This is a genomic window from Cohnella sp. GCM10027633, from assembly GCF_042675445.1.
Classification (GTDB): Bacteria; Bacillota; Bacilli; order Paenibacillales; family Paenibacillaceae; genus Cohnella.
The window spans coordinates 1-53506 of sequence record NZ_JBHTGV010000021.1 but is presented as its reverse complement, the minus strand read 5'-3'; the positions used below and the strand labels follow the sequence as shown (position 1 = coordinate 53506).

Here is a 53506-nt window from a genome sequence, read left to right as displayed (position 1 = left end):
GCAGCACTTCCGTCGTGTCGTGCGTCGGATCGATGGACACGGACAGGAACTCCACCTTATCCCCGAACAGCCCTTCCTTCTTCATTTCGTCCTGAACCTGGGACAATACCGCCGTCGTCGGCGGACATACGTCCGGACAGTTCGCGAAGAAGAAGTACAGCAGGCGGACCTTGCCGTTCGTGTTCTCCAACGTGACGTTGTTGCCTGCCGTATCCGTGAACGAGAATGGAGTGCCCTTCTCCAATACCGGCAGCTCCTCGGCTTTGTTCTGGCTGATCAGCAAGTAACCGCCGAGCACCAGGCACAAGGCGACCAGCACGAGCGGAAAGCCGTAGCGCTGCAGGAACGTGCGGTTCCCCATCACCGGCGCGACGCCTACCTGCTCTTCGATCGATTGATTGTCGTTGCGTTCCTGATCCATTACGCTACACTCCGTTCGTATCGAGTATCATGACGAAGAACATGATCATCAAGTAATTGATCGAGATAATGAAATCTGTTTTCGCCCACTTGTCGTCGTCCTTCGCGCGGAAGCCGGCAACCGCATGGACGAACCAGACGACGACGATGACGAGGGACAAGATGAGGAAATACTCGCCGACGTAGTCGTACGCGTACATCAGGATCGTCGCAGGAATGAGCAACAAGATGTACGGAAGCATCTGCCACTTCGTGCGGGTTACGCCTTTCACTACCGGCAGCAGGGGGTATCCGGCTGCCCTGTATTCTTCCATGCGGCGGATCGCGAGCGACCAGAAGTGCGCGGGCTGCCAGAGGAACAGCAGCGCGAACAGAATCCATGCGCCCGCATCCACCGTATCCGATACGGCGCAATAGCCGATAACGGGAGGCATCGCGCCGGATATGCCGCCGATCGACGTGCTCCACGTCGAACTGCGCTTCAGCCACATCGTGTAGATGACGACGTACACGAACATGCCGAGTAACCCCAGCCATCCGGTTAGCGGACTAACGAGCAGGAACAGCACCAGAAGCCCGGCGATGCCGAGCGCGATCGCGTACGCCAGCACCCCGCCGGGGCTCATCCGCCCTTGCGGCAGCGCGCGGTTGGCGGTACGGGCCATTTTCGTATCGAAGTCCCTGTCCAGATAGTTGTTGAACACGCACGAGGACGCCATCGTGAGCGCCGAGCCTAAGAGCATCCATACGAGCAGCCAACCATCGATATTCCATTTTGAAGCAACCCAGAATCCGCCGAAACCCGCGATCAGATTCAATCGAATGATGCGCGGCTTGGTGAGGGCTACAAGATCTTTAAGCACGGTGCTCCTCCTTTATGTCGAACAGAGCGGCATGCGAGCAATGCGAGCGAATGCAAGTCTGCGATTATGTCTGTTCAATGATACCGCATCTGTCGAAGCATTGACAATGTTCGCCTCTGTGAGTTCATCAAATCGCCACCTGCTGTGAACAAGGTGCGAACGCGAAGGATTCCCCTTGCCGCGAGTCACACATTTGCCCATCGCTCAATACACTGTATTGCGACAAGTGCCTATCACGTTTGCGACGGGCGTAGGCCGCTTGAACGAGGAAGGGTGGCATGCGATTCGATGGCCCGCATCAAGACGAACAGCGAACAGGTGAGAATGTTGGGCCGGCTCATGCGCGCGGAAGCCGAAGGCGAGGGCGAGCTCGGAATGCTCATGGTCGGCAACGTCGGCGTGAACCGGGTGGCGGGTAACTGCATGGACTTCAAGAACATCCGCTCGATTCCGGACATGGTGTATCAATCGCCCGGAGGCTTCGAGGCGGTGCAGAAGCCCTACTTTTACCAGAGTTCCCGCGATCGGGACGTGCGACTCGCGCAGCGCGTCATTAACGGCGAACGCCAGCATCCCGCATCGAACGCGCTCTGGTTCTTCCGTCCGGCGGGCGGATGCCCTGCCACCTGGTACGACCAAGCGAACACGGGAAGGTTCAAGAAGCATTGCTTCTTCGCGCCGACCGCAGCGGATTGTCCGTCCGTATATTAACGGGTTCGACGAGATCAAGGAGGAATAACAATGTATAACAACAAAATGCCTTGGCCGGGAATGCAGCAACAACCCGGCATGATGCCGATGCCTACGCAAATGCCGATGGCGATGCCCGGGACGATGCCCATGATGCCGCCTCAGGTACCGAGCGGCGTGCCGATTACGCCGGGCGGAACGACGCTGCCGGCCGGATTCGTTCCGGAGGAGTCCTACGTCGAGAATATTTTGCGCATGAACCTGGGCAAGGTCGCCACGCTGTACATGACATACGAGAACAACAGCGAGTGGAACGCCAAAATATTCAAAGGCGTGCTCGAGGCGGCGGGCCGCGACCACATTATTATTAGCGATCCCGCGACCGGCAAAAGATACTTGCTGCTCACGATCAATCTCGACTACATTACGTTCGACGAACCGTTGAACTATACGTTGCCGTTCGGCCAAAGCGCAACGGGCCGTTAATCCGCCCCGATAGAGCGGAACGTCCAGATGCGAAGCCCGGCTTCGCCGCCCTTGATCCATCCGTTCATCTCTTGCCAGGAACGCCCTTCGCGGCGTTCCTTTTCTATTGCCGCGGCGCGCGCGGCATCTCCCGCTTGCCAGATCTCGACGAACACGCCCGGTTGGCCCGTATTCTCCAGCGCCTGCATCGCTTCGCCCGCGCCGAGTCGACTTCTCATCCATTCCAAGTACGCTTCCCTGTGTTCGTGCATGACGACGTATTCGCAGAACAGGATCATGCGGCTTCCCGCCTTCTTCTTTTTTTATAATTTCGCTTCCGGACGACCATACTGAAGCAATAGCGAAAGATAAGGAGGCTCAACGTCATGGACACCGGCACGCACTTCGTGTTCGGGCTCGGGCTCGGCGGACTCGCGATGATCGATCCGGTAATCTCCTCGCACGCTTACGGTCCCGTCGCCATCTTGCTCGGTACGGTGGCTGGCTCCAACGCGCCGGACCTGGACAGCCTGCTCCGATTCAAAAGCAATGCCGATTATATCAAAAACCATCGTGGCTTGTCCCATTCTTTTCCGGCGATTTTCGGCTGGGCCGCCGTCATTACGTCGCTCGTCTGGCTCATGTTCCGGCATATTCCTTGGTGGCATATCGGCTTCTGGGTGTTGTTGTCCGTCGTCGTGCACGTGTTCGTCGATCTGTTCAATTCCTACGGCACGCAAGCTTACCGTCCCGTCAGCCGGCAGTGGGTCGCATGGAATATTATCCATATCTTCGACCCGTTCATCTTCTCCACGCACCTGCTCGCGATCCTGATCTGGATATCGGGCTTCGCCGAACCGACGGTCGTCTTCCCGGTCCTCTACGGCTTATTGGCCGTCTATTACGTCTGGCGCACGCTCGTCCACCGAAGGCTGGCCCGAACGGTTCCCCGAATGGATCAAGACAGGCAACCGGGCGACCGCTATACGATCATGCCGACCGTCTCGCTCTATCGCTGGAACTTGGTCAGGGAGTCGGCCGATTGCACGTACGGCATCGGGGAGTGGGATCACGGCAAACTTCGTTGGCTCGATTCCATGAAGTGCGACAGCCATCCCGCGCTCGAAGCTTCGAAGGAGCATCAGGACGTGAAGGCGTTCCTTAGCGTCACTCCTTTCCCTTGCGGTCAGGTCAAACGGCAAACGTGGGGCTACGAGGTCAGGTGGGTCGACGTCCGGTACCGTTACCGCAAGCAATATCCGTTCGTGGCCGTCGTCATGATGGACAACTCCTTCGCGCCGCTGCAGTCTTACGTCGGCTGGCTGAGCGACGAACGGCTCGAGAAGCGGCTGCGAATGAACAGTTATTGAAGGAGGCCCGATTGCAGGAATTCGAAGGAAGGCGGAGGAAACTCCGCTTTTTTTTGCGTTCGCATTTATTGGCGATTCGTTATAGCTTGACTGTCCGACGAGGATAGGCGCACAATAGGAAAAGCCCGAGGGCTAGCCTCGGGCTTTCGGCGAGTAACGCTTGCGCGTTAGCGGCCGCCGGACAGTTGTTGCTCAGCGATTTGGACGAGCTTCTTGGTAATGTAGCCACCCAGAGAACCTGCATCGCGGGATGTTACATTGCCGTAGTAGCCATCAGCCGGGATCGTCACCCCAAGCGATTGCGCTGCCTCTGTTTTCATGCTGTTCAAGGCTGCTTTCGCTTGCGGAACAATGATTTGGTTGCTTCCTGCCATGAGTGAATTCTCCTTTCGCCTTGATGATTGGTTGCAAGCTTGCCTTGTTAGTATGCTAGATGTCCAGAAAAATATGCTTAAGGAGTCGACACTTTTATGAGTAAATCGTTGTCCTTGTTTTTTGCCTGCGCATCCGTAGCTTTAATGCTCGCCACCGCCTTCTCCATAAGCGAAAACGGCTGGCTAGCGGCCCTATTCGGCTTGCTTACTTTGGCCGTCATCGGCTGGGGGTTCACCCTGAAGGCTCGCCGGTCGCGTCAAGCCCCGCGCGGGTAGCTTACCGGCGCGGCGGCAAGAAGCCCATCGCTTCCTTCGCTCTCGCCAGCGTCTTCTCCGCGACCGCGTTCGCGCGCTCCGCGCCGTCCTTCAAGATATCATGAATGGCGCCGGACGAGCGAATGTCGTTGTACTTCGCTTGCAACGGCTCGAGCGCCGTCACGACGACTTCGGCCAAGTCCTTCTTGAAGGCGCCGTAGCCTTGCCCGTCGTACGCCGCTTGAATTTGCTCGAGCGTCTGGCCGGAGCATTGCGCGTAGATGCTCATGAGATTGCTGATTTCCGGTTTGTTCTGCGTGTCAAACACGATTTCCCGCCCGAGATCCGTCTTGGCGCGGGAAATTTTTTTGCGGATATCGTCCGGCGTGTCGAGCAAGGCGATGTAGCTGCCCGCGTTCGGGTTGCTCTTGCTCATCTTCTTCGTGCCGTCGTCCAGAGACATGATGCGCGCGCCTACCTTCGGAATGAACGGCTCCGGAACGACGAACGTCTCGCCGTACTTGAAGTTGAATCGGCCGGCCAAGTCGCGCGTCAACTCGAGATGCTGCTTCTGGTCGTCTCCCACCGGCACGAGCTTCGTATCGTAGAGAAGAATGTCCGCGGCCATGAGCGCCGGATAGACGAACAAGCCCGCCCCGATCGCTTCCTTGCCCTCGGATTTATCCTTGAATTGCGTCATGCGCTCCAGCTCGCCCATATAGGATAACGTCGTCATCAACCACCCTAGCTCCGCATGCGCGGGCACGTGGGATTGCATGAAGATCGCGGCCTGCGCCGGATCGAGACCCGCAGCCACGAACAGCGCGGCGACGGCTTCGCTCTGCTCGCGAAGCGCCGCCGGCTCTTGCGGCACGGTGATCGCGTGCAAGTCGACGATCATGAAGAAGCAATTGTGCTCGTGCTGCAGGGCGACGAAGTTTTTCATCGCTCCGATGTAGTTTCCTAGCGTCAGCTTGCCGCTCGGTTGAATGCCGGACAATACGCGTGATTTGGACATGTGATCGTACCCCTCTTGTTTATATTGGACAACAAAAAAAGGCCCTCCTCCGCAAGGGACGAGAAAGCCGTGGTGCCACCCTAATTCGCTCCGCGGACGCTCATGCGCCGCGAAACCTTCGGTTCCGTTATCGGGGAACGTCCGGAGAGCATGGGAGCGGCCGCCTCGGAGACGTACGCCTCCTCCGATTGCCGTCGTTTCGCTCTCGGCTCCGGGATCCATTCCGCATAAGGGGCGCACCGGTTTCCAGCAACCACCGGCTCTCTGTGAGCGCACCGCAGACGCGTACTTGTTCCTTTCATCGCCGCAATATGTCAAGGTTTGTATTCATTATACGCCTCGCGATTCCGTTGTCAACCTGCCGTTCATATTCCCCGTAGGCCAAGCATACGCTCTTGTAATCGCGCAAGCCGACTATGATTGCGGGAAGTGACTCCGTGCACGTGGATATCGAGAAGCTCCAGACGTTCAAGATCATATTGATCAGCATTATATTAGAAGCCTTGCCGTTCCTGCTCATCGGCGTTATCGTGTCGGCCTTGCTCCAAGCGTTCGTGTCGGACGCGCTGATCAAGAAGCTGACGCCCAAGAACCCGCTCGCCGGCGCGCTGTTCGGAAGCTTGCTCGGCATCGTGCTTCCGATCTGCGAATGCGGCATGATCCCGATCGTCCGCAGACTGATGCGCAAGGGGCTGCCCGCCTACATCGGCCTTACCTATATCGCCGCGGGCCCGATCATTAACCCCGTCGTGTTCGGCGCGACGCTTGCGGCCTTTCGCACGAACGAAGGTCTCGCTTATTCGCGCTTTTACTTGGCTTTGCTCGTCTCCATGAGCTTGGGATTGCTGCTGTATGCCTTCATGAAACGCGATCCGATGAACCCGCCGAAAGCGTTGCATAGCTATAGCAGTCACCACGAACATGATCACCATCATCACAATCACCATCACCATCACCATCACGAGCATGCCGCTTCCCCGCGCGCCTCTTTCTGGCGCAAGCTAGGCGATACGCCGGCCCATGCGTCCCATGAATTTTTCGATATGGGCAAGTACTTGATCTTCGGCGCCTTCGTGACGGCCGTCCTGCAGACGCTCGTCTCCCGCCAATCGTTCGCCGCCGTGGCCGACCACGAGCTGGGCGCTCCGCTGTTCATGATGGGCTTCGCGTTCGTGCTATCGCTATGCTCGACGTCCGACGCGTTCGTCGCCGCTTCGTGGAGCAGCTTGTTCCCGCCGCACGCCTTGCTGGCGTTCCTCGTATTCGGGCCAATGGCCGATCTGAAGAGCACGATGATGATGCTCGCGGTATTCAGGAAGAAATTCGTGCTGGCCTTCCTAGCGCTGTTATTCGCGCTAGTCTTCTTCGGTTCCCTGTTGTTCGGTTGGATAGGATGGGTATAAGGAGGCAATCGCGCGATGGCTAACCGCTCCGTTAACGAAGCCGTTCATTATATCGTCCGGGCGAGCGTTCTCGCGGCATTCGCTTACTTCGTCGTCTACCTCGTGCGCACGGACAATCTCGAGCTGTATATCGCCCCTCGCATGCAGTTCATCGTGAAGCTCGCCGCGCTCGGCATGTACGCCATCGCGGCGCAGCAGCTGTATGCCGCCATCCGAATCGGTCTGGACGGCCGAGCTGCGCATGCGGAAGGCTGCTGCGACGAACACGGCCACGAGCACGCGATGCCCGCGAGCTGGCGTTCTTCCTTATTGCTATACGGCTGGTTCGCGCTGCCGTTGGCATTGGCGTTCGCCGTCCCGGACGGCCTGCTCGGAAGCGCGATGGCTTCCGCCAAGGGCGTCCAATTCTCTTCGCAGCGGATCGTCATGCCCGAATCGCCGTCCGATCCGTTCCTTCGGAGCTTCGCCGCATACGGCCGCCAGCTTTCCGCCCAAGACCCCGTACGGGTTACCGACGAGCGATTCATCGAGACGCTCACGACGCTCGATTCGTACCGCTCTGCGTTCGTAGGGAAGACGGTTCAGGTCGAAGGCTTCGTATTCCGCGAGCGCGGCATGGACAACCGCCAGTTCGGCGCTACCCGGTTCGCCGTCAGCTGCTGCTCCGCCGACGCTTACCCGTACGGCGTTCTCGTCCGCTCCGATCATGCCGCGGCGCTCGAGACGAACGAATGGGTATCGATTACGGGCACGTTATCGACGACCGTCTACGACGGCGAAGATGTCATTCAGATCGACGCCCTGCGGATCCTTCGAATCCCCGTTCCCGACGAACCTTACGTATCGCCCGACTTGAACTTCGGACCCGAATAATGGCATCGGCAAGGAAAGATGGAAATTAATCGCTTACAATGCATAGCGCTCCCAATTCAGTCCATACTACCCTTCAAAGGAGGTGAGCGCGATGGCTAGCAACAACTCACGCAACAGCAACAACCTCGTCGTTCCTCAAGCCAGACAGGCTTTGGACCAGTTCAAGTATGAAGTCGCTCAACAGCTCGGCATCCAATTGTCGCAAGACGGATACAACGGCAACTTGTTAACCCGCGACGCCGGCTCGATCGGCGGTCAAATTACGCGCCGTCTTGTCGAGATAGCCGAACAACAGCTTGCAGGCTCCGCTTCGGGAAGCTTCATGCGCCGTTAATCGCCCCCAGCCTAGAACAGGGACTGCCCGACTCGCGATAGCGAATGGGCAGTCCCTGATTGTCGTGTTCGTTATGTATGGAATGAGGAATCGCTATTCGTTCGAGACGTCCCTGCGCTCGCTTCGCCTTGCCGGCGGTTTGAACAAGACGTTCGCCATATTGTAGTTGGATTCGAATTGCACGCTCACGTCGACTTGGCCTTGCCTCAGCGCGAAGTCGTACGCGATCTCCCCGTGCGTCCACGTCCGCTTATAGCGCAAAGCTTCCACGGCCATGACCCGAAGCTGCTTCGCTTGCGCGGCCGTTAATCCCCCTGCCGCCACATTCGTCGTCTGGCTTCCGCAATCGAGAGGCAAGTGACGGATGCCGAAGCGCCCTACCTTGTCGTCGCGAATTTGCAGAACGATCGTCCCTGCAGTTAGTCCCTTAAGCTCTGCCTCAAGTTGTTCTAATGCCACATTGACTTGTCTTGCCAGTGAATGCTGTTCCATCATTCTCCTCCTTCTCGCTTTTGCTTGCAAAATTACTAACAATTTCCTTTTGTGTCTCGAGGCCTATTGTAAATGAATTGTTGGATAATTGCAATGATTTTGTCAAATCATGTATATTCGTGGAATTGACGAAGTGCAGATGCCTTAATCATCACCCGGAATTGTCGCCGACAACACGTCCAATTCGCCGCGCCTTAGGGTTGCCGCGATTGCAGCCTCTCCACCGCGCCATATGGTTGCTTCGACCGCGAAGTATATTCGAAATATAGTGCTTAATCCGGATCATACCAGACAAATTATGTTTTATATGCGATAAACCGCGTACAATTCTTACGATATCCCGGCAAACTAAAAATAAGCACGATTAGTCGCACACAACCGCCAAGCTCCCATCTATCCGCCGAAAGAGACTCGAAAAACCGAATACATTTGGGGCTGCCGTTCGGTGGAGCGGCGCGCGAGCTGGCAGGTTAGCGGCGTAGCGCACAGGTTAGTGGTATCCAGCGGGTTTGCGGCGTAGCCAGCGGGTCCAGGGTCACGAAAAGCTCCCCGGGACGAACGTCCCGGGGGGCCTAGATTATCATTACCGCCCTTCGCAAAGCGCTTCGAACTGTTCGACGTCAGCGACGACCTTGGAGACCGCCTCGCGCCAGAATGCCGGTTCGTCGAGACGTACGCTCAAGTGGCTGGATGCGAGCTGCTCCACCGTCATGACGCCGGTGTCCTTCAACAGCCGGTCGTATTTCGCTCGGAAGCTTTCCCCTTCCCGCTCGGCGACGGCGACGAGTCCCGTGCTGAACAGGTAACCGAACGTGTACGGGAAGTTATAGAACGGAACGTCGGTTAAGTAGAAATGCAGCTTGGCCGCCCAAAAATGCGGATGCCACGAGCTAAGCGCGTTGCCGAAAGCCTCTTGTTGCGCTTCGACCATCAGCTTGTTCAGCTCCTCAGCTTCGACGATGCCGGAAGCCCGTCGCGCGTAGAAGCGCGTCTCGAACAGGAATCGCGCGCGGATGTTCATGAGGAAGGCGACGGCGCGCTGCAGGCGGTCGTCCAGCAAGGCGAGCTTCTCTTGGTCGCCTTCGGCTCTGCTCACGAGCACGTCGCTGACGAGCGCTTCCGCGAACGTCGACGCCGTCTCGGCCACGTTCATCGCGTACTCCTGGGCCAGCGGCGGCAATCCGTCCACGAGCGCGCCGTGGTACGCGTGTCCGAGCTCGTGAGCGAGCGTGGATACGTTGCCCGGCGTACCGGAATACGTCATGAAGATCCGGCTCTGCTCGCTGATCGGGAAGCTGGTGCAGAAGCCGCCGGGCCGCTTGCCCGGACGGTCTTCCGATTCGATCCAGTCCTCGTCGAACGCTCTGCGGGCAAGCTTCGCCATATCCGGCGAGAACTGCTCGAACGCTTCCGCGATAATGCCGGCCGCTTCTTCGTATCCGATCTTCGCCTGACTCGTCGCGATCGGCGCGTCCACGTCATGCCAAGCCAATCGCTCTTTGCCCATCATGCGGGCTTTGACGGCCAAATACCGCTTCAACGGCTCTATCCCTTCGGATACCGCCGTCCACATCGCGTCCAGCGTAGCGTCGCTCATCCGGTTCATCTTGAGAGGTTCCCCGAGCGGATCGTTCCATCCCCGCATGCCGTACAGCTTCAGCCGAAACCCGGCCAGCCGGTTCAACGCGTCGGCGCACAGATCGGCTTGGCCGGCCCAAGCCTCTTCCCACTTCGCGGCCATCAGGTCGCGCACTTCCGGCTTCGGATCGTCCAGCTTGTTCGCCGCCTGCCCGACGGACAGCGAAGAGACCGCGTCTCCTTCGTTCCATGGGATGGAGATGCGGCTTACGATCGTATTGTAATGCTCTCCCCAGCCGTGGTAGCCGTCTACGGCCAACTCGCTCGCCACGCTCTCGAGCGCGGGCGGGAGCTTTTCCTTCGCCGCATCGCGCCGTTCGTTCAGCGGGAACTTCACGGCAGCGAGCGAAGCGTCGCCGCTCCACTTCTCCCAGCGATCCTCGGGAACATCGGCCAGCTTCGCTTCGTACAAATCTTGCGCTTGCTTATACTTGGCGGACAGCGACTGGATGCGCTCGGCCCACGAGACGGCCTTCTTGTCGCTCATCTGCTGCGAGGTCAAGCACGAGACGAAGGCGTCCGCTTCCCGCAGCCGCGCCAATCCGTCCTGCAGCCTCTTCGTCCACTCCGTCAGTTGCACGTCGGCAGGGGCCGCCCCGGCTTCCTGCAGATCCTTCAGCAGCCCCGAGACGAGGCTCTCCGTCTCTTGGACGAACGCCGCGTACCGAGACGAAGAAGAGCCGCCTTCGAAGAGCGACTCCAAGTTCCAGCTTCTATTCATATCCGATCGCTTCCTTTCCGTTTGCACGCTTGTTCGGGCTGTTGTATCGTAGAACGAGAAAGGAGGACGATCTCATGATTCCGTTCCGCAACAGCTGGCCTTATGATATCACAGGCAACGACGTATTCGTACACGAATGTCCGTTCTGCCGGGCCTCGAACGTGCTGCTCCCGCTCAAGCCCGCCGACGTCGCGAGCTTGTATGACGGCGCGCGCAAAATATTGCTCGTCTTCCCTTGCTGCCATAGCCGCGTTCGCATCGTCGATGCCGACTCGGACTATCTGCTCGCCAACAAGCCGCTGCGCGCGGACGACTTGATCTCGGACTGAGCATCGGTCCGTCCGTCTTCCCCGCGCGCCTCGGCTATGCTCCGCTCTGCTGCATTTCCTCCGGAAGCTCCAAGCCTTGCCCCGTCATCGCCTCGCGGATATTGGTCCACTGCTCCCTCGAAGCCCGAATCATCGCGGAATCCGTAATGCTGCGATCGTGGATGATGCGACCGAACCACTTGACGGCTTCCCGGTATTCGCCGAGTCGCCGGTTCAATTCCCCGATCAGGAACATGAGTCTGGCATTACTGAGCGACTCGCGTTCTTTCTCGAATACGCTTACGTACGCGCCGAGCGCGAATCGGAGAAACCGGTTCTCCTGCGCGACGTTGCCTTGATACCGGTACAGCCACGCGATGTGATGGAGCAATCCCGCGATGATGCGGTCCTTCTCTCCGACCGTCTGGGCGGTCAGCAGCGACAGCTTGTAGCATTCCATGGCATCCGCTTCCGTCCGTTCGCCGCCGTAATCCCGGTGCTGCCATTGGTTGCCCATTTTCTCGTAGTAGGCCTTCTTCTGCTTGTCGAGCAGATGCTCCCGGAAATTTTCCGTCGACGCGAAGCCGCAATACGGACATACCCGAACGACGTAATAGTCGGGATTGATTTCTTTGAAGTAGGAGCAGAAATCCGAGTCGGTCTTGACCGCCTTCTTCAGGCTCGGACGTACGCGGGACGTCTGAAAGCTCGACTCGCAGCAGCTGCATTGGACTTTGATCTGGAATAACGGATCCACGATGCTTCCTCCTCGATTAGGATGGATCGGTATTGACGAAATGATGGGCCGGTCCGGATAACCGCTCGAGCATTAAGCGTTGCAGCGATTCGGGAACCGAAGTTTCCGCGAGCGCGGACGCCATGCACGATAGCCAAGCTTGCGCGCGCTCCGGCGTAATCTCGAACGGCAAATGCCGAGCCCGCATCATCGGGTGTCCGTACTGATCCGAATACAACGAGGGCCCTCCGAAAAACTGAGTCAAAAATTGATATTGCTTCTCCATGACGGGACGGATGTCCTCCGGAAACAACGGAGCGAGCAAAGGATGTAATTGAACCTTCGGATAAAATCGTTCCACGATATCCCGCAAAGCGTCGGCGCCGCCGATCGCTTCGTAAATCGTTGCGTAACTGGACAATTCGTCCCTCCTGACGTGCGATCGTATCGATGTCTGACTGAACAGGAAGTCGCACCGCGTTGTGGGATACAAGACCTATTAGCTTCTCTTGGATCAAGCCTATTATACCACAAAGTCACAATTTGCCTCCGATAAAAAACAAAGATCGTCCCGAAGGACGATCTGGATCGGCGTCGTTGCCGTTGCGTGTCGATTTGTTTACATTTCCTCTTCCGGACGTACCAACGATTCCCGAATGACGTATACGAAAGCGCATACAATCAATCCTGCGACGATTCCCGCCATCATGTTCATCACTCCACTTATCGAAGTAAATGCCAGCGTGCAATAAGCCGTTGCGTCTACTCCGATTGTACCATAACCCGGGCGGAACGGCACCGTTTTTTTGCAAGCGATTACAATTATTCGCAAGATCCGTATTCGGGCAAGATTGTCCGACCTTGTTCATATATTGGACAAGAGCGTCGATACCCTGGGAGGGGAACCTTGTGCGAACGGAACCGTCCTCAACGAATGACCAACCCCGTCTGATCACGGCGCTTAGCATCGTCGGAATGGGCGGCGTTATACTCTTGCTCGGAGGTCTCGCCCTGGCCATGCCGGGCAAGGCGCTCGAAGCTTCGCTCCGCGGCGTCGCCGTATGGTGGGAAGTGCTGTTCCCCGCGCTGTTCCCGTTCTTCGTGCTCTCCGACGTTATGCTCGGGTTCGGGATCGTGCATTTCGCGGGCAAGCTCCTCGATCCGTTCATGCGGCCGGTGTTCAAGCTGCCCGGGATCGGAGGCTTCGTTCTCGCCATGGGCTACGTATCGGGGTACCCCGTGGGCGCCCGCTTAACGTCAAGGCTAATGGAACAGCGCATGATCGACCGGGATCAAGGCGAACGGTTGGTCGCCATGACGACGACGTCGGACCCGATCTTCCTGATCGGCGCCGTCTGCATCGGATTCTTCGGGAGCCTGGAGCCCGCTCTCGCGCTTGCGATCGCCCATTACGGCAGCGCGCTCTTGATCGGCATCCTCTATCGGTTCCGCCCGGGTGCGGGAGCCGATTCGCCCGAAGAGGATCGCGTTCCGCGCAAGCCTTCGCCTACGCCGCAACGGCGCGATGGCAGGCTGCGCGCGGCGCTGGCAGCCATGCACCGCGCCCGATTGGCCGACGGACGTCCGTTCGCGGTGCTGCTGCGCCAGTCTCTGCAATCTTCCCTTGCGCTCATGATGATCGTCGGCGGGCTCGTCGTGTTCTTCTCGGCGACGATGACGCTGCTCATCGACAGCGGCGCACTCGCGTTGTTCCATCATGCGATATCCGGCCTGCTGCAGCTGTGCGGCATGTCGCCTCACATTGCCTCTTCGCTCATTCACGGAACGTTCGAGGTCACGATCGGCGCGAAAGCCGCGGCGGGCAGCGGCGCGGCCGGATCCGCGCTACCGCTCGTCGACCGCGTGGCCGCCGCCGCCTTCGTCTTGTCTTGGGCCGGCCTGTCCGTCCATGCGCAAGTCGCCGGGTTGATGAGCCGCACGAAATGGCGTTACTTGCCCTTCGCCCGCGCGAGGCTGCTGCACGGCATCCTCGCGATGATCGCGGTTTACGCGGTCTGGCCGCTCCTCCATTCGTAAGGCAAGCATTGTATTCCCTCCGGTTATTGTTTATGATCGAATCAGATTACGGCATGAACGACCGGAAGGAGCGCTTCCTCTTGAAATACGCAGTATTGGACCGCGGGGACCCGCTCTCCCGGCAATTATCGGAGCAATTGCAGTCGCTGGCCGAGGAGAAGGGCATGATCCACGACGAGGAGAAGCCCGAGATCGTCGTCTCGATCGGCGGGGACGGCACGTTGCTGCAAGCATTCCATCGGTACAAGGATCAGTTGCAGCAAGTGTCCTTCGTCGGAATCCATACGGGACATCTCGGTTTCTATACGGATTGGAAAAAAGAAGAGCTGCCGGAGCTCGTCGGCATGATGGCGACGTCGGAGCCCCATAACGTCGTCTATCCGCTTCTCCATATCGAAGTGAACGCCCATGCCGGCCGCACGTCGTACTTGGCGCTGAACGAATTCACGCTCAAGGGAGTGGACGGCACGCTCGTCGCGGCGTTGCACGTGAACGACGAGCCGTTCGAGATGTTCCGCGGCGACGGCATCGTCATCTCCACCCCCACGGGCAGCACGGGATATAACAAAAGCCTCGGTGGTGCGGTCATTCATCCGTCTCTGGAGGCATTGCAAATCGCGGAGATCGCTTCGATCAACAACCGCGTCTACCGCACGCTCGGCTCGTCGGTCATCTTGCCGAAGCACCATCATTGCGACATCGTTCCGGACCCGAACAAGGCGCTGCATTACGCGGTAGACCATCTGTCGGTTCAGATGTCCGGCATTACGTCGATTACGTGCCGCGTGTCCGACCAGAAAATCCAGTTCGCCCGTTACCGGCCGTACCCGTTCTGGAATCGGGTGCGGGAGTCGTTCATCGGCTTGGAAGTGTAGAGCGGCCATGACAACGAACAAGCCTTTTCCCTCGGCGTCCGCCGCTGGAAAAGGCTTGTTGCGTTATTCCCTTTATTCGCTCGCCCGAGGATTGCCGCTCGATTCGGAACGAGGTCCGCCTTCCGGTCTCGGACCTTGGCCCGGCTTGCCGCCGAAGCTCTTCCGGCGGCGATTCTTGCCCGGCCAACGGCTTCCGTTACGCGCCGCTTCCGCGTTCGGATGCGCGTTCCCCTCCGCTTGCGGACGACCTTCGGCCGGCTTATGGTTGCCTTCCGCGTTCTGCTGCGGACGCGGGCCGCGCGGGCCGTTGTGATGTTGGCCTCTGCCTTGTCCATGATTGCCCTGGCCAGGACCCTGTTGGCCGCCGCGCTCGTGATTGCCGGAGCCTTGTCCTTGCCGGCGATCTCCTCCGCCCGAGCCGTGCGAAGACTTGCCGTGCCGCGAACCGCCGTCATGTCCCCGATCGTTCCGGGAATGGGAACCGCCGCGTTGATGGGAAGAGCCTCCCGAATGATCGCCCTTATTGGCGTTGCGCCGTTCGGCGTCGGCCGCCGCTCTCGCGACCGCGGATACGGTTACATTCGGCACTCTGACCGGGCCGCCCGGACGCTCCTTAAGCGGCCAACGCATCAGCATGCCGTTGACGCTGGCCGTCGCGGCAGCCGCAGCGGTCTCCGCCGCCTGCTCTCCGGCTTCGCCGAGCGCCGTAGCCGCGGCAGCCGCGGCGTTCTGCTGGCTAAGCTCGAGCTCCTCGGGAGACAAGGTCTTGCTGTCGATCTTGACGAGCACGAAATACGCGCATCCGAAATTGCAATATTCGTTAATGTAATCGACGAAGCTCGAGATCGAGCTTTCCTTGGTGGCTCGGGGATGGCCGTCCTTATAGAAGCCCCGCAGCCGCAATTGGCTGTAACCCCAATCGCCCACGATGTAATCGAACCGCTCGAGCACCTCGCTGAACCTCTCGCGGAAAGCTTCCGGATTCCATCCGTTCTTGTTCTCATGCATTACGGAGTAAGCATTGCCACCGGCCATGTAAATCACGTTAAGCTCTCCTCCCGAACGATCGTCGTTCTTGCTTCGGCGGATTTCACTTGCTCGTGCGCGTGATAGGAGCTTCGGACGAGCGGCGCGGACTCGACGTGCGAGAAACCGCGAGCCAACCCGTCTTCCTTCAACTGCTTGAATTCATCCGGATGCACGTACCTCACGATGTCGATATGGCTCGCGGAAGGCTGCAGGTACTGGCCTAGCGTCAAGATATTGCAATCGATCCCGCGAAGGTCGTCCATTGCCTGCAGAACCTCTTCCCGGGTCTCTCCGAGGCCGAGCATGATGCTGGACTTCGTCGGAATATCCGGGTACATCGCTTTGGCCCGGTGGAGCAATTCGAGCGACCGGCGGTACTTCGCCTTGGCGCGAACGCGGTTCGACAATCGTTCGACCGTCTCGATGTTGTGATTCAGAATGTCCGGCTTCGCGTCCATGACGATCCTTAGCGACTCCTCGTTGCCGAGGAAATCCGGAATAAGAACTTCGACGCTGCACAGCGGGAGCTTCCGTCTGATCGCCTTGATCGTCTCCGCGAAGATCGTCGCCCCGCCGTCCTTCAAGTCGTCCCGCGCGACCGAGGTGACCACGCAATGGCGCAATCCCATCTGTTCGGCAGCTTCCGCGACGCGCTCCGGCTCTTGCAGGTCAAGCTCGGTCGGAAGTCCGGTCTTCACCGCGCAGAAGCGGCATGCTCGCGTGCAGATGTCGCCGAGAATCATGAAAGTCGCCGTACGGTTCGCCCAGCATTCGTATATGTTCGGACAACGCGCTTCTTCGCACACGGTGTGCAGCGTCTTCGTCCGCATCATCTGTTTGATCTCTTTGTAAGGCTCGCCGGTCGTCAGCTTGATCTTCAGCCATTCCGGCTTGGGAGGCCTCGTGCTCGTCGTCATTGCTTTCCCCTCTTTCTGTCCCCCTTATTATAGCATGATTCGGATAAAAACCAATGATATGTAAACCCTACTCCTTACATGACGAAGAGAGGGGGGCTGGCTTTGATTCGACTTCGGCGGACCGTGTACGACTATCTATACCCCCGGGCGCGAAGAGCGATCGCGGGGACGCTCGCCTTGACGCTCGCGTTCGCATCCGGCTTGCCGGCCATCGCGGACGCGGCAGCGCCGGAGCCGGACCTCGTCAAGCGACGCGAGCAGCTCTACGACCGCATCGGCGCGCTTACGGGGCTCGATTGGCCGCTGATCGCCGCGATCGACCAGTACGAGCGGACGCTGTCCCGCGCGCATCCGAAGACGCGGCCGATCCGGGACGACGCCGCCACCGGCGTGTACATCCCGCCGGCCGAATGGAGCGGCGAGCTGAATCCCGACGCGGAGGATACGGAGCCCGCGTCGATCCGCTTCTTCCGCGGCATCGGCCGCGACGGTTCGGGAGACAAGCTCGCGAACCGGAATCAAGACGAGGATCTTCTGTACACCGTCGCGGCGGAAGTGCTCCGCTACGGAAGCGCGAAGGAAGACTTCGCGATCGGTCTCTGGGAGTACTATCAGAACACGCGCGCGGTCCAGCGCATTCAGCAATTCGCCAAACTGTACAAGACGTTCGGCAAGATCGATCTGAAGGGCGGCGCGTTCCCGCTCCCCCTCGGCAGCGTCTATTCGTTCCGCAGCACGTGGGGCAACAGCCGCAGCTGGGGCGGGTACCGGATTCACGAGGGTACCGATATTTTCGCCGGCCAAGGCGTTCCCGTCCGAAGCACCTGCTACGGCGTCGTCGAGATCAAGGGCTGGAACAAATACGGGGGCTGGCGGATCGGCATTCGCGACTTGAACAACCTGTATCATTATTACGCGCATCTATCCGGCTTCGACAAATCGCTCAAGGCCGGCGACGTCGTCCGTCCCGGCCAAACGATCGGCTGGGTCGGCAGCTCCGGCTACGGCCGCCCGGGCACGCAAGGAAAGTTCCCGCCGCATCTGCACTACGGCGTATACCGGGACCGCGGGCTCGTCGAATGGGCGTTCGACCCGTATCCGCTCCTGAAAAAATGGGAACGCGAAGAGCGCAAGGCCCTTCGCGTTCGCAAATAATCAAGTTCATATCTTTACCGGTTCATCCAGCCGCCGTCGACGCACAGAACGTGTCCGTTCATATAATCGGACGCGCCGGACGCCAGGAAGACCGCGGGGCCGACGAGATCCTCGTCCGCGCCCCAGCGTCCCGCCGGAATGCGCTCCAGGATCTGCTTGCTCCGCACCGGGTCGCTCCTGAGCGCTTCCGTGTTGTCGGTAGACATGTAGCCGGGCGCGATCGCGTTGACCTGCACGCCCTTGGACGCCCATTCGTTGGCTAGCGCCTTCGTCAAGCCGGCGACGGCATGCTTGCTCGCCGTATAGCCCGGCACGTTGATGCCGCCTTGGAACGACAGCATCGACGCGACGTTGATGATCTTGCCCGAGCCTTGCCCGATCATGATTCGACCGGCCAACTGGCTGAGCACGAATACGGAATTCAAGTTCACGTCCAGCACTTCCTGCCAATCGGCGTAGGCATGATCGACCGCGGGCGTGCGCCGGATAATGCCGGCGTTATTGACCAGCACGTCGATCGTTCCGAACGCGCTCGTCGCGGCGTCGATAATGCCGGGCAACTGATCCCGGTCCCCAACGTCCGCGGTGACGATGACCGCTTGTCCGCCCAGCGACTCGATAGCCGCTTTCGCTTCGTCGGCCGGCGTACGGTTCGTGACGAGCACGACGTTCGCTCCCGCCTCCGCCATTCCGATCGCGATCGCGCGACCTAAGCCTCTGCCTGCTCCCGTCACGATCGCGGTCTTGCCCGTTAATTCGAATCTGCTAGCCAACCGTGCTTGCGCGTTCAATTCGCACCGAACCTCCCTCGTATCGGCGGACGATGTCCTCGTCCAATCCGTCGTCCGTTATGAGTACGTCCAGCTCGTCCAACGCGGCGAACGTGAATAGCGCCGCCCGGTCGAACTTGCTATGGTCGGCGACGCCGTACACTTCCTTGGCGCCGGATAGATAAGCTTTCTTCAAGTCGAGCAGTTCGCTCGTGAACACCGAGAGGCCGAACTTATCGTGCACTCCCGTCGCGGACAGGAACAGTTTCTGCACGTTCAGGCGGGTCACCCACGTTAGCGCGTCGTTGCCGACGAGCACGTTCCGGTGCTTGTAGCCTCCGGGCACGACCAGCCGAATGTCCTCGCGCGGCATCAGCTCCCGGACGATGAGCAGATCGTTCGTAAGCACCGTGAGCGGCATGTCCGGCAAGCAACGGGCGATCTCGAGCGTCGTGCTGCCGGCGTCGAGCGCGATGACGTCGTTCGGTTTAATGTACGTAAGCGCATGCCGCGCGATCGCTTCCTTCTCCGAGGCATGCTTCAGGTTCGGAATTTGCAGCGGCAGCATCGGCTCCGCCTCTTCGCGGGCGGCGACCGCACCGCCGTGGATTCGCCGAAGCAGCCCCTTCTCCTCGAGCTTCTCCAAGTCCTCCCGAATCGTCTTGGCGGTGACGCCGAACCGCTCGCTCAGCTCGGACACTTGCACCGAGCCATCCGATTGGACCAGCTCCAATATCGATTGATGACGCGTGACGGCTAACATGCGCGAAGCTCCTCCCGATCGATACGTATCGTTGAATGCGTTCCTCTTACTTTAACGCATCCATCGGGACGACATCCATATCTTTGAACGTGTAATTTTCCCCCGCCATCGCCCATACGAACGCATAGCTGCTCGTACCCGCTCCGGAATGGATCGACCAAGCCGGAGAGATAACGGCTTGCTCGTTCGAGATGACGATATGCCGCGTCTCGCTCGGCTCGCCCATGAAGTGGAAGACGCGCGCGTTGTCGTTCATGTCGAAGTACAAGTACGCCTCCATCCGGCGGTCGTGAAGATGCGCCGGCATCGTGTTCCATACGCTGCCCGGCTTGAACAACGTCACCCCGAGCATGAGCTGGCAGCTAGGGATGCCGTTCTCGTGAACGACCTGGTGAATCGTGCGCTCGTTGGACGATTCCAGCGCGCCGAGGTTGAGCGTATTCGCTTCTTGCACGGTCGCCTTGCGCGTCGGGTGTTTCGCGTGAGCGGTGGCGGAAGCGATATAGATCTTCGCGGGATTGGACGCGTCCGCGCTAGAGAGCTTCAAGTCGCGAACGCCTTTTCCGACGTACAGCGTATCGAGCTTGCCGAGCGTGAAGCGCTCGCCTTCGACTTCGATGACCGCTTCCCCGCCGCCGATGTTCATGAATCCGGCTTCCCGGCGCTCGAGGAAGTAATCGGTCTTGAGAATATCCGGCGCTTCGAGCGTCAGCGCTTCGGAGGTCGGCATCGCGCCGCCGAGTATGAAGCGGTCGTCGTGCGCGTACGTCAGCTTCACTTCGCCGGGAACGAACACGCTCTCGATCAAGTAGCGCTGTCTCAGTGTCGCGGTATCGTACGTTTTGGCGTCGGCCGGATTCGTGGAATGTCTAATATCCAATGATAACGTCTCCCTTATGTTCGTAATCGTTTGATTACACTATATCACACAATAACGAACATAATCGAACATTATTTTCAATGCGTCGTCGTTTGCGGGGTCGATTGCGTGGCCGTCTCCGGCTTCGGCAGCGTAATGACGGGAGCTTGCGGAGCCGAGTTGCCCACGGCATTGCCGTGATTGTCGTAATAGTACGTCGGCACGTCGCCGACGACCATGACGTAGGAGAGCGGAATTTCCGTCTCGAGCTGCTGCGGCTCCTGATCGAACGGAATCACGACCGCGATGTCGGTGCGAATCCGCACGAACACCTCCACGAGCAAGTTGTTGATGCCCGTTTCCGTCGACCGCGTGTCGACGTCCACCTTGACCGCCGTCGCCGGATGGAACTTCACCGACACGCTCGGACCGATCGAGGAGATGAAGGGGCTGTTCAGGGCATGGCCGATCGGAATATGCTCGGGAATGTCCTCCCGCTCCTTCAGCACCCGGTTCACGACCTCGATCGTTCTCGCGGTAATGCTCATCTGCTCCTTGTAATCGATCAGGAGACCGGTCACCTTGCCGGCCTCGTTCGTCCGCCATTGGATCAGCCGATCCGAGTCTACCTCTCTCGCCACCTCGTCGGTAATCGCCGTATTGATCGCGTCCGTCGCCATCTGCGTAATCCGGATCTTCGCCAGGAACATGAGAGGTCCGCGCAGCTCCCGGTCGAGGAACAAGATGCCCTGCAGGATCAAGAACGCGAAGAACAACAGCCCGATGATCCACGCGTGCTTCCGCTTCATCCGCTTCCGCGGCCTCGTCTGCTTCCACTTCGCCGCGGGCGAGCTCGCGACCGGGCGGGTCGCCGAGAACCAACCGCGCGTCCCCCACCTGCGCGGCGCGGGCTTCGGCCGGAAGCCGCCGCTGCCGAGCAAGCCGCGTCCTCTGCCCCACTTGCGCGGCGCGAGCTTCGGCAAGGTGATGTTCCATCGTCTCGCCAATGCGATCCCTCCTCGTCCGTATCGTTCAAAGCTTATGCGCCGCGAACGCGAAAAAGCACCGGGGCCCGGCCGATACGGCGGACACGCGGTGCTTCTTATCATTGATCATCGTAGAAAGCTTACTTACTTCGCCCTCAGCTGCTTCGGAGAGCAGCCGCGGATTTGCTTGAACAGCTTGGAGAACGCGTTAATGCTGCCGCAGCCGACCCGGTCCGCGATCTCCGTGACGCTGAGGGAACTGTCCAGCAGCATCCGTTCCGCTTCCTGGATCCGGTATCGGTTCACGTATTGCACGAACGTCATGCCGGTCATCCGCTTGAACGTTTTGCAGAAGTGATACGTGCTCAAGTGAACGATGCCCGCCGCTTGGTCAAGCGTGATCGGCTCTGCGTAATGCCGCTCGACGTGCAGCAACAACGACCGGAACCGCTTCTCACGCACGCTGTATTCGCTCAGCCGGTTCGCCGGATCGCGCTCCTCGGCATACCAACGGTACAGCCACGTGAACAGCAGGCGGGCCGTCGCTTGCACCGCCTCCTGATAGCCCGGAAGCTTGCCTTTGAACTCCGCGATGAGCGTCCGCAACGCGCCCTTGATCTTCTCGTCGTGCTCGCACGCCGGATCGGGAACGTTCGCGAACGCCCGGTTGCCTTCCGCCTCCGCCGTCGGCAAGCCCATCTTCTCGACGTCGTTGGGCTTCAATCCGATAAGCGACGGATGGAAGACGATCGCATAGAATACGAACGGCGTCGACGGGGCGGAGATGCCGTGCAGCTCCCTTCCGTTCACGATATACAGATCGCCGGCGCGTGCCTCGTACCGGCGGGATCCGATCTGCAGCGTCGCCGCGCCTTGCTCGATCAGAATAATCTCGTAATGCTCGTGCCAATGCAGCGGCAAGTGGTGATGCTCCTCGAACGTCGTATGGAACACGTTGATCGGGAAGTCTTTCCCCGTGAGCATCGTGTTCTCGCGCAGCGCGCTTCTCACGTCCGCCACCCCCCATTCGCAGTATCCGAATAATCCATGCCATTATTCATTAAAACTTCGAGCGCTTAGCGCAATATGCTAGTAGCGTAACACAGCCCTAGCGACAGTTCTATAGGTCAATCCGATACAAAATGAGGAGAATCCGATAGGCACGTCAAAATGATAACCCCGCCTTCGGTTTCCCGAGGCGGGGTTTGTTCTTTATAGTTCGACCATCGCCTTGATCACTTTCGATTCGGGCTTCAGCCAATGTTCGAACGTACCGATCATGCCTTCGATATCGGTTCGGTGCGTAATATATCGGCCGACGTCGATCGCGCCGGTCGCAAGTACTTCAAGCACCCGCTCGAAGTCTTCCCGTGTCGCGTTGCGGCTTGCCAGGAGCGTCAGCTCGCGCTTGTGGAACTCGGGATCGTGGAACGAGATGTCGGCCCTGACGAGTCCGACGTACACCAATCTCCCGCCGTGAGCCGCGTAACCGAACGCGTCGGTCATCGACTTCGCGTTGCCCGTCGCGTCGAAGACGACGCTCGGGAGGTCCCCGCCGTTCGCGGCCAATAGGCTGCCGAGCGGATCGCGAAGCGCATTGACCGTCGCGTCCGCGCCTGCCCAATCGCGGCAGAACGCCAACCGGTCCTCGTTGACGTCCATGGCGACGACCTTGGCCCGGCGCGCCTTCGCGAACGCCATGACGCCGAGTCCGATCGGCCCGCCGCCGATGACGAGCGCGGTCTCTCCGGCTTGCAGCCCGGATCGGCGCACGGCGTGCGCGCCGATCGCGAGCGGCTCTAGCGCGGCCGCCTCGTCGAGCGTCAGATCGTTCGCCTGGATCAGATGCGTGACCGGCACCGAGATGCGCTCCCGCATGCCGCCGTCGATATGGACGCCGAGCACTTGCATGTCCGTGCAGCAGTTCGTCCGGCCGCCCCTGCAAGCGACGCAACTTCCGCAATGCATGTACGGAATGACGCTGACCTGATCTCCGACGCGTAGTCCCGCTCCATTATCCCCGACTCGTTCGATGACGCCCGCCAGCTCGTGTCCCAAGATGCGCGGATAAGCGAAGAAGGGCTGATTACCCTTATAGGCGTGCAGATCGGTGCCGCAGATGCCGATTCTCCGAATCGCCACGATGGCCGACCCTTGGGCAAGGACGGGCTCCGGCAAGTCGTCCGCATACCGGAAGCGATCGATCTCTTCGCATACGATGCCCCGCATTATGCCTCGCCCCCTTCAAGCTTCCCGTTATATTCGGCTCTGCCGCTCGTCCAGGTTCGATTGTGCACGGGCTTCAGGATGTCCAGCACGTCGGCCAGCAGCCGCTCGTCGATCGGTTCGTCCGTCCATTCCGCGTTCTTGCGGATGTTCGCCGGATTGGCCGTGCTCACCAACGTCGTCGGAATGCGCTCGTCGGACGTCGAGAACTGGACGGCCAGCTTCGCGATATCCTCTCCCCGATCTGCGCAATATTGCGCAGCCTGGAGACAAGCCGCCTTGATGTCCGGCGCGGCGGGATGCCAATCCGGCGTTCCCCGGGTACTTAACAGACCCATGGAGAGCGGCGAGGCGTTGACCAACCCGACGCCATGCGTCTCGAGCAACGGCAGCAAGCCGAGCAGACTCGTGTCGTTCAACGAATAATGGCAGTACGAGATCATGCAGTCGACGTCGACGCGGGGAACGAACGTCTCGAACAGCGCGATCGGCAAGCCGCAGATGCCCGTGAATCGGATCTTGCCGCTCTCCTTCAGCCGCTGCAGAGCGGGTATCGCTTCGTGAAGGATGATGTCCGCCGGCACGAATTCGATATCGTGCAAATAGAGGATGTCGATCTCGTTCGCGTTCAGCCGCTTCAGGCTCTCTTCCACGCTGGCGACGATCCGGTCCCCGGAGAAGTCGAACGTATCGGCGCCGTAACGGCCCGCCTTCGTCGACAGCACGTACTTGTCGCGCGGAATGCCCCGCAGCGCTTGGCCGAGCACGGTTTCCGCTTTGGTCAAGCCGTAATACGGGGATACGTCAATGTAGTTGATGCCGGCGTCGATCGCCTCGCATACCGTGCGGATGCTTTCCGCTTCGTCGGTATCCCGGAAGACGGAGCCTAACGAGGAAGCGCCGAAGCTAAGAACGGAGACGTCCAGTCCGGTTTGTCCTAATGCGCGATATTTCATCGGTCGTTCTCCCCTTGTTCGATTCGGTAAAAGGCGATGGCGTTCGCTCCGTACAGCTTCTCCTTCTCCGCTTCGCCCCACGAAGCGGGCAGCGCGCGCTCGAGGACGTCGACGACCTCGTCGTAGCTCGCCGCCAGCAAGCATACCGGCCAATCGCTTCCGAACATGACCCGGTCCGGACCGAAGCATGCCAGCGCATGCCGGACGTATGGGACGAATTGCTCGGCCGTCCAGCCGGAGCGGTCCGCTTCGGTCACCATGCCGGACAGCTTGCAATAGAGGTTCGGGTGCGAGGAGAGCGCCTTCATGTGCTCCGCCCACGGCTCCGTCAGCCCTTCGGCGATGCGCGGCTTGGCGATATGATCGACGACGCCGCGCAGGCCGGGCACGCGATCGGCCAATGCGACGACTTGCTCCAATTGATCGGACTTCAGCAGCAGATCGACGGGCACGCCCAGCTTCGCGTAGCCGCGCAACGCTTCGACGTACGATTCGGACAGAATCGCCCGGGCGTCCGGCATCTCTTGAATCATGATCCGGAAGCCGACGAATTTCGGGTGCTTCGCGAATCGCTCGTAATGCTCCGGGTGGCGGTCATCCTGAAGGTCCAGGAATCCGACGACGCCTTTGATCGATTCGTTCCGTTCGGCAAGCGACAGCAGATAATCCGTCTCCTCGATCGTCGGGGCCGCTTGCACGACGATGCTTCCGTCCAGCCCGCGCGCTTCCAGGCTCGGCAGAAGGTCCGGCGGCAAGAAATCCCGGTATAAGACGGGCATCTCCGGCGTGATCCAGCCGTAATCTCCCCGGTCGATTCTCCAATAATGCTGGTGGGCATCGATTCTCATCTGGCATCTTCCTTTGCGGTTCATGGATGTAACCGTCTTCTTCTCTCAGTCTAACATGCCGTAATTCATTTAAAATAACGACTTCTTGCGTATTTGTATCCTTTTTTGATATTTTGAATACAGAATCGTACGACACGGGGGTTGCGCGCATGAAGCCGATTCGGAAGCCGTTTAACGTATCGCCCGCCTTTCCGTTCTCGTTCGTCTACAGAGACACGAAGACGAAGCAACGGGAGCTGCCCGATCACTTGCACGACTGGTACGAGATCGTATACGTTCATAGCGGCCAAGGCGCCTTCTTCATCGATCGAACGTTCTACGACATGCGCGCGGGCGATCTATTCCTCATCCCGGGCAATACGATCCATCGGGCTTTTCCGGACGCCGCCGATCCGGTCACGTCGACCGCCGCGTTCTTCAGTCCGCTCCTCGTGCCGCAGCCGGCATTCGGCGAGCCGTTCTCGTTGTTGCGGTGCTTCGACCGGAGCCGCCAGACGCGATCGTTCCAGGTCAAATGCAGCCCCGCGCTGCAAGAGACGATGGAAGACGGACTGCGCGAGCTCGATCGGGAGCTCCGGGACTCGGAGCCCGGCGTCCGGCATGCCGTGTCGCTGCACTTGCAGCGGCTCTTGTTGGCCGTCGGCCGCGAGACGGGCGCGGGGGTTGGTCCGACGTCGCAAGCGCCCGCGATCGGGCCGGTCTGGATGCGGGATACGCTGCTGTATATCGACGCGAACTATACGGAAGATATCGGACTCCGCGAGCTCTGCAAGCGCGCCGCCGTCAGTCCCGCGCACTTCAGCCGGGTGTTCAAGGAGCTGACCGGCATGAACGTCACCGCATTCATCGCCGCCAAGCGTATCATTCGAGCCAAGGAACTGCTCCTCGAAACCGACCGCAACGTCGCGGCTATCGCCTCGGATTGCGGCTTCGAGAACGTGCCCCACTTCCACCGGCTGTTCAAGCGAATCGCCGGCAAGACGCCGGCGGCTTATCGGCGGGGGTTGGACGAATGAGGCAAGCGGTGGGGCGAACGGACACGATGGCCCGAGCACAAAAAAGAAGCAGCTTCCGAAGAAGTTGCTCCTCGCCTCATAAACCCTCCGCTACCCCTTCATCCGCTGCCGCTGTGCCTCGAACAGCAGCACCGTCGCCGCCATGGCGACGTTCAGCGACTCCGCGCGGCCGGACATCGGAATAATCAAGTTGTCGTCGACGAGCTCCGACACGCGCGCGGACATGCCGCTGCCCTCGTTGCCCAGCACGAGCCAGACGCCGCGCCCGCGGAAGTCGTACTCGTAGCACGATCGCGACGACCGCAGGCTCGTGCCCGCGATCGTCGCGCCGTGTTCGCGCGCTTCCGGCAGCAGCTCCGTCAGGTCCGCTTCCAATACCGGCACGTGGAACAGCGCGCCCATCGTAGCGCGGATCGTCTTCGGATTGTACAGGTCGGCCGTCCCTCGGCCGAGCACGACGGCGGTCGCCCCGCAAGCGGCCGCGCCGCGCACGATCGTGCCGACGTTGCCCGGATCCTGCACGCCGTCGAGCACCGCCACGAGCGCGCCCGGGTCCGCGAACAGCGCGTCGCGCTCCGGAGGACGCTTCAGCGCGACCGCGAAGATCGGCTGAGGCGTCTCGGTGCCGCTGCATTTGGCGATGACGTCCGGCGATACCGGCACCCAGACCGGGCCGTCCGGAGAATCCCCCGCGCGCTCCAAGTACGCTTCGAATAGCTCCGCGACGTCCGAGCCTTCGTCGAACGCGACGGCTTCGAGCGGCCAGCCCGCGTCGAGCGCTTCCTTCACGAGGTGCACGCCCTCGAGGAGGAACTTCCCTTCCCTCTCCCGGTATTTCCGGTCCAGCAGCTTCGCCCACTCTTTCACGCGCGGATTCGCCGCCGAGCTAATGTATCCTTCAAGCTTCCGCATACGCCTGCTCCAACTTGTTTAATTGTTCGTTCTTGCCGACGATGACGAGAATATCGTCTTCCGTCAGCGGCTGGTCCGCGCTCGGCGTAATGTTCATCTCGCCTTCCTGCTTCAGCGCCAGCACGTTGCAATTGTATTTCGACCGGATGTCGAGCTCCTTCAGGCTCCTGCCGAGCATGGCCGAGGGCGTCTTCATCTCTACGATGCTATAATCCTTGGATAGCTCGATATGCTCCAAGATGTTCGGCGAGATGAGGTGGTGCGCGACGCGAAGCCCCATGTCCCGTTCGGGGAATACGACTTTGTCGGCGCCGATTTTGTTCAATACTTTGCCATGCAGATCGCTCTGCGCCTTCACGATGATATAAGGCACGCCTAAGTCCTTCAGGATGAGCGTCGTCAGAATGCTCGCTTGAATGTCTTGCCCGATCGCCACGACGACGACGTCGAAGTTGCGGATGCCGAGCGCCCGCATCGCTTCCTCGTCGGTCGAATCGGCGCTGACCGCGTGCGTGACGACGTTGGCCAAGTCTTGCACCCGTTCCGCGTTGTCGTCTACCGCCAGCACCTCGTAACCCATTTCCGATAAGTATTTCGCCACGCTCGATCCGAAGCGACCGAGCCCGATGACGGCATATTGCTTCTTCCCCATGGCAATCCCCCCGCATTGGCAACGTACGCTTTTCGATAACCATCATTATATCATAAGGCTTGTCCGGCATATCCGCATCCCCCTAGGGGGACGCTACACGAATGTCTCCGAAGGAGGTGCACGAATGGAACTCAACCTGCGCGAAGCCATCGTTCAGCGCGTCATCGACCGCAGCCCCGAAGAGCTTCAAGCCATCATCGACGACTCGATGCATCAAGCCGAGATGACGCTGCCCGGTCTCGGCGTCCTGTTCGAGATCATCTGGTCGAACAGCGCGCCGGAGGAGCAAGCCCGCATGGTCGGAACCTTGCATTCGCGGCTGAGTCCATAACGGTCAGCCGAACCGCCGCGCCGAATGAACGACGTTGCCGCCGACGAGCGTATCGCTGACGAGCGGCACGCCCCTCGTCTTGCGGACGACGATTAGGTCCGCCTGCTTGCCCGCTTCAATCGAGCCGACGACGTCTGCCCGACCGAGCATGCGCGCCGGTTCGAGCGTCGCCATCGCGACCGCCCGGGACAGCGCGACGCCCTCGTCCTCGAGCGCGAAGATCGCGTGCAAGAGCGACGCCGGATGGTAGTCGGAGCAGATCATGTCGGCCGCCCCGCGCCTCACCGCGTCGGCGGCCTTCATATTGCCGTCGTGCGAGCCTCCGCGCACGATGTTCGGCGCGCCGACGCAGACGTCCATGCCGCGCGACTTCGCGTATGCCGCCGTATCCAGGCTAAGCGGGAACTCGGACACCGTCGCTCCGAACGACAGCGAGTGCCCGACGGCGGCTTCGCTGTCGTCGTCGTGCGAGGCGACGGCGATGCCGCGGGCGCGCGCCTCCGCGGTCAATGCCCGCAGCCGCCCCCAATCTACCTCGGCGCGTCGCCCTTGCAGCTCGTCGACGATCGCCTTCACTTCGTCGAGTCCGACGCCCTGATTCTTCATGACGTACTTCTCGAACGCCCCCGGCCGATGATATTGACCGATGCCCGGCGCATGGTCCATGAGCGACAAGTAGTCGATCAGTCCTTCGGCGATGCATCTGCTCGCCAACCCGAATCCCGTCAGGTGCGACACCTCGTACCTCAGATGAACGCCGTGGCGGATCATCGTCGGCTCCCCGCGGAACGACGCGATCAGCTCGATCATCTTTGAGACGAGATGTTCGCCCCGCAAGCTTAAGCCGACGCCGAGCGACAGCGAGTGCAGCATCGTCGTGATGCCGTGTCCCGCGAGCTTCTTCTCGAAGTTCAGGAACGCCATCTCCATCGGGAACAGCGTGTTCGGCCGAGGCTCCACTTCCTTCTCGATCGCGTCGCAGTGCACGTCGACCAGTCCCGGCAGCACGTAAGCCCCCTCCGCGTCGATCGCGGAATCGTTCCCGCCGACTCCCGTTACCGCCGGACCGACCGATACGATCGTACCGTCCTCGATCGTCACGTCCCCTCGGATTACGCCGTCCGGCAATACGATGCTTCCGCCTTGAATCGTCAATCGGCCCTTCATGTCCGCGCCGCCCCCGTCCCCGTCTCTCGTTTCGTACCTATCATTTTACAACAATGCCGTCATCGAATCCAAACAAGCGCCAAGAAACCCGAATCATGAAAAAACGCACCCCCGAAGGGATGCGGTTCATTCGGCGTTGCTTATTACGGCGCCATCTCGAGGAACTTGACGTCTGGAAGACGCTCCATCGCCGTGCGCATCGCGTACTCGTTCTCGAACAGCGCGACGTCGTTGTCGTTCTTGTCCTTCACGAGCGTCGAGTTGATGCGGAACTTCGAAGCGTCGACCTTGCCCACGAGCCATCTCGCGAACTGGAACGTCGTGCGGTTCAATATGATGTCGACGCCGTACTCGTTCTTCATCCGGTACTCGAACACCTCGAATTGCAGTTGCCCGACGACGCCGAGATACGTATCCTCGAACGCGCCGACCGAACGGAATACTTGCACCATGCCTTCTTCCGTCAGCTGGTCGAGGCCTTTGATGTACTGCTTCTGCTTCAGGGCGTTCTTCACGGACACCTTCGCGAAGATTTCCGGAGAGAACGTCGGCAGCTCGTCGAAGATCACGTCGCGTCCTTCCGCCAAGCTGTCTCCGATGCGGAAAATCCCCGGATCGAACAAGCCGATAATATCGCCCGGATACGCCGTCTCGACGATATCCCGGTCCTGAGCGAGGAATTGCTGCGGCTGCGCGAGCTTGATCTCCTTGCCGGCGCGCACGTGACGGACCGCCATGCCGCGGTTGAACTTGCCCGAGCAGATGCGCAGGAACGCGATCCGGTCGCGATGTGCCGGGTTCATGTTCGCTTGGATCTTGAACACGTAGCCCGAGAATTTCTCGTCCGTCGGCTCGATTTCTCCGTCCGTGCTCTTGCGAGGCGTAGGCGAAGGCGCAAGCTGCAGGAAGTTCTCGAGGAACGTCTGCACGCCGAAGTTGTTGACCGCGCTTCCGAAGAAGACCGGCGTCAGCTCGCCGCGGCTCACCTTCTCGTAATCGAACTGGTCGCCCGCGACGTCAAGTAGCTCGAGATCCTGCGCCAGCTGGTCGGCGAGGTAGTCCCCCGCCATCTCACGGATAATCGGATCGTTGTAGTCCGACGCCTTGCGCACCTCGATCGTGGAGTGGTCCTTGCCGTTGAACAGCTCGACTTGGTTCTTCATCCGGTCGTATACGCCCGCCAGTTCGCGGCCCATGCCGATCGGCCAGTTCATCGGTACCGAGCGGATGCCGAGCACGCGCTCGATCTCCTCGAGCAGCTCGAACGGGTTCTGCCCTTCGCGGTCGAGCTTGTTGATGAACGTGAAGATCGGAATGCCGCGCTTGCTGCACACTTGGAACAGCTTGATCGTCTGCGCCTCGACGCCCTTCGCGACGTCGATGAGCATGACCGCGCTGTCGGCGGCCGTCAACGTCCGGTACGTATCCTCGGAGAAGTCTTGGTGACCGGGCGTATCCAAGATGTTCACTTGCTTGCCCGCGTATTGGAACTGCATGACGGAGGACGTAACCGAGATGCCCCGTTGCTTCTCGATCTCCATCCAGTCGGACGTCGCGTGGCGCGCCGCCTTGCGCGCCTTGACGGAGCCCGCCGTATGGATCGCTCCCCCGAACAGAAGCAGCTTCTCCGTCAGGGTCGTTTTGCCCGCATCCGGGTGGGAAATAATCGCGAACGTACGGCGCTTCTCGACCTCATGCCGCAGTTCGTCGGTAGGTTTTGAACTCATTCGTGGAAAAGTCCTTCCTCTGTAAAATGACAGCTTCCATTATAGCATATTCAAGCAATAACGGCTCACGCCGAGGAGCAACCGACATGGGTTATCTTATGAATCGTTAATATATGGTAAACTTGACTATACAACAGAATAGGCTTGCAAGGGCGGTCGGCTAGTCTCCCGGAAGGGAGGTGATGCCATGGAGGTAAAGGACGCGTTAGGGCTAATGATTTCATTCGCTACTCTCGTCGTACTTATGCTTTCTTTCCATAAAAAGAAATAGACCGCCCTATGCCCAAGGTTAACGGTCTATTACAATAGCCTTATCCGAAGCCTACCGCCCTTAAAAGCGGCTGTTGTCGAAGGAGTCGTGTTAGCCGCACGGCTCCTTTGCTTTGTTCCAAGTATATCATACCGCTCCTCGCCATCAAACCGAAACGAACAAAAAAATCAAGCGGCCAGCCCCATCAATGGCGCAGCTCCGTCCCGCTTCGCCGGCGCTGCGACGGCACGCAGCCTTCTGCTCTGCAGCGCGGCCATCGCCGGTACGGGATCCGTCTCCCCTTGCCGCAAGATCGCGAGCATCGTCCCGATATCTCCGCCCTCGTAAGCAATCGCGAGCGTCCGGAGCACGTCCTTCAAGCCTTCGTCCAGCGGGGCCGGCAACGTCCCCTGCGCGATTGCCTCCTTCGCCGCGGGCAGCGCCGCGCGCGCCCGGTGCAACGCGGCTTTGACCGCTCCGACGGTAATGCCAAGACCGAGCGCCGACTCCGCGGCGGAGTACCCGCAGGCGTCCCGAAGCAGCCATACCGCGCATTGCAACGGCGTCAGATGCGCCATGATCGCATTCAAGGCCGATTCGATGCCGAGTACCCCTTCGTCGGGCAGCGCATAGGGCGCAGCCTCGGAACGAACCGCCTGAAGAGCTCGCGAGCGCGCGCCGTTCTGTCTCGTCCGATCGATCCAAGCGTTGCGGGCGATCCGCAGCAAGAACGCTTCCGGGTTCGCGTGCGCGAGTCCCGCTTCGGACTCGAGCGCCTTCAGCCACGTCTCCTGCGACAAGTCTTCCGCATCCCAGCGGGATGCCGTCAGCGAGAGGCAGAAGCGGCCGAGCGCGCCCTGCAATCGCCGGATATCTTGGGATTCCCGTATCGTTTCCGTCATGACGTGCACCTCCGTCGCTTTCATTATACGCGTCCTTGCTACCGTAAACGAACGAGATGACCCCGAAGATACGGCTCCGCCGAAAATATTTTATCGCGTATCCTCCGCGCCTCCCGCTCCGTTTACGAATCGCAAGACGCAAACAACGAACGAATGAAAAGAGGGATGAACGAATGAGTCATTACATTCCGTACGTCGTCGAACAGTCGAACCGCGGAGAGCGATCTTACGATATCTACTCCCGCCTGCTGAAGGACCGCATCGTCTTCCTTGGCTCCGCGATCGACGACCAGGTCGCGAACAGCATCGTCGCCCAACTGCTGTTCCTCGCGGCGGAGGACCCCGACAAGGAGATCAGCCTCTACGTCAATTCGCCGGGCGGATCGACGACCGCGGGCTTCGCCATCTACGACACGATGCAATTCATCAAGCCGCCGGTGCATACGATCTGCGTCGGCATGGCCGCCTCGTTCGCCGCGATTCTACTGCTCTCCGGCGAGAAGGGCAAGAGGTTCGCGCTCCCGAGCAGCGAGATCATGATTCACCAGCCCCACGGCGGAGCGCAAGGCCAGGCGAGCGATATCGCGATCAGCGCGAAGCGCATCCTCGATACCCGCGCCCGGCTCAACAAGATCGCCAGCGAGCGAACCGGCCAGCCTCTCGAACGGATTGAGCGCGATATGGACCGCGACTACTTCCTCTCGGCGCAAGAGGCGCTCGATTACGGCATCGTCGACGAAGTAGTTACTCGGCTAGGCTAGGCGACGCGTAACGCCGCCAGACTGCCGATCGTACCGCCGAATCGGTCATTCGGCGGTCTTCGTCGGGTTCGCGGCCGACTTCTCGGCTTCCGCCAGCTTCTCGTCGACTTCGAGCGCAAGCTTATGCAGCCGTTCGGAAATTTCGTCGTCATCGGCCGTCAAGATCGTATTGAACCGTTCTTCCAGCTCCCGCGTCCAGGCTTCGTAGAACTTCGCATCGTTGCCGATAATCGCCGCATGCTTCGCCTCGTCCAAGTAGAACGCAAGCTCGGGAGACGCGCCTAGTCTCACTCCGTCCGCGATGGCGGCGCTGGCCGGCACGCGGTCCTGATTGATCTTGAGCGAATCCTCGTTCGCATCGATCGCCAAGTACTTGATGAACGCCCATGCCGCCTCCGGGTGCCGGCTCTTGCCCGATATCGCGTAGCCGCCGTAGGAGACATCGACCGTTCGCACGGTCCCCTCCGCGTAAGGCATCGATACGATTCCCACCCTTGCGCCGTCCTTCGCGTCTCCGGAAGTCGCCACGTTGATTCCGCCGATGCCGAACGCGACGTTGCCGGGGGCGAAGAAGCCGCTTGCGGACCGCTGGACGTCGACGGCCGCATTAACGATATCCTTCAGCGAGCCGACCGCATCGATCGCCGCCTCGCCGTCAAGATAGCCAACGGTCGTCTTGCCGTCGGAAGAGAGTAACGATCGTCCGGTCTCGCCCAACATCTTGGTGAAAAAGTAGAACGGATATTCGCCTAGCGCCCTCGCGCCCGTTCCGGCCCCGTTGATCTTCCTGGCGACGTCCGCGAATTGCGCCCAAGTCATCTCTCCTTCTGGATAGGGGACTTGCGCTCTGTCGAACACGTCTTTGTTATATGCCAGCGCCGTCGGGTACAGATGGTTCGGCAGCATGAGCAGCTTCCCGTCCTTCTTCGCCCATTCGATGTATTCGCTCGGAATCGTCGCCCCCGTCGCATCGTGCATCGAGGCAAGATCATATAACAATTCAGGCGATTCCGCCGCGATTCTATCGTAATCGTAATTGAAATGGATCCTGACGATATCCGTCGGGGAATCTCCCTCCAGGAGCGGCAACGGCGAGCTGAACGGCGTCTGCTCGTCGTTCCAATCGAGCGTGTCGATGACGACTTTAATATCGGGATTCAGCTTGTTGAAGTTGTAGGCCGCTTCCACGTACATCCGTTCTTGATAATTGATCATCGCCATGGCGTCGTTCTTGTCGGGGACGCCGCTGCCGCCCTCTGCAGTCAACGCGCCGCCGAACAGCGAATATACGGGAAAACGGACTTCGGCTACTTTCACCGGCTTCTGCGTCTCTCCTCCCGCACAGGAAGCCAATACCGTCAAGGCAATCGCCGCAACGGCCACGCTGAACTTCGATCTCATCCTCGCCACCGACCTTATCGTGAATTCCGCCAAAAAAAAGGATGCGACGCGAGGACTTCTCGTCCTCTGATGTCGCACCCTGTTCGTTACCTGATTTTAACATACTCGTCAATGCCCCGCGACCGGTTCCTTCGCCTCGGCGGACGCGTCGAGTTTCTTGTTGCCCATGAACAGCGCGGCGACGAGAGCGAGCACCGCCGGAATGATCGCCCACGCGAACGTGTATACGATCGAGGAAGACAGCATCTCCGATATCCGATCGAGCGCGTCGTCCGGGAACATCGCTCTCGTGGCCGGGTCCAACAAGGCGTGCGGGTCTTTCAGGTCGATACCTTCCGGCAACCGGGACGCCTCGTCTCCGCCATGGAACGCGCCCGTCATTTTGTTCAAGAACAGATGGCTCTGAATGATGCCGAACGTCGTAATGCCGATCGTCATGCCGAGCGAGCGGATGAAGTTCAGCGTCGCGCTGGCCGATCCGCGTTGTCGGTAGGACAAGCCGTGAATGGCGGCGTTGCCGAGCACAGAGAACGACGCCCCGATACCGAGACCGATCAAGATCATATATATCGTCACGATGAACCGCGTCGAATCGGCGTTAAGCGTCGCGACGAGCGCCGTGCCCGCCACGAGAATCGCCAGCGTCGGAATAAGCACGTTGCGATAAGGCATCTTCGTCATCAGGAAGCCGCCGAGCGTCGCCGTTACGACGGAGCCGACCATCATCGGCAGCAGCACGAGGCCGGAATTCGTCGCAGAGCCTCCGAGAACGCCTTGGATGAAGATCGGGATATAGACGGATGCGACGATGAACGCCGCGCCGCTGAAGAGCGCCGTCAGAATGCTCGTGGCGTACAGTCGGTTCTTGAATAGCCCGTAGGAGATGATCGGCTCCTCCGCCTTCGTCTCGGCGAACAGGAACACGGCCAACAGTACCGCGAAGCCGCCGAACAGGCTCAAGATTTGCCACGAATCCCATGCGTAGGACTTGCCGCCGAGCTCGAGCGCGAACATGAGGCAGACGATCGCTCCGAGCAATGTCCCCGCGCCTAGCCAGTCGATCGGCTGCTTGGAATGCTCGTGCGATTCCTTGTAGAAGAACGCCACCAGGATGAATGCGACGATGCCGATCGGCAAGTTGATGTAGAAAATCCATTCCCATGCGATGTAGTCCGTAATATACGCCCCGAGCAAAGGGCCGAATATGCTCGAGAGCCCGAACACCGCGCCGAACAAGCCGCCGAGCTTGCCGCGGGTTTCCAGCGGGACGGCGTCGAACATGATCGTGAAGGCGATCGGAACGAGCGCTCCTCCGCCGATGCCTTGAACGGCGCGGTAGATCGCCAGCTCCGTGATCGAACCGGCCGTACCGCATAGGATGGAACCGATCATGAACACGATGATGCCGAATACGAAAAACTTTTTGCGGCCGTACATATCGGACAGCTTGCCGAAAATCGGCATGCCCGCCATTTCGGCGACCATATACGCGGACGTTACCCAGACGAATTTGTCCATCCCGCCCAGCTCTCCGACGATGTTGCCCATCGCGGTCGCGACGATCGTGTTGTCCATCGAAGCCATGAGTATGCCGAGCAACAGGCCGGCGATGACCGCGCCGAGACCGTTCTTCTTCGATTGCGCCATTGTTGACGAGTCTCTCCTCTGCTAGGCCTGGCGAATGACTTCGCCGACTTTCGCGTTCTTATGAATGTCCAACGTCTTCGCGTATTCCACGCGGCCGATCTCGCAGCCCGGGCCGATCGTCACGCGATTGCCGCGCACGATGCCGGCTTTCGTATGCTGCAGCGACACTTCGTCGCCTTCGATCGAATCCGCCGTCAAGTCGCCCGCCGAATCCGGAGAGAACAGATGGACGAGCGTCGACGCCCTGCTTCTCTTGACGGTAATCGTTCCGCCGCCGATTTCCTTCGCCCGGCACGGTCCGTACATGCGCAGCTCGAGTCGCTCGGCGCTCGCCAGTCCGTTCACGGTGAACGCGCCGCCGACTTCGAGCGCGCCTGCTTCGCAATCTCCGTCGACTTCGATATGGCCCGTGAACTTAATATGTTCTCCGCGCAGGCGGGACGATACTGCCAGTTCTCCCCGGCCAGTAACGATACCAGCGTCAATAGATCCTAGATCGCATCGACCGGTCAGCTTAAGCTCTTCCGCTCTTAGGTTGCCTTGCACGGTCGCGTTACCCGTGCATGCCAGCTTCGTACAGTCGACGTCGCCATGAAAGACGCATTCGCCCGTAATGCGAACGTTGCGGAATCGTCCGCCGTTCGAAGTCGATTCGCCCATGATTTTTAAATCCGGCAACCGCAGCTCATTCATCCGTCTTCACCCTCTCCTTGATTACCGCGCTAGGATGCGCCCGAAGGTCGCCCTTGTACTCCACTCTTCCGACGACGCAGCCTTTGCCGATGGAAACCCGGCTGCCCCGAATGACGTCCGCGATCGTATGCTCCACGTCGATATTGTCTCCTTCGATCGTGTCCGCGCGAAGCTCCGGAGAGAACTTCGGGAACAACCATTTCCACAGCTTGTTCCAAGCGCTCTTGCCCGCTTGGCGCACGACGATCGTCTCCACGCCGATCTCTCGCGCGGCGCCCCGCCCGTGCAGCTTGACGTTCAACGTACCCGCGCTCAGCAGTCCGCCGACCTCGAAGCCGCCTTCGCCTTCGAACAATTCGCACTCGCAATCCCCGCTCGCGCTCAGCAAGCCGTTCAGGGACAGATGCTCTCCGGATACGGAGCCCTTCACGGTCGTATGGCCGTTAAACCTCAAATGCCCGCCTCTCAACGCGCCAGCCGCCGTCATCTTGCCGTTCAGCTCGAATCGTTCCGCAGTGACGCCGCCATTGACGCGAAGATGACCATCCGCCGTGAACGTTACCGCGCTCACGTCTCCGTGCACCTTGGCCATTCCTTCGATCTTGACGACTCCGTACGCGCCGCCGCCCGCGTCGCTTACGCCCTTCAGAATGAGATCGGGCAATTCCCGGTTATTCAATGTCGACTCCTCCTTCATATCAGCCTGCCCCGCAGCTGTTCGATGAGCTCCGTCAAGCTCAGTTTGGCTACGACTTTGACTCCGCCCTCGAAGTAAAGCTCGCTATCCGCGGACACGAGCAAGAACGTCGATACGCCCATTTTGCGAACGAACGCCAAGTCGCACGGCTTGCCCTCGAATTTCGGCAAATGCTCCTTCAAGACGGCAAGCAACCGCTCGCCCTCTTCCATCGTCATCTCGCCCGTCTGCAGCAACCTGTCGACGACGTAGAAGCAGAGGAGCATTTCGAACGTGTATACGGTATATTCGGGGTCTTTGCCCGCGAACTGCTCTATGACCACTTTCGAAACAATGTTACGTTCTTCGAACGCACTCTTACGCAATTCGTAATCGAGCAACATCGGCGATAGCTTATCGGCCACCTGATCGAGCGACAGATCGTCCTTCATGTTGACGATCTTGTCGATACGCGCCAATATCAAGTCTTTCGGGAAGAACGTCTCTTGCCCGGTGAACGTCGACTTGCGTATAAACCAATCCTCGGGGATAAGCTGCTTCCGTTTCCAGCGATAGAGCTGGCCATAGGAAATGCCCGTCGAATCCAGCAATTCCTTCTTCGAGATGAGATCTCGCTCCATTATTCATCTCCTCCATGCGTTTAATGTAACATAACACTGTTACGTTGTAAAGGCGTAAATGTGCGGTTCAAGAGAACGGCTCGCGACTATATAAGAATCCCAAGCCGCATCAGTCGGCTTGGGATTCTTGTCTTTCCTTGCCTTACTTACGCTTCACCGGAATCCAGATCTCGCTCCGGTAATTCGGCAACGACGTATCCTTGCTCTCGTTCCAGAGCATCTCCGGCCCCGGGGCTAGCTCGTAGCCCGCGGATGGGAACCATTCCGAGTAGATCCGGCCCCACACGTTCTGGAGCGTCTCCGGGAAAGGCCCTACCGCCTCGAACACGGCCCAAGTCGACGAGGCGACATCCAGCTTCGCGAAGCGCTCCGGAGCTTCGGCCGTCGTCGCGACGCCGATATAATGATCCAGCTCGCCTTGTTCCTCCATCCTGCCTTCGGAGAAGTTCACGGACGCGCTTAGCAACCCTTGGGGCTCGACGTTGGACAGTCCCTTCAGCGTCCCGATCGTCTCCATGTCCAAGCTTGCCCACATGGCGGCGATGTCCGGATTGACCCCGTTGAAGACGATCGGCACTCTTTTGCCTAGACCGACGATTCGGAACTCTTCCTTCTCTACGATGCGATAATTCATGGCATGTCCTCCCTTAACGGTTAACTGGAAGGTCATCGGCGGATACGACTTCAGCGAACGGCCGGGCACTCGCGCTTCGGAAGGCGTAACGCCGTGTAACTGCTGGAACGCTCTCCCGAACGCGTCCGGCGACGCGTAACCGAATTTGACCGCCGTGTCGATGACTTTGGCGCCCCGCTCCTGCAGCTCGAACGCGGCCAACGTCAGCCTTCTCCGCCTGACGTATTCGGAGAGCGGCACGCCGGCCAGGAAGGAGAACATCCTGGAGAAATGGTACTCCGAACAGCAAGCCAGCCTCGCGACTTCGTTCATGTCGATCTCGTCCTCGAGGCGGTTCTCGATATATCGCAACGCCTCGTTCATTCGCTTCAGCGAATCCATGTCGATTCGACCTCCCTTCACTTACGATCGTAACAGGTATCGCCGTCGCCCATCCGACAATCGGCGCACCGTTATGCAGGCATGCTCCTCGTATCGCGATCGCATAACGCAAAAACGGACCCCCGGAAGGGTCCGTTGAACGTCGCTTAATCGGCGAGCAAGAACGCGCGAGCAGGCGCAGCGTCGATTCCCGTCATCTTGAGCGGTGCGATGACGAGCGAATAGTTGCCCGCATCGACATGCTTCAGACGCAAGCCTTCGACGATAATGATGTCATGGCTCATGAGCGTGCGGTGCGTCGCGTAATCGGGCTGCGCGCGTTCGATGCCGAGCGCGTCGGTAGCGACCAAGCCCACGCCGACGTCCGCCAAGTACTTCGCGCCGTCTTCCCGCAGGAACGGGAATTCAAGGTCGAATTGTTCGGTAAGCGAGCTCGACGTCTTGAAGAGCAGACGTTCGCCGCGTTGAATGGCGTAGGGAAGAAGATCTTCCTTCGTGATGGAGCCTTTCACGTGCGTCAGATCAAGCACGCGCGCAGGTCCGACCAAGCGGTCAAGGGAGATCGTCTCGATCGTCTCTCCGCCCGCGATCATATGCAGCGGCGCGTCGACGTGGGTGCCGGTATGCACGTTCATCGTCAGCAAGCTTTCGTGAGGCTTGCCTTGATCGTGGTTTTGCACGTTCGAGATTTTCGGCTTCTTCGCCTCGTAGCTTTTCCACACTTGCATGCTCTCTTCGATCGTCATGCTAATATCGATTATGCGGGGCATCGGTTAACCTCCTTACTTGCTGTTCGAAATCCAGATGACGTTGTCTTCGTCTTGCCCGTTGACGGGCCACCAATGATGGCCGTTCTCGGACAGCATGCTATCGACTTGCTCCGGCCCCCATGAACCCGCAGGGTAGAATTGCAAGTCGCCGGCGTCTTCCTTCCACGCGGCCGCGATCGGATCGACCAGCTTCCAAGCGATCGCGAGCTCGTCCCAGCGGGTGAAGTACGTGGAGTCGCCGCGCGCCGCGTCGAAGATGAGGCGCTCGTACGCTTCCGGCGTATTGATGCCGGTCAGACAGCTTTGGCAATATTCCGTCGCGACCGTCTGGATCGACATGTCGTTGCCCGGCTTCTTGGCGTTCAGCTTAATGTAGATGCCTTCCATCGGATTGACGCGAATGACGAGCAGGTTCGGAAGCACGTTCTGCTTGTTCGCGAACAAGACGTTGTTCGGCACGTTCTTGAATTCGATGACGATCTCGGTCGACTTCACCGGCAGGCGCTTGCCCGTGCGCACGTAGAACGGCACGCCCGCCCAACGGAAGTTATCGACGAACAGCTTCGCGGCGAAGAACGTCTCCGTCGTGGATGCCGAATCGACCGATTCTTCGTCGCGGTAACCCTTAAGCTCCTTGCCCTTCGACGAACCCGTAGCGTATTGACCGCGGATGACGCTTCCGACGACTTCGTCGCGCGTCTTCAGCTTGCGGATCGAACGAAGCACCTTCACCTTCTCGTCGCGGATATCTTCCGCGTCGAGACGGCTAGGCGGCTCCATGGCGACCATCGTCAACATCTGCATGAGATGGTTCTGAACCATGTCGCGCAGGGCGCCGGATTTATTGTAATAAGCGCCGCGGTCCTCGACCCCTACGGTCTCCGCTAGCGTAATTTGCACGTTGGCGATGTGATTCTTGTTCCACAACGGCTCGAAGAACGCGTTCGCGAAACGAATGACCTCGATGTTCTGAACCATTTCCTTGCCCAGATAATGGTCGATCCGGTACACTTCGTCTTCGCGGAACACTTCGCTGATCTCCGCGTTAAGCTTCTCGGCGGACGGGTAGTCGTAGCCGAACGGCTTCTCGATGACGAGCCGTCTCCAGCCGTCGGATTCGAGCATGCCGCCGTCCCGAAGGCTGCGGGATACGTGGCCGAACAGCTCCGGCGCCAGCGCCAGGTAGAACAGCCGGTTGCCCGGAATGGCGTACTTGCCTTCCAGCTCTTCCGTGTGCGCCTTCAACTGACGGAAGCCTTCCACGTTGTTGATGTCGAGCGATTGGTATGTAAAGTGCTCGACGAAGGCGTTCCAGGACTCCGTATCGCTCGTCTTGTACCGGCAAAATTCCTTGATCGCTTCGTGAACGTCGTCGCGGAATTGATCGTTCGTTCGCGGGCGGCGGGCAAGTCCGACGATCGCGAACCGCTCTCCGAGCTTGCCTTCGCGATACAGGCTGTACAGCGCGGGGAATAGCTTCCGGCGGGCTAAATCTCCCGTAGCGCCAAAAATGAAATAGACCGCTTCATGGGCGGAGACGGATTCATAGTTGTTGTTTGTCATATTCCTCATCTTTCTTCTCTCACGGGATCTAAGGATAGGAGTAAACAAAGTACACTAAATCTCATGTATTGTAGCATATATGCCGGAATTGCGCTATGTTTTTAACCTACTATTGCCAAGTTAGGCATCCGTCCCTCGCCTGGTCGTCCTTATTCCGCGATACCGTTGCGATGCGCGTAGATCGCCGCTTGCGTCCGGTCTTCCACGCCGAGCTTGCCGAACAGATTCGTCAGATGATACTTGACCGTCTTAATGCCGATGAACAGCTCGTCGGCGATCTCCTGATTAGACTTCCCCTGCGCGATCAACTTCAACACTTCCATTTCCCGATCGGTCAGATCCTCGTGCGGCTGCGCCGCCGCTTGCGCCGGACGACGGAACCGGTTCATCATCTTCGAAGCGACCTGCGATTCGAGCACCGACTGCCCGCGAGCCGCGGCGCGGATCGCGTCAGCGATCTCGGAAGCCCGCGACGTCTTCAACAGATAGCTGAACGCGCCCGCCTCGATGACCGGATACAGCTTCTCGTCGTCCAAGAAGCTCGTCAGCACGATGACGCGGCAGCCCGGATGCTCTTCCATCAGCCGGCGCGTCGTCTCGATGCCGTCCATCGGCTCCATGACCAGATCCATTAATACGACGTCCGGCTTGTATTCACGCGCCAGACGCAATCCGTCCATTCCGTTGCCCGCTTCTCCGACGACTTCGATGCCTTGCTCCGTGCCGAGCACGGCCGCGAGTCCGATACGCACCATCTCATGGTCGTCGACCAACAATACGCGAATGTCTGCCATGTCCGCTTAACCGCCTTCTCCCATGATGGGTACCCTGATTTCGATTCGCGTGCCTTTGCCCGGCGCGCTGGCGATATTGAGCGAGCCGCCGATCTCGTTCACCCGCTCTTCCATATTAACCATCCCGTAGGACGCGTGCTTCTTCGTGTGCGGATCGAAGCCGATGCCGTTGTCCCGGATGCCGAGCCGTACCGAATCGCCGCGCCGCTGCAGCACGATGTCCATCTTCGTCGCCTTCGCATGGCGCAGCGTGTTGGACAACGCTTCCTGCACGATGCGGAACAGATGGTTCTCCATGCCTTTGTTCAAGTACAGGTCCTGCTCCATCTCGAGCGCGATATCCACCGCGATCTTCGCGCGCATCTCCTCGACGAGCTCGGGAATCGCCTCGACGAGACGCTTGCCTTCAAGGTGTACCGGGCGCAAGTGCAGCAGCAGCGCCCTCATCTCCGATTGCGCGGCTGCCGCCATCTCCTCGATCAGCTCCACTTGCCTTCTGGCCCGCTCGAAGTCTTGATCGAGCGTGCGCCCTACGGCAGTCGCCGTCATCGAGATCGCGAACAGCTGCTGGCTGACCGCGTCGTGCAATTCGCGCGCGAGCCGCTGCCGCTCTTCGACGACCGCGCTCATGCGCGCCTTCGAAGCCAGCTCCGCGTTGTTCGTCGACAAGCGCTGCAACGACGTCACTTGTTCTTCCCACTTGCGTCCGAGCCTGCCGAGCTGATCGCCGAGCCTTCCGATCTCGTCGTGGCCCAGTCCCGGCAACGGCGGGCTAGGATTGCCCTTCTCCAGCGAAGACATCGCGTCTCCGAGCAGCTCCAGCCGGCTGCGAATCGGATAGCTCCGGAGGAATCCGAACGCAGCGCCGGCGACGATCAGCACTCCGACCGCATACGCGGCGAACTTGACGACCGAAGACCAGTCTCGGAACGGCGCAGCCATCCCTTGCGCCTGCAGCAGATAGACGACCAGCACGCCGATGCCCAGGGAGTAGAGGACCGCCTCGCCCATATGGCGCCACACCATATTCGTGAACTTTCGAGACTCCATGCCGCTCCCCCTCGCCGATCGGTTAAATCGTTCTTATTTTGATATCTCCTACGAGATAAAATAACTGTAGTTTCAACTGCGTCTCGCGATTCTCGAAATCCGGCGAACGCCACGACAAGCGTTGGAACATGCCGCCTTCCTTCGTCTCTCCGAACGAGATTTGCCCGACGAGCACCGCGGCCTCCACTTCGAGCCCGTAATCGTCTGGCACGATCAAGTCGACGTTGCCGACGAGCCCTTGCAGCACGATCGTAAGCTGCTTATCCTCGGGCACGGCGAGCGACATGTCCATGCGGACTTCTCCGATCGCGTGCCAGAAGCTCATCGCGTGCAATACCCAAGAGCTCTCGTCCAAGCGCATGCTGAGCAGCAACTGATGCTTGCTCACGTACGTTCCCCCGGCGGCCGGAGGCTTCGCCCGCATATAGAAGATGCCGAGCGAGATCAGGATGAAGATCGCGAAGATCGCGAGCTGGTTGACGATCAGGACGAGGATGCTGATCGCGATCAGCACGAACGACAACCGAGACCGGTCCCACCGGTATCGGTCGATGCCAAGCCAGAGCAGCACGATCGCGTTGACCGTCGCGTAACCCGCGATAGCGCCTAGCGCAAGATAGATTCCTGCTGCGATGACGATCATGGCGGTCTTGGGCATCGGCAATCTCATGACGGGTTACACCTCCTTGATACATTAGGATCTTCGTCGGGCTCGAACGAACTCACCCTTGATACATTAGGATCTTCGTCGGGCTCGAACGAACTCGCCCTTGCGAATCTCGATGATCTCGTAACGAAAGCCATAACGGATAATCTCCGTTATGGCGTATGGTTCGCTCGCGCACTTTGACATCATAGCATATCTTGGCAAGCGCGAGAATGCTCGTTTATTGTCCGCCGGCGTTCGGAGCGATTCGGTTCTTCAGCTCGGCGAGCTCTTGCTCCACGCGGAAGCTCTTCTCCGGATCGAGATGAGCCGGCGCTCCGCCGAAGGCGCCGTTCGGCAGCCTGGCGACGTCCGCTTCGGCTTCGAGCTGCATGATCTTCTCTTCCATGCGGTGGAACCCGCGGGACGCGTTGCCGCTCTCGATCGTGTGCAGCGCGCTCACTTGCGCCATTTGTTTGCGGGCTTTGGCCATTTGGGCGCGCGCCGACAATTCGTTGCGCTTGTTGCGCAGCTTGTAGTATTCCTCTTTCATCTCGTGCAGCTGCGCGGTAAGCTCTGCGACTTGCGCGTAGGCTTGGCCGTGCAAGCCCGACAATTCCTCCGCTTGGCGGCCGAATTGCACTTTATCCTCGAGCAGCTTGCGAGCCAATTCCTCGTTGCCGCCGCGAAGCGCCAGCTCCGCTTGTCCTTCGCGCTCCGCGCTCAGACGGATCGATTCTTCGAGCCGTTGCTTCATTCGGCGCTCGGCGGTCATTTGCTTGGCGACCGTCACTTCCGCCTCGTGAATTTCCTTCTCCATGTCGCGGATGTACTGATTGATCATGACGATCGGATCCTCTAATTTGTCCAGCCAATCATGCATGGAAGCCTTCGTTAAATCCTTCATTCGTTGAAATACGCCCATTGTTATTCTCCTTTCGTCTGCTGCTCGATTTTGTCGATCTTGGCTTTCAGTTCTTCGATTTCCTTGCGCAACGCCTTCTTCTCGATATCCTCCATCATCTGGTCGATGCCCGCCGAAGCGGGACGACCGGCGGACGGAGGCGGCGTAGGCGCCGGCGCATAAGCCGGCGGCTTGCCGAAGTCCGGCGCAGGAGGGCGCGGGGGCTGAGGCGGAGCGCCCCATGGCGTACCTCCTTGCCCTTGATGCGGCGTCCAATTCGGAGAGCCGTATTGCGGTTGTTCCCGACCGCCCCATCCGTAAGGAGGAGGCGCGGCGCCGTATCCGCCGTTATTCGGATCCCGCGGAATGACGAAACCGGCAATGATGTAGACCAGCACGACGGAGCCCGCGGAGAACACCGCGACGATGATCAGCAGGACTCGCAGCAACGTCGTATCGACGTTTAAGTACTCCCCGAGACCGCCGCAAATCCCGAATATTTTTTTATCCCGATTCGAACGATATAGCTTACGCATCTCTTGAGCCTCCTTGTTGCAGTCTGCGCTTCATCGATTCCAGCTCCTGATCGATCGCATGCTGGGCGAGCGCGTTGCCGTAAGCGGATTCTTGACCCGACCGGCGCAACTCGAGCAGGCTGCGGGTTTCTACTTCGATATCCGTCAACCGGTCGTCGATCGTTCGGAACATGCCCGACGTATCCACGCCTCCGTTGCCGAATCTGGCGTTCAATCTTTGCTGCAATCGGAGCGATTCCATTCTGGCGACGTAGAACTGACGACGTTCGTATACAGTGCGATACTCGGAGCGAAGCTCCTGGATCATCCGTTCCAGCTCCGCGAGCTCGTGCTTGCTTTGCTCGTACAATCCGCGGTAATTGTCCGCTTGCGTCTCGTGCATGACCTTGTCGTGCAACGCGAGCCTTGCGGCGTCTTCTTCGCCGGCCTTCAGCGCGGCGACCGCTTGCGCGTCCCTCTTGTTGGTCCACTGCTCCGCGTCCTTCCATTGCCTGTACAGGTGCTCCGTATGAACGGCGTACTGGCGATGAAGCGCTTCGCTCTGCGTAATTTCCTGGTGCGTCGACCAGAGGAACTGATCGATGACGCGCACCGGGTCCTCGGATTGCTCCAATCGCTCGTGCAGATTCGCCGCCGTAATGTCGCGGACTCTTCTCATAACGCTCATTTCCTATGTCTCCCTCCTATGCCCTCGAATTTCTTCTCAGCATCGTCACGCCGAACGCTACCAGCGCGATTGCCGCTACCCAGACGAACAAGTGGGACAGCTGGCCGAGCAGCATAATGACCCCAATGAACCCCAGGACGCCGCCGAGAAGCCGGCTGCCGTTATTCCATGCCATGACGCCGAGTCCGATGACGAGAATCGGAATGAGCAGTCCGAACAAGAATCCTAAGCCGAAGCCCAACTTGCTTAGAATGATGAGTCCGCCGAATCCGATCAGGAGCATCGCAAGTCCGTTACCGCTTCGCATCGTTTGCTTCACCTCGTTTCCTTTGCTTTATGAATTCATTGTAAGCTTCCGCGCCCTTTAACATAACGGACTCGCGTATGTTTTTGATCCTAGACTGTAGTCGGGCAACGATACCGCCTTAAGACTTTCCCTTGTCAGACCTAAGGTTAAGCGCCCTTGGCAACAATTGTGGGTTTGTTCGACCTTCTTCCTATGTTAGCCTTAGGGAGCACATTAACCGGAGGTGAGGCAACTTGAGAAAACAACTGCTGGGTTTGCTTGCTGTCGGCGTATTGACTAGCGGACTGGCCGCCGTTCCGATGTCGGTATCGGCTGCTTCATCGGCTAACGGCAATGCTTCCTATAATGCGAACTGGTGGAACTGGGATTCTTATTGGGGAGGCAGCGACGCCCCCGCATACGATGCTCCTTCTAATAATATAGATAACGACAACGGCAATGACGCTTCCGAACCCGTTAAAGGTTCCGCTGAAGTCGAGAAGGTGATCGCGGACGGGATGAAGTATATCGGAGTGCCGTACGAGTTCGGTTCGAACCGCAGCACCAAAACGACGTTCGACTGCTCGGACTTCATGAAGTGGATATTCGACGAAACGCTGAACGTAACGCTTCCTTCCGACTCGCGCAAGCAAGGCGCGTACGTGAAGGAACACGCCGCGGACACCGTGCAGACGGACTGGCATAAGCTGAAGCGCGGCGACTTGATGTTCTTCATGAATTACGAAGGTTCCGAAGCGTCGGCTTACCGTAAAGTCGACAAGGACAGCGAACGCATTACGCACGTCGGCATCTACTTGGGCAACGGCCGAATCCTGCACACGTACTCCAAAGATAGCGGCGGCGTTCGTACGGACAGCTTCGAAGGCACCGCATGGGAGCATCGCTTCCTGTTCGGCGGCAGCGCGCTCTAGCTTAACCTGGAATGCTAACACCCCCTTCGAGGAATCGGAGGGGGTGTTGTTATATCTTGGGGTATAGCAATCTTATACCTTAAAGCTGGCAACCATCCGGTTCAACTCCGCGGCCAAAGAAGCGAGCGATTGCGACGATTCCGCCGTCTGGCCGGATGCCGCCGCCGTCTGTTCGCTCGCGGCCGCGATGCTCTCCACCGATTGCAGCACTTCCGACGTCTGAGCCGCTTGTTCTTGGCTAGCCGCGGCGATTTCCATCACTTTGCGCGACGATTGGTTCACGTGCTCGGTAATCCGATGGAAGGCTTGCTCCGTCACTTCCGTTTGCGCGACGCTTCGCGCAACCGCTTGTACGCTTTCCGCCGTGCTTAGCTGCATGCCTTTGATAATCGAGGTAATCTGCTTCGTCGCCTCGGTGCTACGTTCAGCCAGCTTGCGCACCTCGTCCGCGACGACCGCGAAGCCTCTTCCCTGCTCCCCGGCGCGCGCCGCTTCGATAGCCGCGTTAAGCGCCAGCAAATTCGTCTGCTCCGAGATGTCGTCGATCACTTCGATGATGACGCCGATTTGATCGGAATCGTCCTTCAACCGGCTCATCTTGCCGCTCGCTTCGTTCATTCCCGCTTTGGACGCCGTAACCGCGTCGGCTCCGTCGCCTGCGATCGAAACCGTCTCTTCGGCCAACTCGGCCGTGCTCTCGGCATTGACCGCTACCGTCTGAATCGCGTACGACAGCTCCTTGAACAGTTCCATGACGTGCTGCGAATTGCTCGCTTGGTTCGTAGCGCCGTCCGAGATCTCTTCCGTGGCGGCCGATATTTGTCTAGACGCTTCCGTCAAGCTGGTCGAAGATGCCATGATCCGGTGGATCATCTCTCTAAGGCTTTCCGTCATCCGGTTAATGGACATCGATAGCTGACCGAGCTCGTCCTTCGAGCGGACGACGATCGGGTCGACTTGCAGATTGCCTCCCGCCACTTGCTCCGTTACGTGGACCGTCTGCTTGATCGTCCGTATGATCGACCGGAATATCCTCTGTCCGAAGCTCGTGACGACTGCGATGGACAACAAGACGGCGATGACCAGCCCCCACGTCATATTGCGATTGTCCTTCTTCGCTTCTTCGATATGCAGCTCCGCGTGAACGACGAGCATCTCTTCGAGCTCGTTCAAGCTTTCTCTGGCCGTTTGGAACGACGCCTCGTCAACGACGGTGCGAGTCGTATCGTCCTGCATTTCCTTTACCGCGCCGGTCCACGTCCCGAAGTTGTTCTCGAACGTCGCGAAGCTATCGAAGAACGCGTTACCGCTCGTCTCGTGCTTCATTTTATCGTACGTCGCCGCGTTTCCTTCGAAGATCCTTTTCGCGTCCGCTACCCGTTTCGCTACTTGCGCGACGTTCTCCTCGTACGATCGAAGCGCGGAATCGTACGTATCCGTCCCCGGTTCCGATCCGCTCATCGTATGCTCGTCCAAAAGCGCCTGATACATATCCCGGTCCGCGTTCAGCAGCAAATCCGATCCCCGGTACGTTTCCTCGTACAGCGTTTGAATGAGATTGCCGGACATTTTGTCCAAATTCCTGATTCCCATTCCGTTCGTTGCGATAAGCATCAGCAGAGCGATCGCCAACGACGCGAACAATTTATAAGACAACCGAATGTTCCCCAACCGAATCACACCCATTCTAAGATTATGAACCGTTAGATCCAATGGTATCGTCAGAATGTAATGAAAGTAGGGGTGAAACCGTTAGTTTTCGGTGAGATAATTGTGAGTTTGTCTAATAATTGTCTGCTTGCCGCGCATCTCCCCATAACGGAAACATCGCGGCTTGCCCCCGGTAGACGCCTTCCGCGTCGACGACGTTCCAGACGACCGCGTCGATAATCTCGAACCGCTTGCCGCTGCTTGCGATTCGAATCCCCCTATATCCGTCGGAGTACCCCTGTCGCTTGACGTCCTCCAGCAACTTCGTCCGATCGGCCCTCAGCGTAGGCTCCGCGGTCAATCTCGACGGCATCGACGTGAACGAAGGCCAATCCATCTCCCATAACGTCAAAGCTTGCCGATTGCCGAAGTTCAAGATCGGATCGGCTTCCGTACCGTGCGATAACAATGCGTACGGCGCTTCGAATAACGCTTCGGCCTCACTAGCCGCGCCTCTTCCCCCGCCGATCAACGACTTCCCGGTCAACCGGGCGTAACTGTCGATCAACAACTTGGCATGCGCCTCTACGTCGGCTAAATCCACCGTAGTATGAACCATCTCATCTCGCTCCTTATGCAAGGAAGGCGACAAAGGATAACCAATCCAGAGAGGATGCCCTATAATCGCCTTCTTCCTGCCTATTAGAATATAGCTGCAAGCCCAATCTGACAAGGAGGCACGAAATAATGAGAAAAGCTTTGGTTTCCGCGTTAATCGCCTGTATGGCGGCAATGGTATGGCTAGGGAGCCTGTTCGGACCGGAAATCCCCGCCGCGAACGCCGCCGGCACGAAGATTTCGTTGAACGCGTCGATGGTCGTCAACGAATCGAGCGTCGGCGATCCGACGTTGCTCGTCAATGAACAATCCGCCGCGGGAGACCCGCTCGGCGGAACCGGCGGCGCGCCGAATCAATCCTGGTTCGGCGGGTATAACGCATCGAGTTATCCGCTCTATGCTTACATCGATCTCGGACAGAGCTACGATCTGACGCACGTCTATCTTCGCGACGTTAACGACATCGGCGATTTCAAGGTGTTCGCCGGCAGCCCGTCGACGTCATGGACGTTGTTGTTCACCGACGATCTTGGCTCGTATAACGCGTGGAAGCCTCACGCCGTCTCGGTTACGACACGGTACGTACGCTTATCGATGGCAAGCAAGACGTCCAACATGTCCGAGATCGTCCTATACGGGACGCCTTCCGCCGGAGCAGATACGACCGCTCCGGCAGCCGTCTCTGATCTTGCCGCTACTTCCTCATCCTTTAATTCGATCGATCTAGCCTGGACCGCACCCGGTAACGACGGCACGAACGGCACGGCTGTAGCTTACGACTTACGTTACAGCATTTCGCCGATCACGGGCGCCAACTGGGCAAACGCGACGCAGGCGATCGGCGAACCGTCCCCTCAAGTCGCAGGCTCGGCGCAGTCGATGACGATCGGAGGATTGAGCGTCGCGACGACGTATTACTTCGCTCTCAAGACGTCCGACGGAGCCGCGAATACGTCCGCGCTGTCCAATGTCGCCAGTCGGGACACCTTACCGGTAGCGACGGGCGACGATACCGCTACGGTGACTTTACAGTTCGATAGCGCGGCAAGCGCTGCTTCCGTGCACAAAGCCGTATTGAAGTATAACAAAGACTTCGCCTACAGCTTCACTCAGGATGATACGCCCGAGAGCGGCTATTCCATGATGTACAAGTTGCTTCATGGCGGCACGCTCAAGGACGGAACGACGTCGAACGGCTTATTTTACACGGATGGTGCGGGTAATAACGTCGCGTTCAAGGCAGGCGTAGCGATTAACGGAAATTCGGTCGTCGCGAATGCGAACTCCTCCATCTATGACGCTTACTTGAGCTGGTCCAAGGTGCAGCAACTGTTCGATGCAGGCTGGGACATTCTGAATCACAGCTTTCAGCATGCGACCGGACTAGGCTCCGCCGCCGCCTATACCAGCCAAGTGACGCAGAATACCTCCATCGTTCAGAACAATATCGGATTCGAGATGACTCACTTCGTCGTTCCGACCGGCGACAAGAACTACTATCAGCCGGCGCTGGATAACGGCAACGTCGCGCTCTACGACCAAGCGTACGAATTGCCCGGATTCAACGGAGGCCTGAAAGTCGATGCGGCGCTTGCTGCCGGACCGTTCAAGCTATACCGCAACTCCGTTACTTCTTTGAATACGGCCAAGATCGATGCGGCCGCGGCTAGCAGCGTGAACGGCAACCATTATTGGATCAATGATTTCACCCATGACATCGCCGTTCAGAACTGGGGCGGGGGCATGACGCCGGCCGCTTTCCGCGGTCTCATGGAATACGTCGCGAATACGTACGGCAGCGGCGGTTCCGACCGCGTCTGGATGGCTCCGTTGCAGGAAGTGTACGAATACTTGAAGGTACGGGATGCCGTTACCGTTACCTCATCGCTATCCGGCAATACGCTGCAGATTACGCTCGATCTATCGGCGGTACCGGCCGGCCTGCGCAGACATGCGCTGACGCTGACGGTTAATGCCTCGACTTCGTTCTCCAATGTGCAAGTTACCGGCGCGACGCTTCGTTCGTTCAACGGGACGAACGCGACGAACAAGCTGATCAATCTCGAATGGTAACCCCTTAATAACGTTACGAAGCCGATCGGTATCGTACCCGATCGGCTTTTCCCTATAAAGACAAAAAAACCTCAGGTTAAGTATCCTGAAGTCGTCTGTTTAAATTATGGTGCCGGTGAAGGGACTCGAACCCCCACTCCCTCTCAAGAAACGGATTTTGAGTCCGTCGCGTCTGCCATTCCGCCACACCGGCATAATTTAAAAGTGGCGCGCCCTAAGAGATTCGAACTCCTGACCTTTTGATTCGTAGTCAAACGCTCTATCCAGCTGAGCTAAGGGCGCGTATATTCAGTTATTGGAGGCGCCACCCAGACTCGAACTGGGGGTAAAGCTTTTGCAGAGCTCTGCCTTACCACTTGGCTATGGCGCCGAGTAAAAACGAGTGGAGCGGAAAACGGGATTCGAACCCGCGACCTTCTCGTTGGCAACGAGATGCTCTACCACTGAGCTATTTCCGCGCAATGTGTAGTAACATTGATCTGGATTCGGTATTCTGATGGAGCGGAAAACGGGATTCGAACCCGCGACCTTCTCGTTGGCAACGAGATGCTCTACCACTGAGCTATTTCCGCATAAAAATGGCAGGGGATCCAGGATTCGAACCTAGGATGACGGAGTCAAAGTCCGTTGCCTTACCGCTTGGCTAAACCCCTATGTAGATAAAAATGGGGCGATCGAGGGGAATTGAACCCCCGAATGTCGGATCCACAAACCGATGCGTTAACCACTTCGCCACGATCGCCATGTAAATTCAGTTGGCAGGGGCAGCAGGAATTGAACCCACACTAACGGTTTTGGAGACCGCTGTTCTACCCTTAAACTATGCCCCTAAGATAAAGCTGGTGGAGGCTGATGGATTTGAACCACCGAACCGTGAGGAACAGATTTACAGTCTGCCGCGTTTGGCCACTTCGCTAAGCCTCCACGACTTAAGATAAAGCTGGTGCCGACTAGAGGACTTGAACCCCCAACCTACTGATTACAAGTCAGTTGCTCTACCAGTTGAGCTAAGTCGGCATGTTGTAGATGAAGTTTTGGATGGTGGCTCGAGACGGAATCGAACCGCCGACACGAGGATTTTCAGTCCTCTGCTCTACCAGCTGAGCTATCGAGCCTTGATTAAAGTGGCGGAGCCGACGGGATTCGAACCCGCGGTCTCCTGCGTGACAGGCAGGCATGTTAGGCCACTACACCACGGCTCCGCATTGTTGCCTCGGTCATCATCCGAGAAGATTGGTTGCGGGGGCAGGATTTGAACCTGCGGCCTTCGGGTTATGAGCCCGACGAGCTACCGGGCTGCTCCACCCCGCGTCGATGTTAAGTATTCGGTTTCCTTAAGGCGACTTTCATATCATAACCGATATCGCCACCCTTTTGCAACCCTCAATTAATGGTAATTCGTGATCGAGGGAAGATGGTGACCCCTAGGGGATTCGAACCCCTGTTACCTCCGTGAAAGGGAGGTGTCTTAACCGCTTGACCAAGGGGCCATGCCGTCTACTGCTTGCCTTACGAATTTACGAATGCATTATGGCGGAGAGAGAGGGATTCGAACCCTCGAGACGCTTTAGGCGCCTACACGATTTCCAATCGTGCTCCTTCGACCAACTCGGACACCTCTCCATAATGGCTCCCCGAACAGGACTCGAACCTGTGACAACTCGATTAACAGTCGAGTGCTCTACCAACTGAGCTATCAGGGAATGTAAGGATGACTTCAGCCTGGCAACGTCCTACTCTCCCAGGACCCTGCGGTCCAAGTACCATCGGCGCTGGAGGTCTTAACGGTCGTGTTCGGGATGGGTACGCGTGGAACCCCTCCGCAATCATCACCAGACCAGAAGT

At 58.9% G+C, this 53506-nt stretch carries 58 protein-coding genes, 16 tRNA genes and 1 rRNA gene (1 of these 75 cut by a window edge); 17 read left to right on the top strand and 58 right to left on the bottom strand.

Features of this window, described 5'->3' with window-relative positions; translation table 11 throughout:
• Both ACFQZG_RS26735 and cyoE read right to left on the bottom strand, forming a co-directional pair.
• A protein-coding gene (locus tag ACFQZG_RS26735; protein WP_378157785.1) for an SCO family protein crosses the window boundary here: on the bottom strand, nt 1-421 show its 5' portion. 266 nt of this gene lie to the left of the window's left edge; the window shows 421 of its 687 coding nt (coding positions 1-421); the start codon lies at nt 419-421; the stop codon falls past the left edge of the window.
• Between the two features lie 4 nt (nt 422-425).
• Entirely contained in the window at nt 426-1283 is an 858-nt protein-coding gene (gene cyoE / locus ACFQZG_RS26730) for a heme o synthase (RefSeq protein WP_378157784.1), read from the bottom strand.
• 288 nt (nt 1284-1571) lie between these two features.
• On the opposite strand from cyoE, the gene ACFQZG_RS26725 reads away from it, so the two are divergent.
• Together ACFQZG_RS26725 and gerQ are read left to right on the top strand one after the other, a co-directional pair.
• The gene (locus ACFQZG_RS26725; RefSeq protein WP_378157783.1) at nt 1572-1994 is read left to right on the top strand and encodes a cell wall hydrolase; all 423 of its coding nucleotides are present in this window, start codon (nt 1572-1574) and stop codon (nt 1992-1994) included.
• Between the two features lie 30 nt (nt 1995-2024).
• A complete protein-coding gene (gerQ, locus tag ACFQZG_RS26720; protein WP_378157782.1) occupies nt 2025-2459 on the top strand; it encodes a spore coat protein GerQ in 435 nt (144 codons plus the stop codon).
• Here the strand turns inward: gerQ and ACFQZG_RS26715 are convergent.
• Nucleotides 2456-2737: a hypothetical protein gene (locus ACFQZG_RS26715; protein ID WP_378157781.1), complete on the bottom strand. Its 282-nt coding sequence runs from the start codon at nt 2735-2737 to the stop codon at nt 2456-2458. The two genes, gerQ and ACFQZG_RS26715, sit on opposite strands and share 4 nt — an antisense overlap.
• An 87-nt stretch (nt 2738-2824) precedes the next feature.
• On the opposite strand from ACFQZG_RS26715, the gene ACFQZG_RS26710 reads away from it, so the two are divergent.
• Nucleotides 2825-3808 (top strand): metal-dependent hydrolase, encoded by a 984-nt coding sequence (locus ACFQZG_RS26710; RefSeq protein ID WP_378157780.1) that lies wholly within the window; start codon nt 2825-2827, stop codon nt 3806-3808.
• A 167-nt stretch (nt 3809-3975) separates the two neighbouring features.
• Here ACFQZG_RS26710 and ACFQZG_RS26705 read toward each other — a convergent pair whose 3' ends face one another.
• The gene (locus tag ACFQZG_RS26705) at nt 3976-4182 is read right to left on the bottom strand and encodes an alpha/beta-type small acid-soluble spore protein (RefSeq protein ID WP_378157779.1); all 207 of its coding nucleotides are present in this window, start codon (nt 4180-4182) and stop codon (nt 3976-3978) included.
• A gap of 96 nt (nt 4183-4278) precedes the next feature.
• Between ACFQZG_RS26705 and ACFQZG_RS26700 the strand changes: the two genes are divergently transcribed.
• Complete coding sequence (locus tag ACFQZG_RS26700; protein WP_378157778.1) at nt 4279-4458, top strand: DUF5325 family protein; 180 nt, start codon at nt 4279-4281, stop codon at nt 4456-4458.
• 1 nt (nt 4459) lies between these two features.
• Here the strand turns inward: ACFQZG_RS26700 and trpS are convergent, their stop codons facing one another.
• Complete coding sequence (gene trpS, locus ACFQZG_RS26695) at nt 4460-5455, bottom strand: tryptophan--tRNA ligase (RefSeq protein WP_378157777.1); 996 nt, start codon at nt 5453-5455, stop codon at nt 4460-4462.
• Nucleotides 5456-5892: 437 nt separating this feature from the next.
• Here trpS and ACFQZG_RS26690 point away from each other — a divergent pair, with 437 nt between their 5' ends.
• The 3 genes from ACFQZG_RS26690 to ACFQZG_RS26680 all read left to right on the top strand — a co-directional run bounded on the left by ACFQZG_RS26690 (nt 5893) and on the right by ACFQZG_RS26680 (nt 8065).
• Nucleotides 5893-6858, top strand: a complete 966-nt coding sequence (locus tag ACFQZG_RS26690) for a permease (protein WP_378157776.1) — start codon at nt 5893-5895, stop codon at nt 6856-6858.
• Nucleotides 6859-6873: 15 nt separating this feature from the next.
• Nucleotides 6874-7731: a TIGR03943 family putative permease subunit gene (locus ACFQZG_RS26685; protein ID WP_378157775.1), complete on the top strand. Its 858-nt coding sequence runs from the start codon at nt 6874-6876 to the stop codon at nt 7729-7731.
• 91 nt (nt 7732-7822) lie between these two features.
• Nucleotides 7823-8065 carry an alpha/beta-type small acid-soluble spore protein gene (locus tag ACFQZG_RS26680; RefSeq protein WP_378157774.1) on the top strand — a complete coding sequence of 81 codons (243 nt, stop codon included), beginning with the start codon at nt 7823-7825 and terminating at the stop codon, nt 8063-8065.
• Nucleotides 8066-8158: 93 nt separating this feature from the next.
• On the opposite strand, the gene ACFQZG_RS26675 is transcribed toward ACFQZG_RS26680, so the two are convergent.
• A complete protein-coding gene (locus ACFQZG_RS26675; RefSeq protein WP_378157773.1) occupies nt 8159-8557 on the bottom strand; it encodes an O-methyltransferase in 399 nt (132 codons plus the stop codon).
• Nucleotides 8558-9140: 583 nt separating this feature from the next.
• Complete coding sequence (locus tag ACFQZG_RS26670) at nt 9141-10916, bottom strand: M3 family oligoendopeptidase (protein WP_378157772.1); 1776 nt, start codon at nt 10914-10916, stop codon at nt 9141-9143.
• A gap of 74 nt (nt 10917-10990) precedes the next feature.
• Here ACFQZG_RS26670 and ACFQZG_RS26665 point away from each other — a divergent pair, with 74 nt between their 5' ends.
• Nucleotides 10991-11245, top strand: a complete 255-nt coding sequence (locus ACFQZG_RS26665) for a hypothetical protein (RefSeq protein WP_378157771.1) — start codon at nt 10991-10993, stop codon at nt 11243-11245.
• Nucleotides 11246-11279: 34 nt separating this feature from the next.
• Here ACFQZG_RS26665 and ACFQZG_RS26660 read toward each other — a convergent pair whose 3' ends face one another.
• Together ACFQZG_RS26660 and ACFQZG_RS26655 are read right to left on the bottom strand one after the other, a co-directional pair.
• Nucleotides 11280-11984, bottom strand: coding sequence for a DUF2225 domain-containing protein (locus ACFQZG_RS26660; protein ID WP_378157797.1), 705 nt, complete (start codon nt 11982-11984; stop codon nt 11280-11282).
• 13 nt (nt 11985-11997) lie between these two features.
• Nucleotides 11998-12381: a globin domain-containing protein gene (locus ACFQZG_RS26655; protein ID WP_378157770.1), complete on the bottom strand. Its 384-nt coding sequence runs from the start codon at nt 12379-12381 to the stop codon at nt 11998-12000.
• Between the two features lie 488 nt (nt 12382-12869).
• Here ACFQZG_RS26655 and ACFQZG_RS26650 point away from each other — a divergent pair, with 488 nt between their 5' ends.
• Entirely contained in the window at nt 12870-13997 is a 1128-nt protein-coding gene (locus ACFQZG_RS26650) for a nucleoside recognition domain-containing protein (protein ID WP_378157769.1), read from the top strand.
• Nucleotides 13998-14077: 80 nt separating this feature from the next.
• Nucleotides 14078-14872, top strand: coding sequence for an NAD kinase (locus ACFQZG_RS26645; protein WP_378157768.1), 795 nt, complete (start codon nt 14078-14080; stop codon nt 14870-14872).
• Nucleotides 14873-14944: 72 nt separating this feature from the next.
• On the opposite strand, the gene ACFQZG_RS26640 is transcribed toward ACFQZG_RS26645, so the two are convergent.
• Nucleotides 14945-15907 (bottom strand): YutD family protein, encoded by a 963-nt coding sequence (locus ACFQZG_RS26640; protein WP_378157796.1) that lies wholly within the window; start codon nt 15905-15907, stop codon nt 14945-14947.
• A gap of 5 nt (nt 15908-15912) precedes the next feature.
• On the bottom strand, nt 15913-16818 hold the full coding sequence (lipA, locus tag ACFQZG_RS26635) for a lipoyl synthase (RefSeq protein WP_378157767.1): 906 nt from the start codon (nt 16816-16818) through the stop codon (nt 15913-15915).
• Between the two features lie 78 nt (nt 16819-16896).
• Here lipA and ACFQZG_RS26630 point away from each other — a divergent pair, with 78 nt between their 5' ends.
• Complete coding sequence (locus tag ACFQZG_RS26630) at nt 16897-17973, top strand: M23 family metallopeptidase (protein WP_378157766.1); 1077 nt, start codon at nt 16897-16899, stop codon at nt 17971-17973.
• Between the two features lie 14 nt (nt 17974-17987).
• Here ACFQZG_RS26630 and kduD read toward each other — a convergent pair whose 3' ends face one another.
• The 8 genes from kduD to ACFQZG_RS26590 form a co-directional block, all read right to left on the bottom strand.
• A complete protein-coding gene (gene kduD, locus ACFQZG_RS26625) occupies nt 17988-18764 on the bottom strand; it encodes a 2-dehydro-3-deoxy-D-gluconate 5-dehydrogenase KduD (RefSeq protein ID WP_378157765.1) in 777 nt (258 codons plus the stop codon).
• Nucleotides 18739-19506, bottom strand: coding sequence for a DeoR/GlpR family DNA-binding transcription regulator (locus tag ACFQZG_RS26620; protein ID WP_378157764.1), 768 nt, complete (start codon nt 19504-19506; stop codon nt 18739-18741). Before ACFQZG_RS26620 ends, kduD begins: the two co-directional genes overlap by 26 nt.
• 46 nt (nt 19507-19552) lie before the next feature.
• Nucleotides 19553-20386 (bottom strand): 5-dehydro-4-deoxy-D-glucuronate isomerase, encoded by an 834-nt coding sequence (kduI, locus tag ACFQZG_RS26615; RefSeq protein ID WP_378157763.1) that lies wholly within the window; start codon nt 20384-20386, stop codon nt 19553-19555.
• Nucleotides 20387-20463: 77 nt separating this feature from the next.
• Nucleotides 20464-21372, bottom strand: coding sequence for a sporulation protein YunB (gene yunB, locus ACFQZG_RS26610; RefSeq protein WP_378157762.1), 909 nt, complete (start codon nt 21370-21372; stop codon nt 20464-20466).
• A gap of 123 nt (nt 21373-21495) precedes the next feature.
• Entirely contained in the window at nt 21496-22362 is an 867-nt protein-coding gene (locus tag ACFQZG_RS26605) for an AraC family transcriptional regulator (protein ID WP_378157761.1), read from the bottom strand.
• Nucleotides 22363-22563: 201 nt separating this feature from the next.
• Nucleotides 22564-23580: a zinc-binding alcohol dehydrogenase family protein gene (locus ACFQZG_RS26600; protein WP_378157760.1), complete on the bottom strand. Its 1017-nt coding sequence runs from the start codon at nt 23578-23580 to the stop codon at nt 22564-22566.
• Nucleotides 23580-24533 (bottom strand): aldo/keto reductase, encoded by a 954-nt coding sequence (locus ACFQZG_RS26595; protein ID WP_378157759.1) that lies wholly within the window; start codon nt 24531-24533, stop codon nt 23580-23582. Before ACFQZG_RS26595 ends, ACFQZG_RS26600 begins: the two co-directional genes overlap by 1 nt.
• Nucleotides 24530-25381 carry an amidohydrolase family protein gene (locus ACFQZG_RS26590; protein ID WP_378157758.1) on the bottom strand — a complete coding sequence of 284 codons (852 nt, stop codon included), beginning with the start codon at nt 25379-25381 and terminating at the stop codon, nt 24530-24532. The genes ACFQZG_RS26595 and ACFQZG_RS26590 overlap by 4 nt, the downstream gene beginning before the upstream one ends.
• Nucleotides 25382-25530: 149 nt before the next feature.
• On the opposite strand from ACFQZG_RS26590, the gene ACFQZG_RS26585 reads away from it, so the two are divergent.
• Entirely contained in the window at nt 25531-26397 is an 867-nt protein-coding gene (locus tag ACFQZG_RS26585; protein ID WP_378157757.1) for an AraC family transcriptional regulator, read from the top strand.
• Nucleotides 26398-26487: 90 nt separating this feature from the next.
• Here the strand turns inward: ACFQZG_RS26585 and ACFQZG_RS26580 are convergent, their stop codons facing one another.
• Together ACFQZG_RS26580 and ACFQZG_RS26575 are read right to left on the bottom strand one after the other, a co-directional pair.
• Nucleotides 26488-27309, bottom strand: coding sequence for a TrmH family RNA methyltransferase (locus ACFQZG_RS26580; protein ID WP_378157756.1), 822 nt, complete (start codon nt 27307-27309; stop codon nt 26488-26490).
• On the bottom strand, nt 27296-27961 hold the full coding sequence (locus ACFQZG_RS26575; RefSeq protein ID WP_378157755.1) for a potassium channel family protein: 666 nt from the start codon (nt 27959-27961) through the stop codon (nt 27296-27298). The genes ACFQZG_RS26580 and ACFQZG_RS26575 overlap by 14 nt, the downstream gene beginning before the upstream one ends.
• 124 nt (nt 27962-28085) lie before the next feature.
• Here ACFQZG_RS26575 and sspI point away from each other — a divergent pair, with 124 nt between their 5' ends.
• Nucleotides 28086-28292, top strand: a complete 207-nt coding sequence (gene sspI, locus ACFQZG_RS26570; protein ID WP_378157754.1) for a small acid-soluble spore protein SspI — start codon at nt 28086-28088, stop codon at nt 28290-28292.
• A gap of 3 nt (nt 28293-28295) precedes the next feature.
• Here the strand turns inward: sspI and ACFQZG_RS26565 are convergent, their stop codons facing one another.
• Both ACFQZG_RS26565 and ACFQZG_RS26560 read right to left on the bottom strand, forming a co-directional pair.
• On the bottom strand, nt 28296-29459 hold the full coding sequence (locus tag ACFQZG_RS26565) for an alpha-D-ribose 1-methylphosphonate 5-triphosphate diphosphatase (protein WP_378157753.1): 1164 nt from the start codon (nt 29457-29459) through the stop codon (nt 28296-28298).
• Between the two features lie 143 nt (nt 29460-29602).
• Nucleotides 29603-31186 carry a peptide chain release factor 3 gene (locus tag ACFQZG_RS26560; RefSeq protein WP_378157752.1) on the bottom strand — a complete coding sequence of 528 codons (1584 nt, stop codon included), beginning with the start codon at nt 31184-31186 and terminating at the stop codon, nt 29603-29605.
• A 187-nt stretch (nt 31187-31373) separates the two neighbouring features.
• On the opposite strand from ACFQZG_RS26560, the gene ACFQZG_RS26555 reads away from it, so the two are divergent.
• On the top strand, nt 31374-31457 hold the full coding sequence (locus ACFQZG_RS26555; RefSeq protein WP_378157795.1) for a putative holin-like toxin: 84 nt from the start codon (nt 31374-31376) through the stop codon (nt 31455-31457).
• Between the two features lie 167 nt (nt 31458-31624).
• Here the strand turns inward: ACFQZG_RS26555 and ACFQZG_RS26550 are convergent, their stop codons facing one another.
• Nucleotides 31625-32338 carry an RNA polymerase sigma factor gene (locus ACFQZG_RS26550; RefSeq protein WP_378157751.1) on the bottom strand — a complete coding sequence of 238 codons (714 nt, stop codon included), beginning with the start codon at nt 32336-32338 and terminating at the stop codon, nt 31625-31627.
• Between the two features lie 56 nt (nt 32339-32394).
• Here ACFQZG_RS26550 and clpP point away from each other — a divergent pair, with 56 nt between their 5' ends.
• A complete protein-coding gene (clpP, locus tag ACFQZG_RS26545) occupies nt 32395-33099 on the top strand; it encodes an ATP-dependent Clp endopeptidase proteolytic subunit ClpP (RefSeq protein WP_378157750.1) in 705 nt (234 codons plus the stop codon).
• 45 nt (nt 33100-33144) lie between these two features.
• On the opposite strand, the gene ACFQZG_RS26540 is transcribed toward clpP, so the two are convergent.
• The 15 genes from ACFQZG_RS26540 to ACFQZG_RS26470 form a co-directional block, all read right to left on the bottom strand.
• Nucleotides 33145-34500 carry an ABC transporter substrate-binding protein gene (locus ACFQZG_RS26540; protein WP_378157749.1) on the bottom strand — a complete coding sequence of 452 codons (1356 nt, stop codon included), beginning with the start codon at nt 34498-34500 and terminating at the stop codon, nt 33145-33147.
• 108 nt (nt 34501-34608) lie between these two features.
• A complete protein-coding gene (locus tag ACFQZG_RS26535) occupies nt 34609-36147 on the bottom strand; it encodes an MDR family MFS transporter (RefSeq protein ID WP_378157748.1) in 1539 nt (512 codons plus the stop codon).
• A 21-nt stretch (nt 36148-36168) separates the two neighbouring features.
• Nucleotides 36169-36840 carry a bactofilin gene (locus ACFQZG_RS26530; RefSeq protein WP_378157747.1) on the bottom strand — a complete coding sequence of 224 codons (672 nt, stop codon included), beginning with the start codon at nt 36838-36840 and terminating at the stop codon, nt 36169-36171.
• A complete protein-coding gene (locus ACFQZG_RS26525) occupies nt 36833-37519 on the bottom strand; it encodes a hypothetical protein (protein WP_378157746.1) in 687 nt (228 codons plus the stop codon). The genes ACFQZG_RS26530 and ACFQZG_RS26525 overlap by 8 nt, the downstream gene beginning before the upstream one ends.
• 14 nt (nt 37520-37533) lie before the next feature.
• Nucleotides 37534-38157 (bottom strand): YhbD family protein, encoded by a 624-nt coding sequence (locus tag ACFQZG_RS26520; RefSeq protein WP_378157745.1) that lies wholly within the window; start codon nt 38155-38157, stop codon nt 37534-37536.
• A 142-nt stretch (nt 38158-38299) separates the two neighbouring features.
• Nucleotides 38300-39172, bottom strand: coding sequence for an AraC family transcriptional regulator (locus tag ACFQZG_RS26515; RefSeq protein WP_378157744.1), 873 nt, complete (start codon nt 39170-39172; stop codon nt 38300-38302).
• 146 nt (nt 39173-39318) lie between these two features.
• Nucleotides 39319-39942, bottom strand: coding sequence for a cyclase family protein (locus tag ACFQZG_RS26510; protein ID WP_378157743.1), 624 nt, complete (start codon nt 39940-39942; stop codon nt 39319-39321).
• Between the two features lie 12 nt (nt 39943-39954).
• Entirely contained in the window at nt 39955-41514 is a 1560-nt protein-coding gene (zwf, locus tag ACFQZG_RS26505) for a glucose-6-phosphate dehydrogenase (protein WP_378157742.1), read from the bottom strand.
• A 140-nt stretch (nt 41515-41654) separates the two neighbouring features.
• Complete coding sequence (locus ACFQZG_RS26500; RefSeq protein WP_378157741.1) at nt 41655-42299, bottom strand: response regulator; 645 nt, start codon at nt 42297-42299, stop codon at nt 41655-41657.
• A 6-nt stretch (nt 42300-42305) separates the two neighbouring features.
• Nucleotides 42306-43349: a sensor histidine kinase gene (locus tag ACFQZG_RS26495; protein WP_378157740.1), complete on the bottom strand. Its 1044-nt coding sequence runs from the start codon at nt 43347-43349 to the stop codon at nt 42306-42308.
• Nucleotides 43350-43371: 22 nt separating this feature from the next.
• Nucleotides 43372-44019, bottom strand: coding sequence for a cell wall-active antibiotics response protein LiaF (gene liaF / locus ACFQZG_RS26490; protein ID WP_378157739.1), 648 nt, complete (start codon nt 44017-44019; stop codon nt 43372-43374).
• A gap of 217 nt (nt 44020-44236) precedes the next feature.
• The gene (locus ACFQZG_RS26485) at nt 44237-44920 is read right to left on the bottom strand and encodes a PspA/IM30 family protein (protein WP_378157738.1); all 684 of its coding nucleotides are present in this window, start codon (nt 44918-44920) and stop codon (nt 44237-44239) included.
• 2 nt (nt 44921-44922) lie between these two features.
• Complete coding sequence (locus ACFQZG_RS26480; protein WP_378157737.1) at nt 44923-45435, bottom strand: PspC domain-containing protein; 513 nt, start codon at nt 45433-45435, stop codon at nt 44923-44925.
• Nucleotides 45428-46102, bottom strand: a complete 675-nt coding sequence (locus ACFQZG_RS26475) for a PspA/IM30 family protein (RefSeq protein WP_378157736.1) — start codon at nt 46100-46102, stop codon at nt 45428-45430. Before ACFQZG_RS26475 ends, ACFQZG_RS26480 begins: the two co-directional genes overlap by 8 nt.
• 16 nt (nt 46103-46118) lie before the next feature.
• Complete coding sequence (locus ACFQZG_RS26470) at nt 46119-46409, bottom strand: LiaF transmembrane domain-containing protein (protein ID WP_378157735.1); 291 nt, start codon at nt 46407-46409, stop codon at nt 46119-46121.
• Between the two features lie 233 nt (nt 46410-46642).
• Between ACFQZG_RS26470 and ACFQZG_RS26465 the strand changes: the two genes are divergently transcribed.
• Nucleotides 46643-47320: a C40 family peptidase gene (locus tag ACFQZG_RS26465; RefSeq protein ID WP_378157734.1), complete on the top strand. Its 678-nt coding sequence runs from the start codon at nt 46643-46645 to the stop codon at nt 47318-47320.
• Between the two features lie 72 nt (nt 47321-47392).
• On the opposite strand, the gene ACFQZG_RS26460 is transcribed toward ACFQZG_RS26465, so the two are convergent.
• Together ACFQZG_RS26460 and ACFQZG_RS26455 are read right to left on the bottom strand one after the other, a co-directional pair.
• Nucleotides 47393-48976: a methyl-accepting chemotaxis protein gene (locus ACFQZG_RS26460; RefSeq protein WP_378157733.1), complete on the bottom strand. Its 1584-nt coding sequence runs from the start codon at nt 48974-48976 to the stop codon at nt 47393-47395.
• Between the two features lie 127 nt (nt 48977-49103).
• Nucleotides 49104-49589, bottom strand: a complete 486-nt coding sequence (locus ACFQZG_RS26455) for an MEKHLA domain-containing protein (protein WP_378157732.1) — start codon at nt 49587-49589, stop codon at nt 49104-49106.
• Between the two features lie 128 nt (nt 49590-49717).
• On the opposite strand from ACFQZG_RS26455, the gene ACFQZG_RS26450 reads away from it, so the two are divergent.
• A complete protein-coding gene (locus ACFQZG_RS26450) occupies nt 49718-51661 on the top strand; it encodes a polysaccharide deacetylase family protein (protein WP_378157731.1) in 1944 nt (647 codons plus the stop codon).
• A 107-nt stretch (nt 51662-51768) separates the two neighbouring features.
• Here the strand turns inward: ACFQZG_RS26450 and ACFQZG_RS26445 are convergent.
• From ACFQZG_RS26445 to rrf, 17 genes are all read right to left on the bottom strand, one after another.
• Nucleotides 51769-51854: transfer RNA gene (locus ACFQZG_RS26445), tRNA-Leu, on the bottom strand.
• A gap of 12 nt (nt 51855-51866) precedes the next feature.
• Nucleotides 51867-51943, bottom strand: a tRNA-Arg gene (locus ACFQZG_RS26440).
• Nucleotides 51944-51957: 14 nt separating this feature from the next.
• Nucleotides 51958-52031 (bottom strand) — tRNA-Cys (locus ACFQZG_RS26435).
• Between the two features lie 13 nt (nt 52032-52044).
• Nucleotides 52045-52119: transfer RNA gene (locus ACFQZG_RS26430), tRNA-Gly, on the bottom strand.
• A 39-nt stretch (nt 52120-52158) separates the two neighbouring features.
• Nucleotides 52159-52233: transfer RNA gene (locus ACFQZG_RS26425), tRNA-Gly, on the bottom strand.
• A 7-nt stretch (nt 52234-52240) separates the two neighbouring features.
• Nucleotides 52241-52314: transfer RNA gene (locus tag ACFQZG_RS26420), tRNA-Gln, on the bottom strand.
• Nucleotides 52315-52327: 13 nt separating this feature from the next.
• Nucleotides 52328-52403 (bottom strand) — tRNA-His (locus ACFQZG_RS26415).
• Between the two features lie 14 nt (nt 52404-52417).
• Nucleotides 52418-52491, bottom strand: a tRNA-Trp gene (locus ACFQZG_RS26410).
• Between the two features lie 10 nt (nt 52492-52501).
• Nucleotides 52502-52585, bottom strand: a tRNA-Tyr gene (locus ACFQZG_RS26405).
• 17 nt (nt 52586-52602) lie between these two features.
• Nucleotides 52603-52678, bottom strand: a tRNA-Thr gene (locus tag ACFQZG_RS26400).
• Between the two features lie 22 nt (nt 52679-52700).
• Nucleotides 52701-52776 (bottom strand) — tRNA-Phe (locus ACFQZG_RS26395).
• 10 nt (nt 52777-52786) lie between these two features.
• Nucleotides 52787-52863: transfer RNA gene (locus ACFQZG_RS26390), tRNA-Asp, on the bottom strand.
• A gap of 32 nt (nt 52864-52895) precedes the next feature.
• A tRNA-Met gene (locus tag ACFQZG_RS26385) sits at nt 52896-52972 on the bottom strand.
• 104 nt (nt 52973-53076) lie between these two features.
• A tRNA-Glu gene (locus ACFQZG_RS26380) sits at nt 53077-53151 on the bottom strand.
• A gap of 41 nt (nt 53152-53192) precedes the next feature.
• Nucleotides 53193-53284: transfer RNA gene (locus tag ACFQZG_RS26375), tRNA-Ser, on the bottom strand.
• A 4-nt stretch (nt 53285-53288) separates the two neighbouring features.
• Nucleotides 53289-53364 (bottom strand) — tRNA-Asn (locus ACFQZG_RS26370).
• Between the two features lie 17 nt (nt 53365-53381).
• A 5S ribosomal RNA gene (gene rrf / locus ACFQZG_RS26365) occupies nt 53382-53498 on the bottom strand.
• Nucleotides 53499-53506: the final 8 nt, after the last annotated feature.

What these genes read in the sequence shown, in the direction of transcription:
- ACFQZG_RS26725 (WP_378157783.1), top strand. Translation starts at nt 1,572, where the DNA reads ATGGCCCGCATCAAGACGAACAGCGAACAGGTGAGAATGTTGGGCCGG.
- gerQ (WP_378157782.1), top strand. Translation starts at nt 2,025, where the DNA reads ATGTATAACAACAAAATGCCTTGGCCGGGAATGCAGCAACAACCCGGC.
- ACFQZG_RS26715 (WP_378157781.1), bottom strand. Translation starts at nt 2,737, where the DNA reads ATGATCCTGTTCTGCGAATACGTCGTCATGCACGAACACAGGGAAGCG.
- ACFQZG_RS26710 (WP_378157780.1), top strand. Translation starts at nt 2,825, where the DNA reads ATGGACACCGGCACGCACTTCGTGTTCGGGCTCGGGCTCGGCGGACTC.
- ACFQZG_RS26705 (WP_378157779.1), bottom strand. Translation starts at nt 4,182, where the DNA reads ATGGCAGGAAGCAACCAAATCATTGTTCCGCAAGCGAAAGCAGCCTTG.
- ACFQZG_RS26700 (WP_378157778.1), top strand. Translation starts at nt 4,279, where the DNA reads ATGAGTAAATCGTTGTCCTTGTTTTTTGCCTGCGCATCCGTAGCTTTA.
- trpS (WP_378157777.1), bottom strand. Translation starts at nt 5,455, where the DNA reads ATGTCCAAATCACGCGTATTGTCCGGCATTCAACCGAGCGGCAAGCTG.
- ACFQZG_RS26685 (WP_378157775.1), top strand. Translation starts at nt 6,874, where the DNA reads ATGGCTAACCGCTCCGTTAACGAAGCCGTTCATTATATCGTCCGGGCG.
- ACFQZG_RS26680 (WP_378157774.1), top strand. Translation starts at nt 7,823, where the DNA reads ATGGCTAGCAACAACTCACGCAACAGCAACAACCTCGTCGTTCCTCAA.
- ACFQZG_RS26675 (WP_378157773.1), bottom strand. Translation starts at nt 8,557, where the DNA reads ATGGAACAGCATTCACTGGCAAGACAAGTCAATGTGGCATTAGAACAA.
- ACFQZG_RS26670 (WP_378157772.1), bottom strand. Translation starts at nt 10,916, where the DNA reads ATGAATAGAAGCTGGAACTTGGAGTCGCTCTTCGAAGGCGGCTCTTCT.
- ACFQZG_RS26665 (WP_378157771.1), top strand. Translation starts at nt 10,991, where the DNA reads ATGATTCCGTTCCGCAACAGCTGGCCTTATGATATCACAGGCAACGAC.
- ACFQZG_RS26640 (WP_378157796.1), bottom strand. Translation starts at nt 15,907, where the DNA reads ATGGCCGGTGGCAATGCTTACTCCGTAATGCATGAGAACAAGAACGGA.
- lipA (WP_378157767.1), bottom strand. Translation starts at nt 16,818, where the DNA reads ATGACGACGAGCACGAGGCCTCCCAAGCCGGAATGGCTGAAGATCAAG.
- ACFQZG_RS26630 (WP_378157766.1), top strand. Translation starts at nt 16,897, where the DNA reads ATGACGAAGAGAGGGGGGCTGGCTTTGATTCGACTTCGGCGGACCGTG.
- ACFQZG_RS26620 (WP_378157764.1), bottom strand. Translation starts at nt 19,506, where the DNA reads ATGTTAGCCGTCACGCGTCATCAATCGATATTGGAGCTGGTCCAATCG.
- ACFQZG_RS26600 (WP_378157760.1), bottom strand. Translation starts at nt 23,580, where the DNA reads ATGCGGGGCATCGTATGCGAAGAGATCGATCGCTTCCGGTATGCGGAC.
- ACFQZG_RS26595 (WP_378157759.1), bottom strand. Translation starts at nt 24,533, where the DNA reads ATGAAATATCGCGCATTAGGACAAACCGGACTGGACGTCTCCGTTCTT.
- ACFQZG_RS26590 (WP_378157758.1), bottom strand. Translation starts at nt 25,381, where the DNA reads ATGAGAATCGATGCCCACCAGCATTATTGGAGAATCGACCGGGGAGAT.
- ACFQZG_RS26585 (WP_378157757.1), top strand. Translation starts at nt 25,531, where the DNA reads ATGAAGCCGATTCGGAAGCCGTTTAACGTATCGCCCGCCTTTCCGTTC.
- ACFQZG_RS26580 (WP_378157756.1), bottom strand. Translation starts at nt 27,309, where the DNA reads ATGCGGAAGCTTGAAGGATACATTAGCTCGGCGGCGAATCCGCGCGTG.
- ACFQZG_RS26575 (WP_378157755.1), bottom strand. Translation starts at nt 27,961, where the DNA reads ATGGGGAAGAAGCAATATGCCGTCATCGGGCTCGGTCGCTTCGGATCG.
- sspI (WP_378157754.1), top strand. Translation starts at nt 28,086, where the DNA reads ATGGAACTCAACCTGCGCGAAGCCATCGTTCAGCGCGTCATCGACCGC.
- ACFQZG_RS26565 (WP_378157753.1), bottom strand. Translation starts at nt 29,459, where the DNA reads ATGAAGGGCCGATTGACGATTCAAGGCGGAAGCATCGTATTGCCGGAC.
- ACFQZG_RS26560 (WP_378157752.1), bottom strand. Translation starts at nt 31,186, where the DNA reads ATGAGTTCAAAACCTACCGACGAACTGCGGCATGAGGTCGAGAAGCGC.
- ACFQZG_RS26555 (WP_378157795.1), top strand. Translation starts at nt 31,374, where the DNA reads ATGGAGGTAAAGGACGCGTTAGGGCTAATGATTTCATTCGCTACTCTC.
- ACFQZG_RS26550 (WP_378157751.1), bottom strand. Translation starts at nt 32,338, where the DNA reads ATGACGGAAACGATACGGGAATCCCAAGATATCCGGCGATTGCAGGGC.
- clpP (WP_378157750.1), top strand. Translation starts at nt 32,395, where the DNA reads ATGACCCCGAAGATACGGCTCCGCCGAAAATATTTTATCGCGTATCCT.
- ACFQZG_RS26540 (WP_378157749.1), bottom strand. Translation starts at nt 34,500, where the DNA reads ATGAGATCGAAGTTCAGCGTGGCCGTTGCGGCGATTGCCTTGACGGTA.
- ACFQZG_RS26535 (WP_378157748.1), bottom strand. Translation starts at nt 36,147, where the DNA reads ATGGCGCAATCGAAGAAGAACGGTCTCGGCGCGGTCATCGCCGGCCTG.
- ACFQZG_RS26530 (WP_378157747.1), bottom strand. Translation starts at nt 36,840, where the DNA reads ATGAATGAGCTGCGGTTGCCGGATTTAAAAATCATGGGCGAATCGACT.
- ACFQZG_RS26520 (WP_378157745.1), bottom strand. Translation starts at nt 38,157, where the DNA reads ATGGAGCGAGATCTCATCTCGAAGAAGGAATTGCTGGATTCGACGGGC.
- ACFQZG_RS26515 (WP_378157744.1), bottom strand. Translation starts at nt 39,172, where the DNA reads ATGGATTCGCTGAAGCGAATGAACGAGGCGTTGCGATATATCGAGAAC.
- ACFQZG_RS26510 (WP_378157743.1), bottom strand. Translation starts at nt 39,942, where the DNA reads ATGCCCCGCATAATCGATATTAGCATGACGATCGAAGAGAGCATGCAA.
- zwf (WP_378157742.1), bottom strand. Translation starts at nt 41,514, where the DNA reads ATGAGGAATATGACAAACAACAACTATGAATCCGTCTCCGCCCATGAA.
- ACFQZG_RS26500 (WP_378157741.1), bottom strand. Translation starts at nt 42,299, where the DNA reads ATGGCAGACATTCGCGTATTGTTGGTCGACGACCATGAGATGGTGCGT.
- ACFQZG_RS26495 (WP_378157740.1), bottom strand. Translation starts at nt 43,349, where the DNA reads ATGGAGTCTCGAAAGTTCACGAATATGGTGTGGCGCCATATGGGCGAG.
- liaF (WP_378157739.1), bottom strand. Translation starts at nt 44,019, where the DNA reads ATGAGATTGCCGATGCCCAAGACCGCCATGATCGTCATCGCAGCAGGA.
- ACFQZG_RS26485 (WP_378157738.1), bottom strand. Translation starts at nt 44,920, where the DNA reads ATGGGCGTATTTCAACGAATGAAGGATTTAACGAAGGCTTCCATGCAT.
- ACFQZG_RS26480 (WP_378157737.1), bottom strand. Translation starts at nt 45,435, where the DNA reads ATGCGTAAGCTATATCGTTCGAATCGGGATAAAAAAATATTCGGGATT.
- ACFQZG_RS26475 (WP_378157736.1), bottom strand. Translation starts at nt 46,102, where the DNA reads ATGAGCGTTATGAGAAGAGTCCGCGACATTACGGCGGCGAATCTGCAC.
- ACFQZG_RS26470 (WP_378157735.1), bottom strand. Translation starts at nt 46,409, where the DNA reads ATGCGAAGCGGTAACGGACTTGCGATGCTCCTGATCGGATTCGGCGGA.
- ACFQZG_RS26455 (WP_378157732.1), bottom strand. Translation starts at nt 49,589, where the DNA reads ATGGTTCATACTACGGTGGATTTAGCCGACGTAGAGGCGCATGCCAAG.
- ACFQZG_RS26450 (WP_378157731.1), top strand. Translation starts at nt 49,718, where the DNA reads ATGAGAAAAGCTTTGGTTTCCGCGTTAATCGCCTGTATGGCGGCAATG.